At 62.4% G+C, this 55,264-nt stretch carries 59 protein-coding genes (2 of these 59 cut by a window edge); 18 read left to right on the forward strand and 41 right to left on the reverse strand.

Annotation, left to right across the window (positions count from 1 at the left end; all coding sequences use genetic code 11):
- The 4 genes in view from kynU to AC04SF_RS18895 are tightly spaced (at most 58 nt apart) and all read right to left on the reverse strand, a layout consistent with a single transcriptional unit that may run on beyond the window.
- Window positions 1-413, reverse strand: the start of a protein-coding gene (gene kynU, locus AC04SF_RS18880) for a kynureninase (protein ID WP_488479059.1). The gene continues 835 nt to the left of window position 1, outside the view; the window shows 413 of its 1,248 coding nt (coding positions 1-413); the start codon lies at window positions 411-413; its stop codon lies off the left edge, out of view.
- A 19-nt stretch (window positions 414-432) separates the two neighbouring features.
- Window positions 433-1,356 (reverse strand): ABC transporter permease, encoded by a 924-nt coding sequence (locus AC04SF_RS18885; RefSeq protein ID WP_488479060.1) that lies wholly within the window; start codon window positions 1,354-1,356, stop codon window positions 433-435.
- Window positions 1,357-1,361: 5 nt separating this feature from the next.
- Window positions 1,362-2,141 carry an ABC transporter ATP-binding protein gene (locus AC04SF_RS18890; protein ID WP_488479061.1) on the reverse strand — a complete coding sequence of 260 codons (780 nt, stop codon included), beginning with the start codon at window positions 2,139-2,141 and terminating at the stop codon, window positions 1,362-1,364.
- A gap of 58 nt (window positions 2,142-2,199) precedes the next feature.
- A complete protein-coding gene (locus AC04SF_RS18895) occupies window positions 2,200-3,186 on the reverse strand; it encodes an ABC transporter substrate-binding protein (RefSeq protein ID WP_488479062.1) in 987 nt (328 codons plus the stop codon).
- 153 nt (window positions 3,187-3,339) lie between these two features.
- Here AC04SF_RS18895 and AC04SF_RS18900 point away from each other — a divergent pair, with 153 nt between their 5' ends.
- Window positions 3,340-4,116: a GntR family transcriptional regulator gene (locus tag AC04SF_RS18900; protein ID WP_488479063.1), complete on the forward strand. Its 777-nt coding sequence runs from the start codon at window positions 3,340-3,342 to the stop codon at window positions 4,114-4,116.
- A 438-nt stretch (window positions 4,117-4,554) separates the two neighbouring features.
- Window positions 4,555-5,292: a transcriptional repressor LexA gene (lexA, locus tag AC04SF_RS18905; protein WP_096446241.1), complete on the forward strand. Its 738-nt coding sequence runs from the start codon at window positions 4,555-4,557 to the stop codon at window positions 5,290-5,292.
- On the opposite strand, the gene AC04SF_RS18910 is transcribed toward lexA, so the two are convergent.
- Window positions 5,286-7,739, reverse strand: a complete 2,454-nt coding sequence (locus AC04SF_RS18910; RefSeq protein WP_488479064.1) for a ComEC/Rec2 family competence protein — start codon at window positions 7,737-7,739, stop codon at window positions 5,286-5,288. The genes lexA and AC04SF_RS18910 overlap by 7 nt on opposite strands.
- A 102-nt stretch (window positions 7,740-7,841) precedes the next feature.
- On the opposite strand from AC04SF_RS18910, the gene gltX reads away from it, so the two are divergent.
- Together gltX and gltA are read left to right on the forward strand one after the other, a co-directional pair.
- Window positions 7,842-9,266 carry a glutamate--tRNA ligase gene (gltX, locus tag AC04SF_RS18915; protein ID WP_488479065.1) on the forward strand — a complete coding sequence of 475 codons (1,425 nt, stop codon included), beginning with the start codon at window positions 7,842-7,844 and terminating at the stop codon, window positions 9,264-9,266.
- A gap of 183 nt (window positions 9,267-9,449) precedes the next feature.
- The gene (gene gltA / locus AC04SF_RS18920; RefSeq protein ID WP_019858188.1) at window positions 9,450-10,778 is read left to right on the forward strand and encodes a citrate synthase; all 1,329 of its coding nucleotides are present in this window, start codon (window positions 9,450-9,452) and stop codon (window positions 10,776-10,778) included.
- 31 nt (window positions 10,779-10,809) lie between these two features.
- Here gltA and lpxB read toward each other — a convergent pair whose 3' ends face one another.
- The 14 genes from lpxB to AC04SF_RS18990 all read right to left on the reverse strand — a co-directional run bounded on the left by lpxB (window position 10,810) and on the right by AC04SF_RS18990 (window position 24,440).
- Window positions 10,810-11,982: a lipid-A-disaccharide synthase gene (gene lpxB, locus AC04SF_RS18925; RefSeq protein WP_488479066.1), complete on the reverse strand. Its 1,173-nt coding sequence runs from the start codon at window positions 11,980-11,982 to the stop codon at window positions 10,810-10,812.
- Window positions 11,975-12,889 carry an LpxI family protein gene (locus AC04SF_RS18930; protein WP_183459810.1) on the reverse strand — a complete coding sequence of 305 codons (915 nt, stop codon included), beginning with the start codon at window positions 12,887-12,889 and terminating at the stop codon, window positions 11,975-11,977. The genes lpxB and AC04SF_RS18930 overlap by 8 nt, the downstream gene beginning before the upstream one ends.
- Window positions 12,861-13,694 (reverse strand): acyl-ACP--UDP-N-acetylglucosamine O-acyltransferase, encoded by an 834-nt coding sequence (gene lpxA / locus AC04SF_RS18935; RefSeq protein ID WP_096446249.1) that lies wholly within the window; start codon window positions 13,692-13,694, stop codon window positions 12,861-12,863. Before lpxA ends, AC04SF_RS18930 begins: the two co-directional genes overlap by 29 nt.
- A 13-nt stretch (window positions 13,695-13,707) precedes the next feature.
- On the reverse strand, window positions 13,708-14,175 hold the full coding sequence (gene fabZ / locus AC04SF_RS18940; protein ID WP_488479067.1) for a 3-hydroxyacyl-ACP dehydratase FabZ: 468 nt from the start codon (window positions 14,173-14,175) through the stop codon (window positions 13,708-13,710).
- On the reverse strand, window positions 14,168-15,223 hold the full coding sequence (gene lpxD, locus AC04SF_RS18945) for a UDP-3-O-(3-hydroxymyristoyl)glucosamine N-acyltransferase (protein ID WP_488479068.1): 1,056 nt from the start codon (window positions 15,221-15,223) through the stop codon (window positions 14,168-14,170). The genes fabZ and lpxD overlap by 8 nt, the downstream gene beginning before the upstream one ends.
- Window positions 15,224-15,298: 75 nt before the next feature.
- Complete coding sequence (bamA, locus tag AC04SF_RS18950) at window positions 15,299-17,668, reverse strand: outer membrane protein assembly factor BamA (RefSeq protein WP_488479069.1); 2,370 nt, start codon at window positions 17,666-17,668, stop codon at window positions 15,299-15,301.
- Window positions 17,669-17,885: 217 nt separating this feature from the next.
- Window positions 17,886-19,028 (reverse strand): RIP metalloprotease RseP, encoded by a 1,143-nt coding sequence (gene rseP, locus AC04SF_RS18955; RefSeq protein ID WP_096446255.1) that lies wholly within the window; start codon window positions 19,026-19,028, stop codon window positions 17,886-17,888.
- 97 nt (window positions 19,029-19,125) lie between these two features.
- Complete coding sequence (locus AC04SF_RS18960; RefSeq protein ID WP_488479070.1) at window positions 19,126-19,941, reverse strand: phosphatidate cytidylyltransferase; 816 nt, start codon at window positions 19,939-19,941, stop codon at window positions 19,126-19,128.
- Window positions 19,938-20,672, reverse strand: a complete 735-nt coding sequence (locus AC04SF_RS18965; RefSeq protein ID WP_096446259.1) for an isoprenyl transferase — start codon at window positions 20,670-20,672, stop codon at window positions 19,938-19,940. Before AC04SF_RS18965 ends, AC04SF_RS18960 begins: the two co-directional genes overlap by 4 nt.
- 32 nt (window positions 20,673-20,704) lie before the next feature.
- Window positions 20,705-21,259, reverse strand: coding sequence for a ribosome recycling factor (gene frr / locus AC04SF_RS18970; protein WP_095200157.1), 555 nt, complete (start codon window positions 21,257-21,259; stop codon window positions 20,705-20,707).
- A gap of 108 nt (window positions 21,260-21,367) precedes the next feature.
- Entirely contained in the window at window positions 21,368-22,090 is a 723-nt protein-coding gene (gene pyrH / locus AC04SF_RS18975) for a UMP kinase (RefSeq protein ID WP_095200317.1), read from the reverse strand.
- Window positions 22,091-22,251: 161 nt separating this feature from the next.
- On the reverse strand, window positions 22,252-23,361 hold the full coding sequence (locus tag AC04SF_RS18980) for an aldo/keto reductase (protein WP_096446261.1): 1,110 nt from the start codon (window positions 23,359-23,361) through the stop codon (window positions 22,252-22,254).
- Window positions 23,362-23,416: 55 nt separating this feature from the next.
- A complete protein-coding gene (locus AC04SF_RS18985; RefSeq protein ID WP_488479071.1) occupies window positions 23,417-23,944 on the reverse strand; it encodes a nuclear transport factor 2 family protein in 528 nt (175 codons plus the stop codon).
- 67 nt (window positions 23,945-24,011) lie between these two features.
- A complete protein-coding gene (locus tag AC04SF_RS18990; protein ID WP_488479072.1) occupies window positions 24,012-24,440 on the reverse strand; it encodes a nuclear transport factor 2 family protein in 429 nt (142 codons plus the stop codon).
- A 114-nt stretch (window positions 24,441-24,554) separates the two neighbouring features.
- Here AC04SF_RS18990 and AC04SF_RS18995 point away from each other — a divergent pair, with 114 nt between their 5' ends.
- Window positions 24,555-25,490, forward strand: coding sequence for a LysR family transcriptional regulator (locus tag AC04SF_RS18995; RefSeq protein ID WP_488479073.1), 936 nt, complete (start codon window positions 24,555-24,557; stop codon window positions 25,488-25,490).
- Between the two features lie 13 nt (window positions 25,491-25,503).
- Here AC04SF_RS18995 and tsf read toward each other — a convergent pair whose 3' ends face one another.
- The 5 genes from tsf to AC04SF_RS19020 form a co-directional block, all read right to left on the reverse strand.
- Window positions 25,504-26,424: a translation elongation factor Ts gene (gene tsf / locus AC04SF_RS19000; protein ID WP_096446269.1), complete on the reverse strand. Its 921-nt coding sequence runs from the start codon at window positions 26,422-26,424 to the stop codon at window positions 25,504-25,506.
- Between the two features lie 110 nt (window positions 26,425-26,534).
- Window positions 26,535-27,317 (reverse strand): 30S ribosomal protein S2, encoded by a 783-nt coding sequence (gene rpsB, locus AC04SF_RS19005; protein WP_096446271.1) that lies wholly within the window; start codon window positions 27,315-27,317, stop codon window positions 26,535-26,537.
- A gap of 177 nt (window positions 27,318-27,494) precedes the next feature.
- A complete protein-coding gene (locus tag AC04SF_RS19010; RefSeq protein ID WP_488479074.1) occupies window positions 27,495-28,106 on the reverse strand; it encodes a LysE family translocator in 612 nt (203 codons plus the stop codon).
- Window positions 28,103-28,381 (reverse strand): DUF4031 domain-containing protein, encoded by a 279-nt coding sequence (locus AC04SF_RS19015; protein ID WP_202350228.1) that lies wholly within the window; start codon window positions 28,379-28,381, stop codon window positions 28,103-28,105. Before AC04SF_RS19015 ends, AC04SF_RS19010 begins: the two co-directional genes overlap by 4 nt.
- A 36-nt stretch (window positions 28,382-28,417) precedes the next feature.
- Window positions 28,418-29,248: a cell envelope integrity EipB family protein gene (locus AC04SF_RS19020; protein ID WP_488479075.1), complete on the reverse strand. Its 831-nt coding sequence runs from the start codon at window positions 29,246-29,248 to the stop codon at window positions 28,418-28,420.
- Window positions 29,249-29,386: 138 nt separating this feature from the next.
- Between AC04SF_RS19020 and AC04SF_RS19025 the strand changes: the two genes are divergently transcribed.
- The 4 genes from AC04SF_RS19025 (at window position 29,387) to AC04SF_RS19040 (ending at window position 32,398) form a co-directional block, all read left to right on the forward strand.
- A complete protein-coding gene (locus AC04SF_RS19025) occupies window positions 29,387-29,851 on the forward strand; it encodes a RidA family protein (RefSeq protein WP_095200150.1) in 465 nt (154 codons plus the stop codon).
- 13 nt (window positions 29,852-29,864) lie between these two features.
- On the forward strand, window positions 29,865-30,593 hold the full coding sequence (locus tag AC04SF_RS19030) for a glycerophosphodiester phosphodiesterase (protein WP_488479076.1): 729 nt from the start codon (window positions 29,865-29,867) through the stop codon (window positions 30,591-30,593).
- A 55-nt stretch (window positions 30,594-30,648) separates the two neighbouring features.
- Window positions 30,649-31,863 (forward strand): GNAT family N-acetyltransferase, encoded by a 1,215-nt coding sequence (locus AC04SF_RS19035; RefSeq protein ID WP_488479077.1) that lies wholly within the window; start codon window positions 30,649-30,651, stop codon window positions 31,861-31,863.
- 106 nt (window positions 31,864-31,969) lie between these two features.
- Window positions 31,970-32,398, forward strand: a complete 429-nt coding sequence (locus tag AC04SF_RS19040) for an HIT family protein (protein WP_096446283.1) — start codon at window positions 31,970-31,972, stop codon at window positions 32,396-32,398.
- Between the two features lie 25 nt (window positions 32,399-32,423).
- Here the strand turns inward: AC04SF_RS19040 and AC04SF_RS19045 are convergent, their stop codons facing one another.
- The 4 genes from AC04SF_RS19045 to AC04SF_RS19060 form a co-directional block, all read right to left on the reverse strand.
- The gene (locus AC04SF_RS19045; RefSeq protein WP_488479078.1) at window positions 32,424-33,044 is read right to left on the reverse strand and encodes a chloramphenicol phosphotransferase CPT family protein; all 621 of its coding nucleotides are present in this window, start codon (window positions 33,042-33,044) and stop codon (window positions 32,424-32,426) included.
- Window positions 33,045-33,104: 60 nt separating this feature from the next.
- The gene (gene clpA, locus AC04SF_RS19050) at window positions 33,105-35,573 is read right to left on the reverse strand and encodes an ATP-dependent Clp protease ATP-binding subunit ClpA (protein ID WP_096446287.1); all 2,469 of its coding nucleotides are present in this window, start codon (window positions 35,571-35,573) and stop codon (window positions 33,105-33,107) included.
- Window positions 35,574-35,579: 6 nt separating this feature from the next.
- Window positions 35,580-35,909 carry an ATP-dependent Clp protease adapter ClpS gene (gene clpS / locus AC04SF_RS19055; RefSeq protein ID WP_027051901.1) on the reverse strand — a complete coding sequence of 110 codons (330 nt, stop codon included), beginning with the start codon at window positions 35,907-35,909 and terminating at the stop codon, window positions 35,580-35,582.
- Window positions 35,910-36,185: 276 nt separating this feature from the next.
- The gene (locus AC04SF_RS19060) at window positions 36,186-36,515 is read right to left on the reverse strand and encodes a phasin family protein (RefSeq protein WP_010909566.1); all 330 of its coding nucleotides are present in this window, start codon (window positions 36,513-36,515) and stop codon (window positions 36,186-36,188) included.
- A gap of 286 nt (window positions 36,516-36,801) precedes the next feature.
- On the opposite strand from AC04SF_RS19060, the gene AC04SF_RS19065 reads away from it, so the two are divergent.
- Window positions 36,802-38,241: an SPOR domain-containing protein gene (locus AC04SF_RS19065; RefSeq protein ID WP_488479079.1), complete on the forward strand. Its 1,440-nt coding sequence runs from the start codon at window positions 36,802-36,804 to the stop codon at window positions 38,239-38,241.
- Between the two features lie 46 nt (window positions 38,242-38,287).
- Here AC04SF_RS19065 and AC04SF_RS19070 read toward each other — a convergent pair whose 3' ends face one another.
- The 3 genes from AC04SF_RS19070 to AC04SF_RS19080 all read right to left on the reverse strand — a co-directional run bounded on the left by AC04SF_RS19070 (window position 38,288) and on the right by AC04SF_RS19080 (window position 41,176).
- Window positions 38,288-38,989 (reverse strand): DnaJ domain-containing protein, encoded by a 702-nt coding sequence (locus AC04SF_RS19070; RefSeq protein ID WP_488479080.1) that lies wholly within the window; start codon window positions 38,987-38,989, stop codon window positions 38,288-38,290.
- Window positions 38,990-39,264: 275 nt separating this feature from the next.
- The gene (locus tag AC04SF_RS19075) at window positions 39,265-39,702 is read right to left on the reverse strand and encodes a DUF1489 family protein (protein WP_488479081.1); all 438 of its coding nucleotides are present in this window, start codon (window positions 39,700-39,702) and stop codon (window positions 39,265-39,267) included.
- Between the two features lie 70 nt (window positions 39,703-39,772).
- A complete protein-coding gene (locus AC04SF_RS19080) occupies window positions 39,773-41,176 on the reverse strand; it encodes an L-serine ammonia-lyase (RefSeq protein WP_488479082.1) in 1,404 nt (467 codons plus the stop codon).
- Between the two features lie 187 nt (window positions 41,177-41,363).
- Between AC04SF_RS19080 and AC04SF_RS19085 the strand changes: the two genes are divergently transcribed.
- Complete coding sequence (locus tag AC04SF_RS19085) at window positions 41,364-42,062, forward strand: cysteine hydrolase family protein (RefSeq protein ID WP_488479083.1); 699 nt, start codon at window positions 41,364-41,366, stop codon at window positions 42,060-42,062.
- A 22-nt stretch (window positions 42,063-42,084) separates the two neighbouring features.
- Window positions 42,085-42,804, forward strand: coding sequence for a DUF599 domain-containing protein (locus AC04SF_RS19090; RefSeq protein ID WP_096446296.1), 720 nt, complete (start codon window positions 42,085-42,087; stop codon window positions 42,802-42,804).
- On the opposite strand, the gene AC04SF_RS19095 is transcribed toward AC04SF_RS19090, so the two are convergent.
- The 7 genes from AC04SF_RS19095 to AC04SF_RS19125 form a co-directional block, all read right to left on the reverse strand.
- The gene (locus AC04SF_RS19095; RefSeq protein ID WP_488479084.1) at window positions 42,777-43,574 is read right to left on the reverse strand and encodes a YdcF family protein; all 798 of its coding nucleotides are present in this window, start codon (window positions 43,572-43,574) and stop codon (window positions 42,777-42,779) included. The genes AC04SF_RS19090 and AC04SF_RS19095 overlap by 28 nt on opposite strands.
- Window positions 43,575-43,602: 28 nt before the next feature.
- Window positions 43,603-45,168 (reverse strand): amidase, encoded by a 1,566-nt coding sequence (locus tag AC04SF_RS19100; protein WP_488479085.1) that lies wholly within the window; start codon window positions 45,166-45,168, stop codon window positions 43,603-43,605.
- A complete protein-coding gene (locus AC04SF_RS19105; RefSeq protein WP_488479086.1) occupies window positions 45,168-45,623 on the reverse strand; it encodes a GNAT family N-acetyltransferase in 456 nt (151 codons plus the stop codon). Before AC04SF_RS19105 ends, AC04SF_RS19100 begins: the two co-directional genes overlap by 1 nt.
- A gap of 7 nt (window positions 45,624-45,630) precedes the next feature.
- Complete coding sequence (gatC, locus tag AC04SF_RS19110; protein ID WP_027044576.1) at window positions 45,631-45,918, reverse strand: Asp-tRNA(Asn)/Glu-tRNA(Gln) amidotransferase subunit GatC; 288 nt, start codon at window positions 45,916-45,918, stop codon at window positions 45,631-45,633.
- A 67-nt stretch (window positions 45,919-45,985) separates the two neighbouring features.
- Window positions 45,986-46,843 carry a radical SAM protein gene (locus AC04SF_RS19115; protein ID WP_488479087.1) on the reverse strand — a complete coding sequence of 286 codons (858 nt, stop codon included), beginning with the start codon at window positions 46,841-46,843 and terminating at the stop codon, window positions 45,986-45,988.
- A complete protein-coding gene (locus AC04SF_RS19120) occupies window positions 46,840-47,256 on the reverse strand; it encodes a hypothetical protein (RefSeq protein WP_488479088.1) in 417 nt (138 codons plus the stop codon). Before AC04SF_RS19120 ends, AC04SF_RS19115 begins: the two co-directional genes overlap by 4 nt.
- Window positions 47,257-47,280: 24 nt before the next feature.
- Complete coding sequence (locus tag AC04SF_RS19125; protein ID WP_488479089.1) at window positions 47,281-47,988, reverse strand: metal-dependent hydrolase; 708 nt, start codon at window positions 47,986-47,988, stop codon at window positions 47,281-47,283.
- 125 nt (window positions 47,989-48,113) lie between these two features.
- Between AC04SF_RS19125 and ruvX the strand changes: the two genes are divergently transcribed.
- A complete protein-coding gene (gene ruvX, locus AC04SF_RS19130; protein ID WP_488479090.1) occupies window positions 48,114-48,620 on the forward strand; it encodes a Holliday junction resolvase RuvX in 507 nt (168 codons plus the stop codon).
- Here the strand turns inward: ruvX and AC04SF_RS19135 are convergent.
- The 3 genes from AC04SF_RS19135 to AC04SF_RS19145 all read right to left on the reverse strand — a co-directional run bounded on the left by AC04SF_RS19135 (window position 48,538) and on the right by AC04SF_RS19145 (window position 51,213).
- Window positions 48,538-48,879, reverse strand: coding sequence for a DUF6105 family protein (locus tag AC04SF_RS19135; RefSeq protein WP_488479091.1), 342 nt, complete (start codon window positions 48,877-48,879; stop codon window positions 48,538-48,540). The two genes, ruvX and AC04SF_RS19135, sit on opposite strands and share 83 nt — an antisense overlap.
- A complete protein-coding gene (locus tag AC04SF_RS19140) occupies window positions 48,879-49,427 on the reverse strand; it encodes a hypothetical protein (protein ID WP_488479092.1) in 549 nt (182 codons plus the stop codon). Before AC04SF_RS19140 ends, AC04SF_RS19135 begins: the two co-directional genes overlap by 1 nt.
- A gap of 157 nt (window positions 49,428-49,584) precedes the next feature.
- The gene (locus AC04SF_RS19145) at window positions 49,585-51,213 is read right to left on the reverse strand and encodes a DNA alkylation response protein (protein ID WP_488479093.1); all 1,629 of its coding nucleotides are present in this window, start codon (window positions 51,211-51,213) and stop codon (window positions 49,585-49,587) included.
- Window positions 51,214-51,390: 177 nt separating this feature from the next.
- Between AC04SF_RS19145 and AC04SF_RS19150 the strand changes: the two genes are divergently transcribed.
- The 5 genes from AC04SF_RS19150 to dprA all read left to right on the forward strand — a co-directional run.
- A complete protein-coding gene (locus AC04SF_RS19150; RefSeq protein WP_488479094.1) occupies window positions 51,391-52,356 on the forward strand; it encodes an aspartate carbamoyltransferase catalytic subunit in 966 nt (321 codons plus the stop codon).
- On the forward strand, window positions 52,353-53,639 hold the full coding sequence (locus tag AC04SF_RS19155) for a dihydroorotase (protein ID WP_488479095.1): 1,287 nt from the start codon (window positions 52,353-52,355) through the stop codon (window positions 53,637-53,639). Before AC04SF_RS19150 ends, AC04SF_RS19155 begins: the two co-directional genes overlap by 4 nt.
- 82 nt (window positions 53,640-53,721) lie before the next feature.
- Window positions 53,722-54,444, forward strand: coding sequence for a class I SAM-dependent methyltransferase (locus AC04SF_RS19160; RefSeq protein ID WP_488479096.1), 723 nt, complete (start codon window positions 53,722-53,724; stop codon window positions 54,442-54,444).
- 42 nt (window positions 54,445-54,486) lie between these two features.
- Entirely contained in the window at window positions 54,487-55,074 is a 588-nt protein-coding gene (gene plsY / locus AC04SF_RS19165; protein WP_488479097.1) for a glycerol-3-phosphate 1-O-acyltransferase PlsY, read from the forward strand.
- Between the two features lie 61 nt (window positions 55,075-55,135).
- Window positions 55,136-55,264: the start of a DNA-processing protein DprA gene (dprA, locus tag AC04SF_RS19170; RefSeq protein WP_488479185.1), read on the forward strand. The gene runs 960 nt beyond the window's last position; 129 of the gene's 1,089 nt are visible here — the first part of the coding sequence; the start codon lies at window positions 55,136-55,138; the stop codon falls past the right edge of the window.

A 55,264-nucleotide genomic window follows, 5' to 3' on the forward strand; every position in this document is an offset into this window, starting at 1 on the left:
ACGCCTTCGGCCATGTAGAGATCGGTCGGGAAACTGTCGCCCTCGGCGACGATGACCGAGCGGTTCGGCCGCATGCCGAGGGCGGCATGCAGCACCTTGTAGATGTTGATCGAGGTCGTGTCGCAGACCACCGTCTGGCCGGAAGCGGCGCCGATCAGACGTCCCAGCTGATCGCCGAGCGCGACCGGCATGTCGAACCAGCCGGCGGTGTTCCAGGCACGGATGAGGTCCTGCGCCCATTCCTGCGTCGCGGCCTTCTGCAGTTCGTTGAAGACGGCGGGCGCCGCGGCGCCCAGCGAATTGCCGTCGAGGTAGATCACACCTTCCGGCAGAATAAAGCGGTCGCGCATGGCACGCAGCGGGTCCGCCGCATCCATGGCTTCGACGGCGGCGAGATCGATCGTTGCACGCATGATTTGTGACATTCCCTGGTTATTCACGGATCGCTTCGCGCGCGGGCGCGGGTCCCCGGCTGCGCTTGAGGCTGGGCAGAGCAAGCATGGCCAGCACGAACAGGCCCGTGGCAAGCTTCAGGTCAGGCGGCGGCATGCCGGCGGCAAGGCAGAACGACACCAGCTGGTAGTAGATGATCGCGCCGGCAAAGGGCGCCAGCAGTTGGCGCCAGACGGTCTGCTTGCCGACGACCGCCTCGCCGATCATCAGCGCGGCCAGGCCGTTGATGAGGATACCTAGCCCCATATTGACGTCGGCAAATCCCTGCGACTGCACCATCAGCGCGCCGCTCGAGGCCGAAAACGCGCTCGCCAGTCCGACACCGCCAATGGTCGCCGCCCAGACATTGATGCCTTGCGCCTCGGCCATGTCTGGATTGGCGCCGACGGCGCGCACGGCGGTCCCCTTCTCGGTCCTGAAGAACATGTAGAGCGCGGCGAAGACGACGAGCGCGAGAAGGCCGGCGACAACGATCTTGCTGGCGGGGAAACCTGGCCGCGCGAATGGCACCCAGTCAAACACCATTGGCGAGCCGAAAACGGAGAGGTTGGACTTGCCCATGATGCGAAGGTTGATGCTGTAGAGCATCGTCATCATCAGGATGCCCGCGAGCAGCGTGTGGATGCGAAAGCGCAGATGGATGAAGGCGGTGCAGCAGCCCGCCGCGAAGCCCGCCACGAATGCGACCACGATGCAGGTCAGCGGCGATACGCCGGCAGCCAGAAGCACGCCGCAGACGCAGCCGCCCAGTGGAAAGGCGCCTTCGCTGGTGAGATCGGGAAAATTCAGCATGCGAAACGGGATCATGATGCCGAGCACGACAAAGGCCAGGATCAGGCTTTGCGCCAGGGTGACCGGCATGATCGCGACGAAGCTGGTGAGAACCTCCTGAATAAAACCCATGATGATCAGCTCGCCAGCAACATGCGGTCGGTCTTGACGGAAAAATGGCTAATCAGGTCGATCACCGTGACCCTGGCCTTCTCCTCGCCGGTAACTTCCAGCAGGACCCGGCCCGCGTCGAGCATGATCACCCGGCTGCCATAGTCGACGGCGTGCTGCATGTTGTGGGTCACCATCAGCGTGGTCAGCTTCAGCGCGTTGACGGCGCGCACCGTCGCCTGCATGACGATCTCGGCCGTGCGCGGATCGAGCGCTGCGGTATGCTCGTCGAGCAGCAGCAGGTCCGGCGATCCGCCGACCGCCATGATCAGTGACAGCGACTGACGCTGCCCGCCCGAAAGCAGGTCGACGCGGGTGTCGAGACGATTTTCGAGGCCGAGGCCCAATATCGACAGGCGCTCCTTGTAGGACGCAAGCCGCGTGGCGTTCAGCCCTTGTCGCAGCGTGCGTTTTTGGCTGCGCAGATCAGCCAGAAGCATGTTCTCCGCCACGGTCATGCTGGCGGCGGTGCCGCGCATCGGATCCTGGAAGACACGCGCCAGTCTTGTGGCGCGCTTGTACACCGGCATAGCTGTCACATCGGCGCCGTTGATCAGGATCTTGCCGGTATCCAGGACAAGGGCTCCGGAAATGGCGTTGAGCATGCTGCTCTTGCCGGCGCCGTTGGAGCCGATGACGATGCCGAACTCACCTGTAGCCAGTGACAGGCTGAGGCCGTCCAGCGCGACCTTCTCGTCGGCCTGGCCCTTGTAGAATACTTTGCGCGCGGATCGGATATCGAGCATCGTTCCTCCCTGGCGTAAACGGTGACGGCGCCAACGCCGTCACCCCCGCAGCCCGATATCAGTCGACGATGCAGCCGCAATCGGCCAACGAAGCCGGTATCTCGATGCCGAACGCGGCCATCGCCTTGCGGGAAATCGTTGCCATGTGGTCCTTGTAGGCCGGGCGCGACGGCGCGATCGTCTTGGGATCCTTGCCCTTGAGGATCTCGGCGGCGATGTTGCCGGCGTTCATGCCGACCTGCGTGTAATTGACCGCGAAGCTCGCCGGTACGGTGCCGTTGCGGACCGCGCTGTCATCGGAGTTAACGACCGGGATGCCGGCCTGGCGGGCAGCCGCGGAAACTGCGGCGATCGCCGGCTGGATCAGGTTCGAAGCCGGGCCGTAGATTACGTCGACCTTGCCGGCGAGCGAGGCGATACGTTGCTGGATGTCATTGACGTTGTCGACACCGACTTCCACAACTTCGAAGCCGGCCGCCGGTGCCGCCGCCTTGATCTTTTCGACCAAGGCGACGTCATTGGCCTCGCCTGGATTGTAAGGCACGCCAAAGCGCTTGGCGTTTGGCAGCAGCTTCTTGGTGAAGGCCATCACCGCGGCGACATCCTGCAGATCGCTGGCGCCGGTCATGCCATCGTCGCCGGCGTCCCATGACGGCACCAGCTTGGCCGCCACCGGGTCGGTGACCGCGGCAAAGACGATCGGAATGCCGGAGCCCGCGAGCGCCTTCTTGGCGATCTGCGAGACCGGCGTGGTGATGGTGTAGATCAGCTTGGGCTGTTCCGCCTGCAGCTTGGCGATCATCTGCGGCACCAGCGATGCGTCGAAATTGGTATGGCTTTCCGCGTAGACGACGTCCTTGCCCTCGACAAAGCCCTTGTCCGTCAGTGCCTTCTTGAAGCCGGCTATGGCAGCGTTGAGCTGCGGATGCTCGCCGAAATTGGCGATGCCGATGCGGATCTGATCGGCTGCGGCGCTCCCGGCGCTGAGCATCAATGCGCCTGCCAGGGCCAATCCCGACAGCCAAGCGGATTTCGACTTCAACATCATTTCCTCCCAGATTTGATCAGCGCCGCTCACAGGGCGGCAACTGCGGCGATCATGGTCAGTCCCTCGCCGCGTGTCAAACATTATATATAATTCTTGCCATGCCTCCACATCATATATAATTTTCGCAAGCCCGATGATGGACGGATCGCGATGCAGGATCAGAACAGCTCCACTAAGACCGAAGCGGCCTATCAGCTGCTGCGGCGCGATATCCTGACCACCCGCCTGATGCCGGGCGCGCCGCTCAAGCTGAGCGCGCTGCGCACCACATACGGCGTCGGCTGGACGCCGCTGCGGGAAGCCTTGTCCCGACTTGAAGCCGAGCGCCTGGTCACCGCCATCAGCAATCGCGGCTTTGCCGTCGCTCCCGTGTCGCGCGCCGAGCTCGAGGATCTGGCGCGCGCAAGGATGGTTGTCGAAATGCCGCTGTTCCTGGAATCGATCGCGAATGGCGGCAGAGAATGGGAGGACGCGGTCGTCACCGCCCATTACCGGCTCTCGCGCTGCAAGACCGCGGTCGACGACCCTTCCGATGCGGCCGTCGACAAATGGGACGAGAGCCATGAGGCCTTCCATGCGGCGCTGCTGAGCGCGGCAACATCCAACTGGCTTTTGCGCTTCCGCTCGACGATCGCCGATCAGTTGCGGCGGCATCATCGTTTTCTCGGTCTGGCGCCGACATTGCGGGCGGCGGCCGGCCTCAAGGATGGCTATGGCGAAGCCATGGACGCCTTGCGCGAGGCGATCGCAATCGAGCATCACACCGAGATCATGGAAGCGGCGCTCGATCGCGACGTGGAGCGAGCAAAAGCACTGATGACGGCGCATATCGGCTACACGCTGCACGTCTATGTGCACAGCGAAGACAGCGGCGCCAACAACACCTACGCCGCACGTGCCGGCAGTCTGAAAGCGGTTTCCGGATGACCTTGCCGCGGCGCGTCATCTCCGGCGGCAAAATCGATGCCGGCGCCTATGCGCAGGTTCTGGCCGGAGCGATGCCGGGAGCCTGAACGCGTTCTATCCCCGCATAGCCAGCGATTGTTGACGTTTTGATTTCGTTTCGTTCCGCCGAAAATGGATCCGTTCGCCATACAATCCACCCTGAGAATGCCTTTCAAACGCCTGATGCCAAACAGGATAAGAGGATACGCCACAGGCTATTAACCATAATGATTTCAATGCACGTGCCGACGGTGAAGGTGGTCGGTTGACGCCTGCCACCCGGAGCGAAAATTTCTGGGGCCTTAACAAATTCACTAAACTTTAAACAGTTGCAGAACACAACTGGAACAGATAGTGTTTGTTCTGGGTTTGTTTTTCGATTCTGGTTCACACCCTTCGTTCAATGCCTTGGGGGCCGCCATGCTGACACGCAAGCAACATGAACTGCTGATGTTCATTCATGAACGGCTCAAGGAAAGCGGCATTCCGCCTTCCTTCGACGAGATGAAGGAAGCGCTCGATCTTGCCTCCAAGTCGGGGATCCATCGACTGATCACGGCACTGGAGGAACGTGGCTTCATTCGCCGGCTGCCGAACCGGGCACGCGCGCTGGAAGTGCTGCGGTTGCCGGATTCGATCGCGCCCGGCCTCAACGCGGCAAAGAAATTCTCGCCGAGCGTCATCCAGGGCAGTCTCGGTCAGGGCGGCCTTGGCCGCCAGATCAAGCCGGCACCATCGCGCCTGCCCTCCGCCGGCAATGATGACGACGCGGTCTCCGCCGTGTCGATCCCGGTGATGGGCCGTATCGCCGCCGGTGTGCCGATCGATGCCATCCAGCATCAGACGCATTCGATCTCGGTGCCGCCGGACATGATCATGGGTGGCGAGCACTATGCGCTGGAGGTCAAGGGCGACTCGATGATCGAGGCTGGCATCTTCGATGGCGACACGGTCATTATCCGCAACGCCGACACGGCAAGCCCGGGCGAGATCGTCGTCGCCCTGGTCGACGAGGAGGAAGCGACGCTGAAACGGTTCCGCCGCAAGGGAGCCTCGATTGCGCTCGAAGCCGCCAACCCGGCCTACGAGACGCGCATTTTCGGGCCCGACAGGGTCAAGGTGCAAGGCAAGCTGGTCGGGTTGATCCGGCGCTACTGAGCAGGCACGGCCTTCTTTTCAGGTTTTTGATAGGGCGCCAGCCCCCTCGCCTCGCGTGAAAATTTTCGCTGCGCATGCCAGGGCCGATACGGTCCATCCACCGCGAAACTGACGATTGGCGGACCGGTCGCCGATTGGCGGTCGAAGAAGACGGCGCCACTGCCCTTTCGGGCCAGTTGCCGTCTGGTAACGACAAGAACCAGCGGATTGTGGCAGGCATCATAGCCTGTCGCGTCATTGACGACGATCAGATCGGCAAAACCGCAGGCCTTCCAGGTGGCCTTGCGGTCTTCGACATGTGCGATGATCGCACCCGACGGGTGCCGGGCAAGACAGACACCATCCGTGCAATAGAATGGCGCTCCAGGCGGGAGGTTGACGGCATCGGCAATGCCGAATTGCCCGTCCGCCTTGTCGAACATCTCCGGCGCGACGATGGTTTCGGACACCAGCGCGCGTTTCCAATTGTCGACGGTGAACTCGTTCGGGCGAGCCCGGCTGACCGCGAGTTCGCCGCCGCCGATCGGCACCGCGACCAGCCGCGCATCTTCCGAGATAAGCACATCCGGCGTGCGCGTATCCGACACCGTCAACAGTCCGGCAAGCGCGAAGGGCAGTGCCGCGAGCCGCAGCCATGTCGTCGCCATCGTCGCGATGACCAGGGCAATCGTCACCAGCAGGACGGAGTGCTGCGAAATCAGCCCGACCGCATCGACGGGAGAGCGTTCCGATATCCACGCCGATATGGCGATCATCGCCGTCAGGCCTTTGCCCATCAAGTGGAGAAAAGGCCCGTCCAAACCAAAGGGCATTGTCAAAGCGCTGACAACCGCCAGAAACATGACGACTGAGACAATTGGCATGATAGCCAGATTTGCGAACAGGCTGAGCGGCGACACACGCTGGAAGTGCCATATTGCAAACAGCGCCGTGGCACTGCCGGCAATGATGGACGTCATCGCCACCCCTCCTGTGAGCGCGAGGAATTTTCGCGTGAGAAAGCCCGGTAGCGATCGCTTCGGCGGTGGCGGCCTTGCCTTTCCCGTGCGGTGATCAGCCCAGCCTGCATAGGCACCGACCAAAGCCGCAGTCGCAGCGAACGACATCTGGAAGCTTGGGCCGACGACTTCATGCGGCGACACCACGATGACGGCGATCGCTGAGATCGCCAAATTGCGCATCGTCAGCGCCGCGCGATCAAACAGCACGGCAATCAGCATCACCCCCAGCATGATGAAGCTGCGTTCGGCGGCGACGACGACACCGGAAATGACGAGATAGGCGGCGATCGAGAACAGGGCTGCCGCAGCGGCGTATTTCTTCACCGGCCGGCGCGCGGAAAAGTCCGGAAACAGCGCGAAAGCCCCGCGCAGCAGACCCATGATGGTGCCGGCGACCAGCGCCATATGCAGTCCGGAAATGGAGATGATGTGGTAGATGCCGGTGCGCCGCATCGCTTCGTTGATTTCGTCGGGAATGCCGGCCCGCACGCCAACGATCAGCGCCGCCGCGATCTCGCCTTCGGCACCGCCGACCGTGGCCCGGATATGATCGGCAATGGCTTCACGGGCATTTTCTATGCCGGAGAAAAGGCGGGCCGTGAGCGGCATCTCACCATCATCGGCTGCGACAAGCTTTGGATTGCCGAGAAAGAAGCCGCTGCCGCCAATGCCGGCGAAATAGCTGTCGAAGGAGAAATCGTAGCTGTCCGGCCGCACCGGACCGGTCGGCGGCAACAGTTTGGCGTAGCCGGTGACCAGGGAGCCGGCGGTCATGTCCGCCGGGATATTGCGCGCCGAAAGCCGGACCCTTTCCGGCGCATAGCGCAGCGTCGGCCGCGCGGTCGACGTCACGTCAATGGTCAGCCGGATGCGGCCGGTCTCCATCCGGTCGAGCGAGACGACGTGGCCGGTCACTTGCGTAGAGATTTCCGAACCGAGCATCTGGGTACCCGCCCGCCATGTCTCGACCTTGGCGGCAAGCAGGCCAAGCGCGCATAACAATGCCGCCATGAAGCCCAGCTGGGTTTTCGGCCAGGAGCGCGAGACAAGCGCGCAGATCGCCATCAGCACGACGACCGCGACAGGTCTTGCGAAGTCGGGCTCCGCCGACAGCGAGTAATAGCCGATCGCTCCAGCAGCCAGACAGACCGGCACCAGCAGGAAGGCGATGCCCCGGTCAAGCTCCAGTTCTGCTGCCATCGCCACGCTATGGCGCAGGCGAGGCAGGGAGACCTGGCCGAGTTGCCGCCGGACACGCACAATCCGGCCCAAGACAGGGGACGGAAGTGGCGCCGGAACATCCGCCTGCAGCGGTTGGCCGCCTGGCGCAGGCACAACGGCTGAAGGCGGCAGTGAGGTTGGCGGCGGGATCGCAAACAGGGATCGCTCGCTGACGCCAACACTAGCGTCCTCGCCCCGATCCGAGCCCCGCCCTCGTCCAACCATCGGGTCTGCCCCTTGCACCCCTGACGCCCTATGCTACATGAACGCCGGGCGCGCGAAAGTCCGCGCAGCCGCACCCCGCTTCAGATGGTTTCCGAGAGTTTCATGTCCGACAAGGTCGTCACCCGTTTTGCCCCCTCACCCACCGGCTATCTGCATATCGGTGGGGCGCGCACGGCGCTGTTCAACTGGCTGTACGCCAAGCACACCGGCGGCACGATGGTGCTGCGCATCGAGGATACCGACCGCGAACGCTTTAACGAGGCGGCTACCCAGGCCATTCTGGATGGACTGACCTGGCTTGGGCTTTTCTGGGACGGCGAGGCCATATCGCAGTTCGAGCGTGCGCCGCGCCATCGCGAGGTGGCTGAGGAACTCGTGCGTCTGGGTAAGGCCTATTACAGCTACGAGACACCGGCCGAGCTGGAGGCCATGCGCGAGGCAGCACGCGCCAAGGGCCTACCGCCGCGCTACAACGGCCAGTGGCGCGATCGCGACCCCTCCGAGGCGCCTACAGGCGTCAAGGGCGCCATCCGCATCAAGGCGCCAACCGAGGGCGAGACGGTCGTGCACGACCGCGTCCAGGGCGAGGTGCGCTTCCCCAACAAGGATCTCGACGACTTCATCATCCTGCGCTCGGACGGCAACCCGACCTACATGCATGCCGTCGTCGTCGACGATCACGACATGGGTGTCACGCATATCATCCGCGGTGATGACCACCTGACCAATGCCGCCCGCCAGACCGTGATCTACAACGCCATGGGCTGGGACGTGCCGTCGATGTCGCACATCCCGCTGATCCATGGCGCCGACGGCGCCAAGCTGTCGAAGCGCCATGGCGCACTCGGCGTCGAGGCCTATCGCGCCATGGGCTACCTGCCGGAGGCGCTGCTCAACTATCTCGCGCGCTTGGGCTGGAGCCATGGCGACGACGAGATCATGTCGATCAAGGACATGATCTCCTGGTTCGACATCGGCGACGTCAACAAGGGCGCGGCCCGCTTCGATTTCGCCAAGCTGGAAGCGATCAACGGCGCGCATATGCGCCGCATGGCCGACCCCGAACTGTTCGATATCTTCATCGCCACTCTGCCCTATCTCGAGGGTGGTCCGGCGATGGCCGCGCGTCTCAACGACACGAACAAGGCACAGCTGCTGGCAGCCCTTCCAGGCCTGAAGGAGCGCGCCAAGACGCTGGTCGAGCTCGTCGATGGCGCGGCCTTTCTGTTTGCCACGCGCCCGCTGGCGCTGGACGAGAAAGCAGCGCTTCTGCTCAATGACGATGCCCGCAAGATCCTGCGTGGCGCTCACGAAGCTTTGAACGTGCTTTCCAGCGACTGGACGGCTGCCGCGGCGGAAGCCGCGATCCGCGACTATGCGCTGGCCGGTGGCCACAAGCTTGGCGCCGTGGCCCAACCGCTACGGGCCGCGCTGACCGGCAAAAGCACATCGCCGGGCGTGTTCGACGTGCTTGCTGTGCTTGGGCGCGAGGAGAGCCTGGCGCGCATAGCCGATCAAATCGATTAGGAGCAAACTGGCCCAAGAAGATTGGCATTGAAAGGCGCGTTTCGCAGTGCAACATTAGGCCTTGGCCCAATCTGGCACGCACCTCCTAAAATGCGGTGGCGAATACGCGCATTGCGGTAATTTCGACGTGTCGCTCTGCAGAATTTGCCTTTGCCGGCATGAGGAAACAACAAGGAGTTTGCAATGACCGAAGCTGCGAAAAAACTGGATGTGGGCGGCGCGAACCAAGAGGCTACGGCAACGCTTCAATTCGCCGGCAAGACCCATGAATTCAAGGTGCGAAGCGGCTCCGTCGGACCCGACGTCATCGACATCGCCTCGCTCTACAGCACGACCGGCGCCTTCACCTACGACCCCGGCTTCACCTCGACGGCGAGCTGCGAGTCCGAGATAACCTTCATCGACGGCGATGCCGGTATTCTCTTGCACCGCGGCTATCCGATCGACCAGCTGGCCGAACACGGCGACTTCCTCGAAGTCTGCTATCTCCTGCTCTACGGCGAACTGCCGACCAAGGCGCAGAAGGACGATTTCGATTACCGCGTGACGCGCCACACCATGGTGCACGAGCAGATGTCGCGCTTCTTCACCGGCTTCCGCCGCGACGCGCACCCGATGGCGGTGATGTGCGGCGTGGTCGGCGCTCTGTCGGCCTTCTATCACGACTCCACCGACATCTCCGACCCGTACCAGCGCATGGTCGCCTCCATGCGGCTGATCGCCAAGATGCCGACGATCGCGGCCATGGCCTACAAGTACCACATCGGCCAGCCCTTCATTTACCCGAAGAACGATCTCGGTTTCGCAGCAAACTTCCTGCATATGTGCTTTGCCGTGCCGTGCGAGGAGTACAAGATCAACCCGGTGCTGGCGCGCGCCATGGAGCGCATCTTCATCCTGCACGCAGACCACGAACAGAATGCTTCGACCTCGACGGTTCGCCTCGCGGGCTCGTCGGGCGCCAACCCGTTCGCCTGCATCGCCGCCGGCATCGCTTGCCTGTGGGGCCCGGCGCATGGCGGCGCCAATGAAGCCGCGCTCAACATGCTGGGCGAGATCGGCCATGTCGATCACATCCCAGAGTTCATTGCCCGCGCCAAGGACAAGAACGACCCGTTCCGGCTGATGGGCTTTGGCCACCGCGTCTACAAGAACTACGATCCACGTGCGAAAATCATGCAGAAGACGGCGCACGAAGTGCTGGGCGAGCTCGGCATCAAGGACGATCCGCTGCTCGATATCGCCATGGAGCTGGAAAAGATCGCGCTGACCGATCCCTATTTCATCGAGAAGAAGCTCTATCCGAATGTCGACTTCTATTCCGGCATCACGCTGAAGGCGCTGGGCTTCCCCACCACCATGTTCACCGTGCTGTTCGCGGTCGCCCGCACCGTCGGCTGGATCGCGCAGTGGAAAGAGATGATTGAGGATCCGCGCCAGAAGATCGGCCGCCCGCGCCAGCTCTACACCGGTGCGCCGGAGCGCGACTACGTACCGATCGCCAAGCGCTGACCGAAGCTTCTTGAATCGAAAAAGGCGCCTCTCAGGGCGCCTTTTTTATATGACGAAGCACAACGCTCGCCGCGATCTCGCCCGACGGCTTGTCCGTCGCCATGCGCCTGGCGATCTCCGCAAAGCCGTCCTTCTGCCAGGCGCGCATGCCGCTGTCGGCGAACAATGCCTCCAGTTGGCGAGCCAGATTGTTCGCCTTGACGTACTCGTTGTAGAACTCCGGAATAAGCGCACGATCCGCGATCAAATTGGGCAGCAGCGCCGACCAGACGGAAACGAAATAGGGTGCTACGGCACGGGCGATAGGATCGAGCCTGTAGCACGAGACCATCGGCACACCGGCCAACGCCAGTTCCAGCGACACGGTTCCCGATGCGATCAGCGCGGCATCGGCCTTGCCGAAAGCCTGCCATTTGCGTTGCGGATCCACGATGATTTCAGGTTTTTCATCCCAACGATTGACCGAGGCTTTGACGAGGTCGGTGACATGCGGAACCGTCGGCAGCAGCAGCCGCAGACGATGTCCGCGTCCGCGCAGCATCGATACGGTCTCACCGAACGTGTCGACCAGCCGCCGCACCTCGCCGCGCCGCGAACCGGGCAGGACCAGCAATGTCTTGATGCGGTCCTGGGCAAGATCGCGCGGCAAGGCCTGCGCCTTCTGGGCGGCGAGCACACCCGCATCATGCGTGAGGCGATGCCCGACATAGGTTCCGGGCGGGCCGCCCAGCCGCTCGAGTTCCTTCACCTCGAACGGCAGGATGCAGAGGATATGGTCGACATAAGGCTTCATCGCCACCGCCCTGCCCGGCCGCCAGGCCCAGACGCTCGGACAGACGTAGTGGATGATCGGTATCGACGGATTGGCCGCGCGCACCTTCCTGGCGACGCGCAAGGAAAAGTCGGGGCTGTCGATGGTGACCAGGCAATCCGGCTTTTCCTCAGCGATGGTTTTGGCCAGTTGGCCGATCCGCCTGAAAAGGCGCGGCAGATCGCGCAGGACGGCACTGAAACCCATCAGCGCGATCTCGCCGGCGTCGAAGGGCGACACCAGGCCCAATTCCCCGAGATGGCGGCCGCCGAGGCCGACGAGTTGCACATGGCGGCCTGTTGCCTGGCGAAGCGAACGCACAATGTCGGCGCCAAGCAGATCGCCCGATTCTTCACCCGCAACGATCGCGATCTTCAGCGCCTTGTCAGCCATGCGCCGGCTCCGCTGCGGCCAGGCCAACGATGAACAGGCCGAGCTCATTGGCGCGCGACAGGGTTGCGGGACCTTCGAGGATCAGCGAGCGCCCTGCCTCGACGGCAATGCCGGCGAGCCTGGCCGCATGCGCTGCTTCGACCGTCTGTGGTCCTATGGACGGAAGATCAGCGCGCAGTTCCTGACCTGGCTTGGCGCATTTGACCAGCACACCGCGCGTCTTGCCGGCGATGCGGCCGTGGCCTCGCAAGAGTTTTGCGCGGTCGAGCAATCCGGCCGTGCCCTCGATACCCTCGAGCGCGATGGTCCGGCCGCCGACCGCGACCGCCGCCTGGCCGATATCCAGCGCGCCGATGGCCTTTGCCGCGGCAAAGCCCGCCTCAATGTCGCGCCAGTCGGACTTCTGAGGCTCCACCTTGGTCAAGGTCCCTTCGGCTGCGACAAGGTTCGGCACGATTTCGTGGGCACCCACGACCTTTATCCCCCGTGCCTCGAGGCCTCGCGCTACCACTTTCAAGAGCCCATCGTCGCCGCGCGCCAGTGCCATCACGACAACCGGTATCACTGCCAGCAGGCTGAGGCTTGGGCGCAGGTGCGTCAGCCTTGGCCGGCGCTTGATCTCGCCGGCAAGCACAAGATGGGTGATCCGATGTCGTTTGAGCAAGGGAACAAGCGAGCCGATCGCCTCCAGGGCAAGGGTTTCATGCTCATACTGGCGCAATTCCGGCAGACGATCGGCCTCGCCTTCCATGAGGACGATGAAGGGTGGATAGCCCTGCCCGGCCGAGCCGGCCGCAACTTCGACCGGAAGACTGCCGCCGCCGGCAATGATGCCGACCCTGGCATCTGGCGGGAGACCAAGACCAGCAGCCGCCGTCTCAGTCTTCATCATCGGCATCGTCGCCATCGCTGCCCTTGAGCGACGGCACCGCATAGTGGCGCTTGCCGCGACTGGTGATGAAATCGATGATCTTCATGGCGGTCGGCGACGAGGCGAACTCGGCCTTGGCGAATTCGATGTTCTCGCCGACGGTGCGGGAGCGGTCGAAAATCGTTCTGTAGGCCTTGCGCAACAGATAGATTTCGGAACGCGGCAGACCGGCGCGCTTGAGGCCGATGATGTTCAAGCCGCGCAAGGAGGCGCGGTTGCCGACGGCAATGGCATAGGGAATGACATCGCCGACAAACGCCGAGCATCCGCCGAGGAACGCGTTGTCGCCGACACGCACGAATTGATGAACGGCACTGAGGCCGCCGATATAGACGTTGTCGCCGATCTCGCAGTGGCCGCCCAGCGTCGCCCCATTGGCGAAGGTGGCGTTCTTGCCGACAACGCAATCATGGGCAATGTGGGCATAGGCAAGGAAATTGCCATTGTCACCCACTGTCGTCTCTCCGCGGCTGGTGTCGGTGCCGACATGCATGGTCACGCCTTCGCGGATGGTGCAGTTGGCGCCAATGACCAGCGTCGTGCGGCCGCCCTTGTGTTTGGTGTTTTGCGGCGGTGCGCCCAATGTCGCCATCGGATAGACCTTGGTCGAGGCGCCGATGGTGGTCGCGCCCATGACGGAGACATGGCTGACCAGTTCGACACCATCGCCGATCACGGCATCGCCGCTGATATGGCAGAACGGCCCTATACGCACGCCCTGGCCGATTTGAGCGCCCTCTTCCACGACGGAGGAAGGATGGATTGAAGTCTCGATTTTCATAAGCACTCGATCGTCAGTCGCCGGTGACCATCATGGCTGAAATCTCGGCCTCGGCCGCCTTGGTGCCATCGACCAGGGCTTCGCAGGCGAATTTGAGCAGGTTGCCGCGCTTCTTGATTTTCTTGACGTGAATCTTCAACTGGTCGCCGGGAACGACCGGCTTGCGGAATTTGGCGTTGTCGATGGTCAGGAAATAGACCAGCGACGGCTTCGACGCGCCAAGGCTGCGGATGCAGATGGCGCCTGCCGTCTGCGCCATGGCCTCGACGATCAGCACGCCCGGCATCACCGGCTGCTCCGGGAAATGCCCCTGAAAATGCGGTTCATTGATGGTGACGTTCTTGATGCCGACGGCGGAATCATCACCATCGATATCGACGATGCGGTCGATCATCAGGAAGGGATAGCGGTGCGGCAGGAGCTTCATCAGCCCCATTATGTCAACCGCTTCCAGCATCGCCGCCGCCACCATATCAGCCATTATCCTTGCCCTGCTTGCGTGCCCTGGCCATCGTGCGCAACATGGCTATCTCTCGCATGGCTTCCGCCATCGGCTGTGCCGGATAACCGCCCCAGATCTCGCCGGCGGGAACATTGCTCATAAACCCACTTCTGGCGGCAAGCTTGGCTCCTGAGCCGATGGTCAAATGATCGGCAAGCCCGACACCGCCGCCCATGGTGACATTGTCACCGACGACCACGGAACCGGAAATACCCGAAAGCCCGGCTACTATGCAATTGCGACCGATGCGGACGTTATGGGCGATCTGCACGAGATTGTCGATCTTGGTGCCCTGACCGATGATCGTATCCGACATGGCGCCGCGATCGACGGTGGAATTCGAGCCGATCTCGACATCGTCCTGGATGACGACCCGTCCGATCTGGGGAACACGTTCCGGCCCTTTGGCGCCGCCCACAAAGCCGAAACCGTCCTGGCCGATCCTGGCACCACCATGGATGATGACCCGATTGCCGACCAGCGCATACTGGATACTAGCGCCGGGGCCGACATAGCCGTCACGGCCGATCTGGCAGGATTGTCCAATGACCGCGTTGGGCGCGATGACGGTGCCGCTGCCGATCGAGACGCCCGGCCCAATGACCACGCCGGCCTCGATAACAGCGCCGGTTTCGACACGCGCGGTCGGATGGATATGGGCATGCGGCGAAACACCGGTTTCACCCGTCATTGGTCCCGGGGTGGCGGCTGTGGGGAACAGCAGCCGACCGACCAGTGCGAAGGCCTGTTGTGGACGCGGATGGATCAAAACGGCGATGTCGGCCGGTGCCTTGTTGGCGAATTCCGCCGGGCACAGAACCGCGGCCGCCCGCAGCGAAGGCATCAAGGCGGAATTGCGCCTGCCGTCGACGAAAACGAGTGCATTGACACCGCCTTCGTTGGCCGGTGCCAGCGCCTCGATCGAAACGTCGGATTGGCCGGAATCGACAAGCACCGAGCCGGTCAGATTCGCGACTTCGGCCGCCGTATACCGGCGTGATGGCGCGAAGAACACCGGATCGGTCATTCCAGAAGCTATATCCAGCTAGGTCGGAACATTTCTCCCGGATCCAAAAAATCCGGGAGCATCGTTTACCGCCGATCAGAAGCGGGTCGATATGCCGAAGTTGAATTCCTGCACGTCGTCGCTCGCTTCCTTCTTGACCGGGATCGCATAGTCGATACGGATCGGACCGAACGGCGAGGCCCACATCAGGCCAAGACCGACGGAAGCGCGCAATTTCATATCGGTCGAGGTCTGAGTGACCCCAGCGGTGTCAACCTTGCTGCCATAGAGTGTTGCAGCATCAGCAAACACGGCGCCACGTAGACCGAAGCTTTCCGGAACCACCGGCAGCGGGAACTGGGCTTCCGCCGACGCATTGAAATAGGTCGTACCACCAAGATGGTCGCCTGTGGCCACGTCCGCAGGGCCGATGCCGCCATAGGCAAAGCCGCGGATCATGCGGTCAGTGCTCTGGAACTGATCGAAGATGCGCAGACCATCACTGCCGTAGCCTTCGACATGACCGGCACCACCCGAAAGTAGCCCGACCAAATCGAACTGCTCGGACAGCGTCTGATAGACGCTGCCACGACCGGTGACCTTCACGAACTTTGCATCGCCACCGAGTCCGGCCACTTCCACGGTCGTGGTAGCATAGATACCCTCATGAGGGTTCTTCATGTCGTCGATGGTGTTGTAAACCAGCCCCAGGCTGACCGACGACTTGATCCACGGGCTCTGGGCAATGCCATCAAGGATTGCCGTCGAAACATTGCAACCGGCGTCAGGTATCCCGTCGCCGTTGGCGTCGCAACTGTTATCCAGCTCATACTTCTCTTGCGAGATATTGTACGCCAGCTGGGTCGAGATGCTGTTGGTGATCGGCAGGCCGAAGCGCACCGTCGCACCCGTAGTGTCGCTGTCGTAATTGTCATACTGCCTCGTCGACTTGTAGATGTCGAAGCCGGCAGCGATGCGCCGCCCGAGGAAATAGGGCTCGGTGAAGGACAGGCTGTAGTCGCGCGAATTCTTACCGCCGCCGGCCGACAGCTTGATGTACTGGCCACGACCGAGGAAGTTGCGCTCGGTGATCGACCCTTCGACGGACGGACCCGCAGTGTCCCCACCGGTCGAATAGCCGGCGCCAATCGAAAATTCACCCGTCGACTTCTCAACCACGTCGACCACCAGCACGACCTGGTCTGGCTGCGATCCTGGCACCGTCGAGATGTCGACTTTATCAAAATAATTCAGGGCTTCCAGGCGCTTCTTCGCGCGCTGGATCAGCACCTGGTTGAACGCATCGCCTTCGCTGACATCGAATTCGCGGCGGATGACATAGTCACGCGTACGATCGTTGCCGCGAATCTCGATGCGCTCAATATAGGCCTTGGTGCCCTGGTCGACGGTATAGACCACCGAAATCGTATGGTTCTCGAAGTTGCGGTCGCCGCGCGGCGTCACCTGCGCGAAGGCATAGCCGGAACCGGCCACCTTCTCGGTCAGGGCGATGATGGAGTCCTCGACATCCTTGGCGTTGTAGACGTCGCCCTTGCGGGTCTCGACCACCGATTCCAGCGATTTGGAGTCAACTTCCGGGATCGTGCTTTCGACGCTGATATCGCCGAAATTGTAGCGCTCGCCTTCCTGGACGGTGATGGTGACCGTGTACTTGTTCGTCGCATTGTCGAGTTCGCCGACGGCCGATACCACTTGGAAATCAGCATAGCCGTGATTGTAGTAGAAGCGGCGCAGCAACTCCTGGTCGGCACGCAGCTTGTCCTCGTCATAGACGTCATCGCGCAGGATGAACGACACCCAGGACGAGCGCTTGGTGTTGATCACATCCGACAGACGACGGCTCGAATAAGCGCTGTTGCCGACGAAATTGATCGCCGCGATCTGCGTGCGGTCGCCTTCGGTGATCTTGAAAACCACGTTCACGCGGTTGTCACCGAGGTCCATGATCTGCGTGGTCACGCCGGCATCATCGCGGCCGATGCGCCTGTAGGCAGCCTTGACCGCCTCGACGTCGGAATCAAGCGTGGCCTGGGAGAACGTGCCGCGCGGCTTCAACTGAACCGCTGCCTGAAGCGCATTGTCCTTGAGCTTCTTGTTGCCCTGGAACAGCACCTGGTTGACGACCTTGTACTCGGCAACCTTCACCACCAGTGTCGAGCCGACCTGATTGATCTGAACATCCGAGAACAAACCGGTACCGAACAAAGCCTTGACCGCCGCGTCGATATCGGAACTGGAGAAAGCCTTACCCGGCTTGATGGTGATGTAGTTGCGGATGGTTTCGGCGTCGACACGCTGGTTGCCGCTCACCTCCACCCTGCTGACGACAGCGGCTTCGGCCGCCGATGTGGCAACGAACTGCACTGCGAGCGCCCCTGGCACGACCAGGGCGGCGGACAGTGCCGCCGCGGACGCGGCGCTCAGAAACTTGGATGCTGCCTTCATCGGGCTTAATAACCTTTTCTCGTAGTCCCCACGGCGAGAAAACCGGACGTGCGGTAATTTCCCCTACCGTATTAACCGGATTTTCCCTACACGCAAGGCTTCTGGTTAATTTGTATTTACTTAACCCTGGTGCGTGGCTTTCGCGTCACTCATATCCCCGTGCATGGTAAACGGCGTCTCAACATCGACCATGCCAAAGCCAAATTTCTTCATGATTTCAGCACCCAAACAGATCGTTCCAGAATACGAAACCCATGAAGCACAAGACCAGAAGCAGACCGGCCCGATAGGCCATTTCCATCATCCGTTCCGACACCGGCCGGCGAATGACGGCCTCCACCCCGTAGAACAAGAGATGGCCGCCGTCGAGGGGGGGAATCGGCAAAAGGTTTAGAATACCTATGCCGACGGACAGCAGCGCAACGAGCTGCACCAGCCATTCGAAACCGAGTTTGGCCGCCTTGCCGGCCATGTCGGCGATCTTGACGGGGCCGCCCAGCTGGCACTTGTCCTCGCGTCCGACGGCGAAACGCTGCAAGAACTGGCCGGTTCGCTCGATGACGTGGCCTGTTTCCTCAACTGCCGCCGCGACCGCCCCTATCGGGGTGTAGCTGATGAGACGGGGCTGGCCGAGTTCCTTGTTGTTGACGACACCGATGACGGCGACCTTGACCTTGTTGCCGAGCGCGTCTTCCTGCTCCATCAGCTGCGGAGTCGCGGTCACCGTGACTTCCTTGCCGTCGCGCAGCATGACGAAGGTAATGGTATCGCCGGCGCGGCCCGAGACCAGCCGCTGCACATCGCCAAAGGTTTCGACCTTGCTGCCGTCGACGCTGACGAATCGGTCACCTGGCTGGATGCCCGCCTTCGCCGCCGGACTGTCCGCCGTGACTTCCGCCACCATGGGCTCTGCGACATAACGCCCGTAGGAGGCAAACAGCACGGAAAAGACGACGATCGTCAGCAGGAAATTGAACAGAGGCCCGGCCGCCACCGTCGCCGCGCGCTTCCAGATCGCCTGAGTGTGGAAAGCGACCTTGCGTTCCGCGTCGGTCAGCGTTTCCAGCTCCTCCAAAGTTGGCTGGCTGGAGGTGGCGTTCATATCGCCGACAAATTTGACATAGCCGCCAAGCGGTATGGCGCAAAGCTTCCAGCGCGTGCCATGCCTGTCGTTGAAGCCGATGAGTTCGGGACCGAAGCCGATCGAGAAGGCCTTGACCCCGATGCCGCACCAGCGGCCGACGAGGTAGTGGCCCATTTCGTGGACAAACACCACTACGGTCAGCACAAAGAGAAACGGCACGAGCGTGCCGAGAAACAAGCCTTCGGTGCTGAAAATCGCGTGAAGAATCCCGTTCAACTCATGCCCTCAAATTCTTCCGCCGTTCCGCCGTGACTGTGACATCAATCCAGGCAAATCCAAGGCGCGCCCGCGCCAGAACGTGGAACGACATCCTTCAAATCGGAAACAGCCCCTGCGCCGGATGATCGGCGCCCGCCGAAATCCAGCCAATGACGTATAGGGCAAGAGCCGCCGCGACAAGCCCGTCGACACGGTCCATCACACCGCCATGGCCTGGGATGAGCACGCCCGAATCCTTGCGGCCATGCCGTCGCTTGACCCAGGATTCGAACAGGTCGCCGGCCTGGGCGACAACCGAAAGCACAAGTGCCACAAGGCCGATCAAGGCCAGGTTGCTGGCACCGGCGGCGGCGGCCAGCAGAACCCCGGCGACAACACCACCGACAGCGCCACCGAGCGCACCGCTGCGCGTCTTGCCGGGCGAAATCGACGGCGCCAGTTTGGGACCGCCGACGGCGCGCCCGACAAAATAGGCAAAAATGTCGGTCGCCCAGACGACGGCGAACAGGAACAGGATGGCGACGAGGCCGGAATGGTCGCCGTCGCGCAGCAGGGCAAGCGACAGGCCGGACACGCTGGCATAGGCAAGACCGCTCGCCTCCCACTGCCCGGTCTTGCGAACGAAGGCGGCAATCGCTGTTGCGGCAATCAGAATCACCACAAGCAGCAGCAGCCAGGATGCGGCAAGCCCGGCAATCAAGGCGCCGATGAAAACGATGACCAGCGCCTCGGGCAGGAAGCCCAGCCCATTGGTCGCGGTTGGCCGCGACATGCGTGTCCACTCGTAAAAGATCATCGCCGACATGGCTGCGCACAGCAGCCGGAACGGCAGGCCGCCAAGCCAGGTCAGGCCAAGGGCGATGACGGCAAGCACGACCGCTGAAATGACGCGGAGTTGAAGGTTGCTCATCCCGCGGCCGGTCGCGAAGCGACGTCTTGCGGGCCCAATCCGCCGAAACGACGCTCGCGGCTGGCAAATTCGCGCAACGCCTCGGCCAGGTGCTCGCGGCTGAAGTCGGGCCAATAGCAAGGCAGGAAGACGAGCTCGCTGTAGGCGGCCTGCCACAACAGGAAGTTGGACAGCCGAAGCTCGCCGCTGGTGCGTATGACCAGCTCGGGATCTGGAATGCCCTGCGTGTCGAGGGCGCCGGCAAAGCTTTCAGCTGATATCGCTTCGGCGTCGATTTCGCCGCGCGCCACGGCCGCGGCAAGCTTGCGCGCCGTGCGAACGATCTCGTCGCGCCCGCCATAGTTGAATGCGATCACCAGCGTCAGCGCTTCGTTGCCGGCGGTCAGCGATTCGGCCTCGTCGAGCAGCCCTCTGATGTCGGGCTGCAGCCCTGCCCTGTCGCCGATGATCCTGACCCGCACGCCGCTCTGGTGCAGTTCGGCGAGGTCCCGGCGGATGAACAGCTTCAACAGCCCCATCAGGTCGCTGACTTCGGACTTCGGCCGCGACCAGTTCTCCGACGAGAAAGCGTAGACAGTCAGGAAGGAGATGCCGAGATCAGGCGCCGCGCGCACCGCCTTGCGCAGTGCCTCGACGCCGGCGCGATGGCCGGCGAGCCTCGGCATGCCGCGCGCCTTGGCCCAGCGTCCATTTCCATCCATGATGATCGCGACATGCGCGGGCGTAGTCATGATCTCGCTTTCGGGTCAGCCGGCGGCCAACCCTAAACCTGCATGATTTCAGCTTCCTTGTCGGAAAGCAGATGATCGATGGTGCTGATCGTTTCGTCGGTAAGCTTCTGAACCTGGTCGGAACGCTTGCGCTGGTCGTCTTCGCTGATCGCGCCGTCCTTCTCCGCCTTCTTCAGGAAGTCCATGCCGTCGCGGCGCACATGGCGCGCGGCGACGCGGGCGTTCTCGGCATAGCCATGCGAGATCTTGACCAGTTCCTTGCGGCGCTGTTCGTTGAGCTCCGGCAGCGGGATCCTGAGATTGGTGCCGTCGACGATCGGGTTGAAGCCCAGATTGGATTCGCGGATGGCGCGGTCGACGGCACCGACCATCGACTTGTCCCAGATCGACACCGAGATCATGCGCGGCTCCGGCACCGTGACGTTGGCAACCTGATTGATCGGCATGGTGGTGCCATAGGCCTGCACCTGGATGGCATCGAGCAGATTGCTGGAGGCGCGACCGGTCCGCAGCGAGGCCAGGTCATGCTTGAACGCGGCGATTGCCCCATCCATGCGCCGCTTGAGATCGTCGTACTCACCACTCATCTTAGTCTCCTCGACCCGTCTGCCGCGGGTTCACTGCTTCGGGGCAAGGCCCCGTTCGAGCCTGATTTTCGAAAAGCCGGTTTCCCTTTCGAGGGATCAGGCCCCGGATCATTCGTCCGCAACGACCGTGCAGCGGCCGCCGCCCCTCAGAATATCGCCGAAACCACCTTTTTCGTGGATCGAATAGACGATTATCGGAATGTTGTTTTCGCGCGCAAGTGCAATCGCAGCCGTATCCATGATGGAAAGGCCACGATTTATGACTTCGGCATGGCTGATGCGCTCGAAACGGGTCGCGTTCGGGTCCTTCTTCGGGTCGGCCGAGTAGACACCGTCGACCTGCGTACCCTTGAACAGCGCATCCGCGCCGATTTCAGCCGCGCGAAGCGCTGCGGCCGAATCAGTGGTGAAGAACGGATTGCCGGTGCCGCCGGCAAAGATCACCACCCTGCCCTGGTTCATGTAAGCATCTGCCTGGCGCTGCGAAAAACTCTCGCAGAGTTCGGGCATGGCGATCGCTGACAGCACCACGGCATCGACGCCGATTTTGTGCAGTGAGGTGCGCAGCGCCAGTGAGTTGATGACCGTGGCAAGCATGCCCATGTGGTCGCCGGTGACGCGGTCTCCGCCCTTGGAGGCGACGGCCACGCCGCGGAAGATATTGCCGCCGCCGATGACGACGCCGACCTCGATGCCAAGCGCGCGGGCCTCGGCGATGTCGGCGGCGATGCGATCCACGACTGAGACGTCGATGCCGAAATGCTGTTCGCCCATCAACGCTTCGCCCGACGCTTTCAGCAAGACACGTCGGTAGAGGGGCTTCACCGTCATCTGGTCCTCTTCATTTTGCATGTGGTCGCGCCCGGGCTGGCCGCCCTCGCGCAGGCGCCGCGCCCCGAACGTTGGCACGATGCCGAGTTCCGATACACGAAGGGCGCCGCGATGTCACGTGGCGCCCGATCGGCAAATTTGTGGTAATCCCGCCCGATCGATCAGTTGGTGGACACGCTGGCCGGTAGGCCCTCGATAAGCACCGGCGACGCATAGCCGGAAGGCTTGTCGCCGGTCGCAGCACCGCCGGTGACGCGCGCCTGTATCAGCGGCCCGAAATAGGAATAGGGGAACGGCGCAGGGGTTCCGCTGACCAAATCCAGCCGGTCGCGAAGCCCTGCTGGAATCTCGAAGTCCAGCGCACCGAGATTGTCCTTGATCTGGCTGAGCGTCGTCGCACCGAGGATCACCGCGGCAATCCCCGGCTGCGTCGCCACCCAGTTGATCGCGACCTGCGGCATGCTGCGGCCGAGTTCGGACGCAACCTTCTCGAGTTCGGCCACGATGGCCCAGTTGCGCTCGGTGAATTTCTGGAAGCCCGGATGGGTCGAGTTGCGGAATCCGTCGAGCCGGCCCGCATTTCCGGCCTGAGCCGGCCGGTATTTGCCGCTGAGCAGCCCACTGGCCAGCGGGCTCCAGACCATGATGCCGGCGCCATGGCGCGTGCCGAACGGCACGAACTCGTTCTCGATCGCGCGTTCGGCCAGGGAATATTCAAGTTGCAAGGCCGAGACCGGCTCATATCCACGCAGCTCGGCGATTGCCTGTGCCCGCCCCGCATACCAGGCTGGCACATCGGACAGGCCGACATGGCGCACCTTGCCCATCCGTACCAGGTCGTCCAGCGTACGCATGACCTCTTCGGCCGGCGTCAGCCTGTCCCATATGTGCATGAGATAGAGGTCGATATAGTCGGTGCCCAACCGCTTCAGCGAGGCATCGACAGCCCGCATGATGTTCTTGCGGCCGTTACCGCCGGCATTCGGATTGCCGGGCTGCATGTTCATGGCGAATTTGGTGGCGATCACCGCGCTATCGCGTAAGCCTCGCTCGGCGATGAATTCGCCAAGCCAGGCTTCAGCGGTGCCACCGGTGTAGAGGTCGGCCGTGTCGAAGAAATTACCGCCTGCCTCGACATAGGCGTCGAACATAGCGCGGGCAGTATCCCTATCGGCTCCCCAACCCCATTCCTTGCCAAAGGTCATCGTGCCCAGCGCCAGCCGGCTCACCCTGAGGCCGCTGTTGCCGAGAGTGTAATAGGTCATGGTCATGATCGTCTTCCAATGCCTTGTTGATGAATGCCGTGGCGTCACTGGCCCCAGAACATCACTGGCCAGGCGTCGTCTTGACCCAAAAATTGCCGCGCTCATGCGTCATGCGGAACGCAAAGCCGTCGACCTTCCAGCCGGCAGGGGAGCGGGTCAGGTGGTGCTCATAGGTGCCCCAGACTTCCCAGAGCGGGTCGCCATTGCCCTCCATCCGGTTCCAGGCATACCCGTTCGAACGCACGGTCGCCGTGTCCGCCTCGAGAACGACCTGATGATTTGTGCGCAGATGCAGGCTCGTCTTGCTGCCCTTGAGGTTGCCGGCCCAGGCGCCAATCAGATCGTCGGAGGCAATGTTGGCCGCAGGCTGCCCGGACAGGCTGCTGAAATCGGCGGTCACTCGATCCGCGAAATAGCTGCGCGCCAGTTTCCAGTCCTGCGCGTCGACGGCGCGGTCGATGGCATCGGCAATACGGATGACCGCGCGTTCGTCAGCAAGCGCCTGCCAGCCGGATGGCTCCGCTCCGCCGGCATCGATCGGCGCCAGCGCCATGCCTGCGGCGAATGTCACATGTCTCAATGCGTTCATTTTGGTTCTCCTTGTGTGGTGAAGTCCGCAAACGGAGGGATGATTGGTCGGTTTGGGAGCGTTGCCTTCAGATCTTCGACAGCGCGTCGACCACCACCTGGAACCGACGCGGATCGAAATAGTCGTGGTAGGCGCTGATCAGGCCGTCCTCGAACCGGAAGACGGCGATATTGCTGTTCGTGTATTCGGTGCCGCCCACAATGACGGCGCGATTTTTGTACTCGACGACCACGGCTTCTGAATCCGTCGCCGGATAGACAGCCGTGATTTCGGACTCAAAGGATTCAAAATTGCCGAAAAGTCCCTTGAAGGCAGACAGGATCGCGGCCTTGCCGTTGATGCTGCTTCCAAAGCCTGCCGGTGGATAGAAGACCAGGATGCGGCCATTCGCGGACCAAAGTTCGCCCCAGCGGTCAATGTCCTTGCGGTGCATCAGGTCGAAGAAACTCTGCACAGCCTCGAGATTGCGCGCTTGCCTGGAATGAAAGTCGGTCATCGGAAGGCCTCTCCTGCTGGCTGATGTCAGCCGTTTGGTGCCCCTTAGATGCGCCTTCTCTGCCACCTCGATAAGATTGCATGATCTGCATGGACTATGCGATATCATGCATGAATGGACCGGGATCTGCTTGCCCATCTGCCTGTTGTCATAGCCGTTGCCAAGCGCGGCGGCTTCGCGCTTGCCGCGGCTGAACTCGGTATGAGCCCATCCGCCGTCAGCCATGCGGTACGCCTTGTCGAAGAGCGCATTGGTCAGCCGCTGTTTGCGCGCACGACGCGCAGCGTTTCGCTGACGGAAGCCGGCAAGGCGCTGGTAGAGACGGCGGCCCCTGCTCTGCAGGACATCGGCGAGCGGATGGATCGCATCCGCGCCATCAAAGGCCGGCCGTCGGGCCTGCTCAGGCTCAACGTTCCCAACATCGCCATTCCTCTCAGCGTGACGGCCGTGGTTGCGGCGATGGCCGAGCGTTATCCGGATGTGACCGTTGAATTGCTCACGGACCAGGGGCTGGTCGACATTGTCGGCGAGGGATTCGACGCCGGCATCAGGTTGGGCGAGATGATTGCTCAGGACATGATCACGGTCCGGCTGACGCCGCCCTTCCGAGCCGTGATCGTCGCCTCCCCCGCCTATATCGGAGAGCATGGCCGTCCGCGCAGCGTGACCGATCTCGCCAACCACAATTGCATCGGTTACCGGCTGGTTCACTCCGGTGCGCTCTATCGCTGGGATCTAACCGAAGACGGCAAGGATGTCGTTGTGGAGACGAAGGGCACGGTCATCGTCACGGATTCGCTGGCGGCGATCGACCTGGCGCTTGCAGGCGTCGGTCTTGCCTATGTCTTCGAACCGCTGGTGCGCGCGGATCTTGCCGCCGGCCGCCTGGTGCAGCTCCTGCCGCAATCGGCAATCGAGGAACCTGGTCTTTTCCTCTACTTCCCGCGCCGGGCGGCGATGGCGCCGAAACTGCGGGCCTTTATCGACACCGCGCAAGAAATCGGCCGGACATCCCTGCGGACGCCCGGCCGAAAAACGCTTTCGGAATAAAGCGGTAGGAAGTTTACTTCTTGACCGCAGCCGCGACTTCCGCCGCGAAATCGGTCTCTTCCTTCTCGATGCCTTCGCCCAGCGCGAAGCGCAGGTAGGCGGTGATCTTGGCCGGTGCGCCGATGTCCTTCTCGGCATCCTTCAGCGCCTTCTCGACAGTGATGTCGGGATTGAGCACGAAGGCCTGCTTCAAGAGCACGACTTCCTCGTAGAACTTGCGCAGGCGGCCTTCGACCATCTTTTCGATGATGGCTTCCGGCTTGCCGGTCTGACGAGCCTGGTCGGCGAAGATTGCCTTTTCACGCTCGACCGCGGCCGGATCGATCTGCTCCACCGTCAGCGCCAGCGGGTTGGTGGCGGCGACATGCATGGCGACCTGGCGGCCAAAAGCGTTGGCGGCATGTTCATTGCCCGTGGTTTCGATCGCAACCAGCACGCCGAGCTTGCCAAGGCCGTCGGCAACCGCATTGTGGACATAGGTCGCGACTGCGCCGTGCGGAACGGTCAGCTTGGCCGACCGACGGAAGCCCAGATTCTCGCCGATGGTGCCGACAGCATCCTTGATGGTGTCGGTAACCGACTTGTCCGAACCCGGATACTTAGCAGCAGCCACGGCTTCCGTCGTGCCATAGGCGAGCGCCACCTTGGCAACGTTGGCGACGATTTCCTGGAACGCTGCGTTGCGGGCAACGAAGTCGGTCTCGGAATTGACCTCGACGACGGCAGCCTCGCGCACGCCGGCATCGACGCCGATCAGGCCTTCAGCCGCGGTGCGGCCGGCCTTCTTGTCCGCCTTGGAGATGCCCTTCTTGCGCAGCCAGTCGACGGCCTCTTCCATGTTGCCGTTGGTCTCGTTCAACGCCGCCTTGCAGTCCATCATGCCCGCGCCGGTCAAGTCGCGGAGTTCTTTGACCTGTGCAGCCGAAATGCTCATTGTCGCCTCTTTGTTTTAAATGCACCGACGCACCATCGGTATTCGATGGTGCGTCTGTTTAGCGTGCCAAAATATGAGAAAGATGAAGGCCGCGGACCGGCCTTCGATTATCAAGCCTCGGGGGCTTCCGAAGCCGGAGCCGGATCGAGCGCCGGTTCGACCGGGGCTTCAATCGAAGCGCCGATGTCGACGCCGAGTGCGCCCTGCTGACGGGCGATGCCGTCGATCGCAGCCTTGGCGATCAGGTCGCAATAGAGCTGGATGGCGCGGGCCGCGTCGTCATTGCCGGGGATCGGGAAGTCGATCTTGTCCGGGTCGCAGTTCGAATCGATGATGGCGACGACCGGGATGCCGAGGCGCTTGGCCTCGAGGATCGCGATCGCTTCCTTGTTGGTGTCGATCACGAACATCAGGTCGGGCGTCGAGCCCATGTCCTTGATGCCGCCCAGAGCCTTGTCGAGCTTCTCGCGTTCGCGGTCGAGGTTCAGGCGCTCCTTCTTGGTGAGGCCCTGGGCCTCGCCGGCCAGCATCTCGTCGAGCTTGCGCAGGCGCTGGATCGAATTCGAGATCGTCTTCCAGTTGGTCAGCATGCCGCCGAGCCAACGCGAATTGACGTAGTACTGAGCCGAACGCTGCGCCGCATCGGCGACGATGTCAGACGCCTGGCGCTTGGTGCCGACGAACAGCACGCGGCCGCCCTTGGCGACAGTGTCGGAAACCTGCTTCAGCGCCTGGTGCAGCAAAGGCACCGTCTGTGAGAGGTCGATGATGTGGATGTTGTTACGAGCGCCATAGATGTAGGGCGCCATCTTCGGGTTCCAGCGGTGGGTCTGGTGGCCGAAGTGAATGCCAGCTTCCAAAAGCTGGCGCATGCTGAAATCAGGCAGAGCCATTCTTATTTTCCTTTCCGGTTAGCCTCCACGGACATAGGCATTTTTGGACGAAGTCCTCGAACGCCACCGGAGGTTTCAGCCGGATTTCTCCCGGGCAGACACCAAAGTCCGTGTGTGGAATGAGCGCGCATATAGAGGGGAAGTGCGACAAACGCAAGCGGCGCAGCGTTTTACCGCTCAGCGTGCGGCAATCAGCGCCCCGGTGCCGATCATGGCGCTGCCGGCAAACCTGTTCATCAGCCGCATGCGCTTCGGTGTCCTGAACCAGCCCGAAGCCCGGCCGGCAAGCGCTGCATAGACACCCATTGTGATGATATTGACGCTGATGACGGCGGCCACCACCAGCAGGCCATCGACCAATGTCAGCGTATCGAGATTGAGAATCAGCGGCATGATCGAGGCGTGGAACAGGATCGCCTTCGGGTTCCCCAGCGCAATCGACGCGCCAAGGAAGAAGGAGCGGGACAACCCCGCCTCAACCGTCCGCGACTCATTCGATTGCGCGGTCGAGGCGCGCCACATCCTGATGCCGAGAAAGATCAGATAGGCGGCGCCGGCATATTTCAGCAGGAGAAAAATCCATTCGAACGTCTGGGCCAAGGCCACCAGCCCGAGCAGCGCCAGCGTGACCAGCACGGCATCGCCGGCGGCGACCCCGACGCCGGCCATGAAGGCACGAAGGAAACCGCGCGACACGCCATTGGTGATGACCGCGAACATTGCTGGCCCCGGTGTGGCGGCAGCAAGCGTGACGGCGGCGCAATAGGCGAGAAATGCCGTTGGTGTCATCGCTTGGCCTTTCCATTGGGCACCCGCACCCGCCGGAAGATCGTGACGATCTCCTCGCGGCTGCATTCGATGGCGCCGAGCCGCACCGCGCGGTCGCGCTCGAAACCGGTTATGTCATAATGCGGAGCGGATGTCTTGGGCGGGCCCTGGTAGGATGAACGCTTGACGCCAAGTGCTGCGGCGAAACGATGCAACTCGTCGGTGTCGTCGGCCATCAGGTGGCACCAGCGATGGCCGGCCCACTTCCAGATCGCCGCGTCGACGTAGACCGCCATCAAGCCCGCCGCGGCCAGCTCAATTGCGCAACCCTGCTACTTCGATACCGGGCACGGCTTTGTCTGGTCGAACAGCGACAGGTTGACCAGCTTGCCTCTCATCGAGAAGTCGCCATAGTCCATGATGAGGTCGCGGGTGATGCCGTTCTCATGCAGCTTGAAGCTGATCCGGTATTCCGGCACTTCTTCGCCGTTCTGGGCACTGTCGTCGAAATAGGCGATGTCGACCGGCCAATACTTGTCTGTGGCGAGCTTCGCCAGCGCCGGAGCCTCCGGATCGGCCTTGTCGGCTTCGGTCTTCTTGCCGACGACGACCGTGGTCGTCATCACCTTGTTGGCATCCTCCGAGCCGTCGAACAGGTTTGTCTGGTAGAAATTCTCGCCTTTTTCGGCCTTGCCGATCATCTCGACCAGATGCTGGGTCGGAAACTGGGTGGCGGCGAGTTCCATGCTGCTCTTCTCGGGCTTGTCGATATCGACCTTGAGCCCTTTTGGGTCTTTCGTGGCGATACCCCTGACCTCCTTGTCAAGGTTCTGGTCTACAAAGGATTTGGTCACGAACGAAAATGTCTTGCCTTCGGCGTCTTCGAAAGTTGTCGTCTGCTGGTCGGTCAGTCGCGTATTGTCGTTGGTGACGATCTGGGTCACGAAACGGAATTTCGCCGTATAGCCTTCGCAGGCCGAGCCGTTGAATTCATAGACCATGCGACCGGATATGCCTGTTATGCCGGAGCGGTCCGAGGCCTTGTTGAGGGTGACGTCATACACGGCGCGATGCGCCTGCAGTGCCGGCGCGGCGAAAGCGGGGACTATCGGGAAGACTGCCGACAACAGAACGGCGTGGAATGCAAGGCGCGCTGCGCGCATGAGGTACTCCGATCGTCGCGGCTGATGGCAGGCCGCAGGGAAAGATGGTCCAGCTTAAAAAAAGTCGTGGCGGAAGCGAGGCAAAAATAGCAATTTCGGCCCCGCCAGCGCGGCGCCTTCCAGCAATAGGGAAAAGCAATGAGTGAAACAATCGAAAAGCGGCTAAGTGATCTCGGCGTGACGCTTCCCGTCGCCGCCGCACCCGCCGCCAATTACGTGCCCTATTGCAGGACCGGCAATTTGCTGTTCACCGCCGGACAATTGCCGCTCAAGGACGGCAAACTGCAGGCGAGCGGCCTGCTTGGCCGCGACGTCGACACGGCAAGCGGCAAGGAGGCGGCAAAATACTGCGCGATCAACATTCTGGCGCAGGCCAAGGCGGCACTGGGCGACCTCGAGAAGATTAGCAGGCTTGTGAAGATCACCGTTTTCGTCGCCTCTGCAGCCGACTTTGTCGAGCAGCATCTCGTTGCCAACGGCGCCTCCGATTTCCTGGTCGCCGCCCTTGGCGAGCGCGGCAAGCACGCCCGCTCCGCCGTTGGCACCGCCTCCCTGCCGCTTAATGCCGCAGTGGAAATCGAAGCGATCTTCGAAGTCGAATAAGCGAAGGCCTGACATGACCGACCTCTCCTGGCTGACCGCCCGGCCCGTTGCCCATCGCGGCTTCCACGACATGAACAAGACGCGCTGGGAAAACACACTTTCCGCCTTCGCTGCGGCGGCCGAACGCGGCTACGCCATCGAATGCGACGTGCATCTGTCGTCGGACGGCGTCCCCATCATCATCCATGACGACGACCTGAAAAGGCTGACCGGACAGGACGGTTTCGTCTGGCAGCGCAGCGCGGCCGAACTGACCGCACTCAAGGTTGGCGGCACATCAGATCATGTCCCGACGCTGCAGGAAGCGCTCGACCTCGTCGACGGCCGCGTGCCCATGGTCGTCGAACTGAAAGGGATTCCCGGCCGTGACGAAGGCCTGGTGGCGCGCGTCGGCAAGATGCTCAAGCGTTATAAGGGCAAGGCAGCAATCATGTCGTTCGATCACTGGCTGATCCGCGATTTCCCGAAACATGCGCCCGGTATTCCCGCTGGCTTGACCGCCTACGGCAAGGACCTCAAGCTGATCGAAGCGCATTTTTCCATGCTGGCGCACGAACTCTCCTTCACCTCCTACGCCGCCGGCGACCTGCCGAACCCGTTCGTCAGCTTCGTGCGTGAAAAGCTCAAAATGCCTGTCATCACCTGGACGGTGCATGATCAGCCGGCGATTGACCTGACCTTCAAATATGCCGATCAGATGACATTCGAAGGGTTTGAACCCGATCTGGTCAAAGTCGCATGAGCGGAGTGTCTGAAACGTGACTTGTAGCGGCCCGGATGGAGCTTAAATAAGCCTCATGGATCAGGGCGATGATGGCGACGGGCAAACAGCAAATGCGGACTATTCGATCCGCATCGCCGCGGGCATCGGCGCATTCACCTGCGATGAATGGAACGGCTTTGCCGGCACCACGCGCGGCGATGCGGAAAATGGCTATAACCCGCTCGTTTCATTCGCTTTTTTGAGTGCCTTGGAAGATTCCGGCTGCGCCGTGCGGCGCACTGGCTGGCAGGGACATCATTTGCGGCTGGAGACCACGCAAGGCAGGCTTCTGGGCGCCGTCCCCTGCTATCTCAAATCGCACAGCCAGGGCGAATATGTGTTCGATCATGGCTGGTCGGATGCCTTCGAGCGCGCCGGCGGCCGCTATTACCCGAAACTGCAATGTGCCGTGCCGTTCACGCCGGTCACCGGCCCTCGCCTGCTGGTCGGCAAGGGCGAGGATCCGGATGCGGTGAAGGCCGGGCTTGCCGCCGGCCTCAAGATGGTGACCGATAAGCTCGGCGTGTCCTCCGCGCACGTCACCTTCGCGCAGGAGAGCGATGTCGCGACGCTCGAGGCCGCCGGTTTCCTGCACCGCACCGACCAGCAGTTCCACTTCTTCAACGAAGGCTTTTCAACCTATGACGACTTCCTCGCCACGCTTGCCTCGCGCAAGCGCAAGGCGATGAAGAAGGAACGGCGCGAGGCACTCACGGATGGCATCACAATCGACTGGCTGACCGGCAAGGACCTGACGGAAAAAGCCTGGGACGACTTTTTCGCCTTCTACATGGATACGGGCAGCCGCAAATGGGGTCGCCCCTATCTGAACCGCCAGTTCTTCTCGCTGATCGGCGAGCGCATGGCGGACGATATCCTGCTGGTGATGGCCAGGCGCAACGGGCGCTACATTGCCGGCGCTATCAATTTCATCGGCTCCGACGCGCTCTACGGCCGCAACTGGGGCTGCATCGAGGATCATCCCTTCCTGCATTTCGAGGTCTGCTATCACCAGGCCATCGACTTCGCCATCGAACGCAAGCTGAAGATGGTCGAGGCGGGCGCGCAGGGAGAGCACAAGCTGGCGCGCGGCTACAGGCCGGTGACGATGCATTCCGCCCACTACATTTCGCATCCTGGCCTGCGCAATGCCGTGGCCGACTATCTCAAGCGCGAGCGGCGCGAGGTGGAGCGGATGGGCGAATATCTGGAAGAGCATACCCCGTTCCGCAAGGATCTCGAGGAATAGCAGGCTTTTGGCACGGTCGATCTCGCCTGATCGCCCGCCGCATCGTCTTGCCGCTCCAGAAGAGCTTCGCTACACGGGACGCGAGGCACAATCCGGAGCGTTCGCCATGACTGCCGCCTATGACACCGACAACATCTTCGCCAAGATCCTGCGTGGAGAAATTCCCTCGCACCGCGTTTACGAAGACGACGCCGTCGTGGCCTTCATGGACGTGATGCCGCAAGGGCCGGGCCATACGCTGGTGGTGCCCAAAGCCCCGTCGCGCAATCTGCTAGACGCCAACCCGTCGACCTTCGGCCCGCTTTTCACCGTCGTCCAGAAAGTGGCGCTGGCCGCGAAGAAGGCGCTTAATGCCGACGGCGTCACCGTCCTGCAGTTCAACGAGCCGGCCTCCGGGCAGACCGTCTATCACCTGCATGTCCATGTCATCCCGCGCTTCGACGGCATTCCGTTGAAGCCGCACACGGGCGCGATGGAAAAGCCTGAAGTCTTGGCCGAGAACGCCGGGAAAATTCGGGCAGCGCTCGGAAGCTGACCCGCACCCGTTTCGCGGTAAAGTCTTAGTTGGCGGCTTGAGCCAGCCGTTCGATCGCACTCGGCTGGGCGCCATTTCGCAGCCGCTGGCGGATCGCTTGCGCGCACTGTTCGGGGCTGAGGACCGAGGTGTCGACCTCGAGATCGTATAGGCCCGGCCGGTGCACCGCGTCCTGCCACAGGCGTACCGGCAGAGGCACAGGATCGTCTGAAGAGCCGGTGACATAGCCCCTGCCCGCCTCGCTGGCGGCTCGCCTTGCCATGATGATTTCAATCGGACAGCGAACACCGACAAGCAGCGCTGGCAGGCCGGCGAGACGGCGCGCGCAATCGGCCAGGCAGCCGAGGGGCTTCGAATAGGCATCGTGATGGCCGACATCCGTCACGACGTTCAGCCCCAGTCGGCTGTGGGCCGCGATCGATTCGTAAAGAGCGGCGTACAGGCGCGGCACGAAGACTTCGAGATCGGGGCGCTCGCCGCCAGGGCGCAACCCTATTCCCGGGCGAAGTCGCGGCGGCGTGATCTGCTCATAGCTGTCGACGCCCAGGTTTATCCATGGACCATCGAAGCTTCCCTGAATGGCTCGGGCGATGCTCGATTTTCCCGACCGCGGCGCGCCGTTGAGGATGATGATCTGGCCTGGCATAGCCACCCCTGCTCAAAATGAAAAAGCCCCGTTTCCGGGGCTTTTTCGAGCGAGTGCCGATCAGCCCTTGCGGGGCAGTTGCGGGACCAGGCTGCGCTTGCCGCCGTCCTTGCCCTTGGGCTCCGGCTTCTGCGCCACGATCTTCTTCGCGGCAGGCTTCTTCGCCACAGCCTTGGGCGGCTTCGGCGCGTCTTCCGGCTCTTCCTTTTTCGGCTTCACCGGCGCCTCGTCGGCCAGCGATTCGAGCTTCAGGCCGGTCTCGCCGGTTTCCTTCTTCTCGACGGTGACCCGCACCGTGCCGCCCTTCTTGAGCTTGCCGAACAGCACCTCATCAGCCAGCGGCTTCTTGATGTGCTCCTGGATCACACGGCCGAGCGGCCGCGCGCCCATGCGCTCGTCATAGCCCTTGTCGGCCAGCCAGGCGATCGCATCCGGCGACAGGTCGAAGGTGACACCACGCTCGGAGAGCTGAGCCTCAAGCTGCATGACGAACTTCTGCACCACCTGATGGATGACCGGCACCGGCAGCGAGCCGAATGGGATGATCGCATCGAGACGGTTGCGGAACTCCGGCGTGAACAGCCGGTTGATCGCCTCGACATCGTCGCCTTCGCGCTTGGTCGAACCGAAGCCAATCGCCGCGCGCTGCGCGTCGGATGCGCCCGCATTGGTGGTCATGATCAGGATCACATTGCGGAAGTCGATCTGCTTGCCGTTGTGGTCGGTCAGCTTGCCGTGGTCCATGACCTGCAACAGGATATTGAACAGATCCGGATGTGCCTTCTCGACCTCGTCGAGCAACAGCACGCAGTGCGGATGCTGGTCGACACCGTCGGTCAACAGGCCGCCCTGGTCGAAGCCGACATAGCCTGGAGGAGCGCCGATCAGCCGCGAAACGGTGTGGCGTTCCATATATTCCGACATGTCGAAGCGGATCAGCTCGACACCGAGCGAGGCAGCGAGTTGCTTGGCGACTTCGGTCTTGCCGACGCCGGTCGGACCCGAGAACAGATACGAGCCGATCGGCTTTTCCGGTTCGCGCAGGCCGGCACGTGCCAGCTTGATCGCCGAGGTCAGCGCGGTGATCGCGGTGTCCTGGCCGTAGACGACCCGCTTCAGCTCGATGTCGAGGCCTTGCAGCACCTTCTCGTCATCGGCCGAAACCGTCTTCGGCGGAATGCGCGCCATGGTGGCGATCGTTGCTTCGATCTCCTTGATGCCAATGGTCTTCTTGCGCTTGCCTTCCGGCACCAGCATCTGCGAGGCGCCGGTCTCGTCGATCACGTCGATCGCCTTGTCCGGCAGCTTGCGGTCGTTGATGTAGCGGGCCGACAGTTCCACCGATGCCTTGATCGCCTCGTTGGTGAACTTCACCTTGTGGAATTCCTCATAGTAGGGCTTGAGGCCCTTCATGATCTCGATGGCGTCCTCGATGGTCGGCTCGTTGACGTCGATCTTCTGGAAGCGCCGCACCAGAGCGCGATCCTTCTCGAAGAACTGGCGGAATTCCTTGTAGGTGGTCGAGCCGATGCAGCGGATCGCACCCGACGACAAAGCCGGCTTCAACAGGTTCGACGCGTCCATGGCGCCACCTGACGTGGCACCCGCACCGATCACGGTGTGGATTTCGTCGATGAACAGCACCGCGCCCGGATAGTCCTCAAGTTCCTTGACGACCTGCTTCAACCGTTCCTCGAAATCGCCGCGATAGCGCGTGCCGGCGAGCAGCGTGCCCATGTCGAGCGCGAAGATGGTGGCGTTGTGCAGCACTTCGGGAACGTCGCCCTCGACGATGCGCTTGGCCAAGCCTTCGGCGATCGCCGTCTTGCCGACGCCGGGATCACCGACATAGAGCGGGTTGTTCTTGGAGCGGCGGCACAGCACCTGGATGGTGCGATTGATCTCCGACTCGCGGCCGATCAGCGGATCGATCTTGCCGGCCTTGGCCTTGTTGTTGAGGTTGACGCAATAAGCCGTCAGCGCGTCCTGCTGCTGCTTTTTCTTGCCGCCTTCCTCTTGCGGCTCGGCGCCGTTCTGGCCGCCCTGCTCGTCATCGGCGCCGCGCGGCGAGCGCGTCTCCGATGCACCGGGGCGCTTGGCGATGCCGTGCGAGATGTAGTTGACCGCATCGTAGCGGGTCATCTGCTGTTCCTGCAGGAAATAGGCGGCGTGGCTCTCGCGCTCGGCGAAGATGGCGACGAGCACGTTGGCGCCCGACACTTCCTCGCGGCCAGACGACTGCACATGGATCACCGCGCGCTGGATGACGCGCTGGAAGCCGGCGGTCGGCTTGGAATCCTCGTCGTAGCCGGTGACCAGATTGTCGAGTTCGGTGTCGATATAAGTGAGAACCGTGTGCTTCAGCTCATCAAGATCGACGTTGCAGGCGCGCATGACGGCGGCCGCCTCGGTGTCGTCGATCAACGCCAGCAGCAGATGTTCTAGGGTTGCGTATTCGTGGTGCCGCTCATTGGCGAGCGTCAGCGCCTGGTGAAGCGCCTTTTCCAGGCCTTGGGAGAAAGCCGGCATGTTACCTCACTTCTTCTCCATCACGCATTGCAGCGGATGCTGATTCTGTCGGGCGAAATCCATGACCTGAGACACTTTGGTCTCGGCCACCTCGAATGTATAGACCCCGCACTCGCCCACTCCATGATTGTGAACATGAAGCATGATGCGTGTGGCGGCTTCGCGGTCCTTCTGGAAAAAACGCTCCAGCACGTGAACCACGAACTCCATCGGAGTGTAGTCGTCGTTGAGGATGAGGACCCGGTAAAGGCTGGGCTTCTTGGTTTTGGTTTTGGTGCGCGTGATGACGGCCGTCCCGCGGCCGGCTTCATTGCCGTCGCCGCTGCCGTTTTGCATCCGCGCCACTTGTCTCGTGGCAGTCAAACCGATCGTCACGTAATCCTGCCTCTTTCGAATCCTCATGCGAGTTCGACATGTAGGTGTTCGATGGACGATTTTAAGCCCTTCTGGTTAGCTGACAATATGGCTAGGTGACCAAACTTGGCGGATTTTCGCAAACGTGAAGCGCTACGCGGCTCCAGATGGGAAATTGGCATGAAAAACCCGGCCGCGTTTCCGCGACCGGGTTCTGTCCCGGGCCCAAAGGGCCGGATCTGAAACTGTCGGGCGAAATTACTTCGCCTTGGCAACGATCGATTCGAACGGCTTGTAGGCCTCCTTGGCGAGTTCGGCATAGAGGTCGCCGATCTTGGTGGCCTCGGCGACGAACGCCTCGTAGGACTGCTTGGCATAGTCTGTCTGGATCTCGATAGCCTTGTCCAGCGACTTGGCCGAAAACAGCTTCTCGACGGCGGCGCTGCCGGCTTCAAAGCTCTTCTTGGTGTACTCGCCGGCCTCGGTGGCGATCGCCTGGGCGCCCTTGGAGAGCGAAGCGAAGCTCTTCAATCCGGTGTCGGCGAATTCCTTGCCGTATTTGCTGAAGTCCTCATAGGTCTGGGTCATTTCACGATTTCCCTTGACGGTTGAGGCGTCCTTCTTCGGGGCGCCCTTGTGCAATGCACTAGAATATATTGTGCGCCGCACAAAAGTCAACATTTCGCCGGTGTGCGGAGCCCGCCTGCGCAGGCAATGGCTAAAAATCAAATAAAGTGCGTTTCAAGCCCGAAGAAAATGGTGAACGCGGCGGTTACCATAAACGGATTGGTAACGCTGCCCCGCTAGTTTGGCTGGAAGTGAGGCAGGACCCTTTGCCGCCTCCAACGCAACGAAGAATTCAAGGGAAATATCAGTGCGTAAGGCGTTGTTGGGCATCGTTTCCAAATCCACCTCCCCTCTCAAAGCGATCATGGTCTTCGCCCTGGCGATGACATTCGTTTGCGTCGACGTTGCCTCCTCACTGGCAGCGCGGCAGGCGGCCATTGTCGTGGACGCCAAGACGGGCAAGGTGCTGTACTCCGCGGATGCCAACGGCAGGCGCTATCCGGCGTCGCTGACCAAGATGATGACGCTCTACCTGACCTTCGAAGCCATGGCGAAGGGCAGGATCAGCAAGAACACGCCAGTGGTGTTTTCCGCCAAGGCCTCGGGCGAGGCACCGACGAAACTTGGCGTGAAGGCGGGCGGTTCAGTCACTGTCGAGACCGCGATCCTGTCGATCGTCACCAAGTCCGCGAACGACTCGGCCACCGCACTCGGTGAAATGCTCGGCGGCAATGAAAGCACTTTTGCCCGCATGATGACCGCCAAGGCGCGGCAGCTCGGCATGAACGGCACCGTCTTCCGCAACGCCAACGGCCTGCCCGACCCCGGCCAGTTCACCACCGCGCGCGACATGGCCACACTCGGCATCGCGCTCAGGGAGCATTTCCCGCAATATTACGGCTATTTCTCGCAGCGCTCCTTTCTCTATGGGCGCCAGCGCATCAACGGTCACAACCGTTTGCTTGGCCGAATCAAGGGCGTCGACGGCATCAAGACCGGTTACACCCGCGCCTCCGGCTTCAACCTCGTCTCATCGGTTAATGACGGCAACCGCCGTCTCGTCGCCGTTGTCATGGGCGGCACGTCGGGCGGCAGCCGCGACAACCAGATGGCATCCCTGATCAACACCTACATGCCGAGGGCCTCGACCCGCGGTGGCGGCGATCTGGTTGCCAAGGCTGACAGCGGCAACCCGATCAAGGCGCTTGCCAAGGTTCTCCTGCCCAAGCACGACGCGCCGACCCCGGACGACAAGCCGGTGGCTGTGGCCAGCGCCGACGACACATCCGTTACCGAAGACGCGACTGTTGCGCAGGGTGATGACGAAGAGAGCGCCGAAGCCGAAGCACCCAAACTGGTTGTCCCGGCAAAGAAGGTGAAGACGGTCATCGTCGCGGCGCCCAAGGTCGCCACTGCTCAGGTCGTGGCTGCCTATGCCGAGCCGGCACCGGCTGCCGAGCCGACGCCGACCGTCGACCCGGTCAACACCGCTTCGGTGCCGTCGGGCTGGGCAATCCAGGTCGCTTCGTCACCGAAGCAGTCGGAAGCCCAGGCCTTCCTCGACAAGACCTCCAAGCAGGCGCCGAAGGTGCTGGCGGATGCCGCCGGCTTCACCGTCGCTTTCGATAAGGACGGCGTCACCTATTACCGCGCCCGTTTCGGCGGCTTTGGTTCGAAGGACGCCGCCTGGAAGGCCTGCACCGCTTTGAAGAAGAAGAAAATCGAGTGCTTCGCCGTCCAGCAGTAGGACGGCGTGGAAGCGATCTCCCGGAAAAATTCTGCGTCGAAGGAGACTAGTTGTGATTGGAGAGCAAGACGTCCTTGGCTTCGTTGATTCGCGCCGCCAGGAAAGACGTGCCGCCGATATCGGGGTGCAGGCGCTGCATCAGGCGGCGGTGCGCCTTGCGGACATCCGCCGCGGCGGCCCCCGCTTCAAGACCAAGGACCTTGTAGGCCTCCTCCTTAGTCATGGCGCCCGGACCTGGCGCAACACCCAGCCCTTCGCCACCGTTCGTCTCAGTGTTTTTGCGCCAGACGGGAAATCTGCCGTCAAGATACGTCTCTAGCAACTGGCGGCTCTCCGCATCGCCGGAGAGTTCGCGGTAGAGATGCTGCAACTCGCCGAGGCCCATCGCGCCGAGCATCTTGCCGTCATGGCGGCCGGCCAGGACCAGCCCTTCGAGGCCGCCCGTATTGTGATCCAGCTCCATTTCGAGCGCTGCCGTCCGCACCGTCGAGCGTTTTCCCGGCGCCGGCCTGACATCGGGCCGGTTTGCGCGTGTGGCGGCATACCAGCCGATCGCCACGAACAGGATGATGCCGCCGATTCCGCTTCGACCGACCAGAAGCACGGCGCCGCCCACCAGCGCCAGCAGGATAGGCCCCAGTGTTCTCATCCCGCTTGCCAGTTGGGCCGGATCAGCTCGCAGAAAGGCCGAGGCGACGCCCAGGAGCACCAGCAGCAATGCGACCAGACCGATAATTGCGCCTAACATTTCCCACCGCCCCGCAGATACCCTGTCCGTTTGGACAGCCGCGTGATGTCATCAAACATTTTTTCTGCGCCGGAATGATGGCCTTCACCCGGACAGGAAGAGGATCGCCATGCGGGATGGCTTTCCAACCCCACTGTCCTTGTCGGTTTCGACAGCTTTTCATTGCGCATGGATTCCAAGATGTGGCGTTGTCGAGCCGCTTGCAAGTCCAGCGCGGAGCAAGATGGAGGGCCAGAAAGCCCGCGTCAAAGCAGGCAACGCGTCCGCGCGATGGCCTACAGCAAGCCGAGATCGGCAAGCTCGCGCCTGAGTTTCGGCGGCATCTCGACCGGTCCGGCCTTGCCCTTGCCGAGGTCGAGTGGCGCATCCGACGGTTTCAGATAGCGCCAGCCCTGGAAAGCCCGGCGCGGCTGCCAGTCGGTGCGCACGACTTTCGGGTCGAGCATCAGATGGCAGCGGCCGATGCCCTCGTCGTCGGTGAACGGCCGGATCTCGGTGATCAGCTGGCGGCATTGCACATTGCCCTTGATCACCCAGTAGAGCGACCCGCCATCGGTGATTTCGGCGCCACGCGTCGGCACCATGCGGGTGGTGTGCCAGTGTTCGGCTGGTTCACCGGCCCGGCGCCGTTCGTCGAGACGGAACTCGATCCATTCCTCGAGATCCTCGACGCTGTCGCAGCCGACGCACAGTTTTAGGAGATTGAGAGCCATTCGCTAAGGTTAGTCCGGAGCGCCGGGACGTCAACGGCCTGACGGACTTCTCCACAGTGCCAAGTGTTGCTCAGCACTCCACGACATTGACCGCGAGACCGCCAAGGCTGGTTTCCTTGTACTTCTCGTTCATGTCGAGGCCGGTCTGGCGCATGGTCTCGATCGCCGCGTCGAGCGGGACGAAGTGGACGCCGTCACCCTTGATAGCCAGTGAGGCGGCGGTCACCGCCTTGACCGCGCCGAGCGCATTGCGCTCGATGCACGGCACTTGGACCAGCCCGCCGACCGGATCGCAGGTCATGCCGAGATGGTGTTCGAGCGCAATCTCGGCGGCATTCTCGACCTGCATGGGCGTGCCGCCCATGACGGCGCAGAGGCCCGCCGCGGCCATCGCCGAGGCGGAGCCGACCTCGCCCTGGCAGCCGACCTCGGCGCCCGAGATCGAGGCATTGGTCTTGATGATGCCGCCGACGGCCGCCGCCGTCAGCAGGAAGTCGCGGATGCTCGGCTGATCAGCCTCGGGGTGAAAATGCAGCCAGTAGCGCAGCACCGCCGGCAGTGTGCCGGCCGCACCATTGGTCGGCGCGGTGACGACGCGACCGCCTGCGGCATTCTCCTCATTGACCGCCATGGCATAGATCGAAAGCCAGTCATTGGCGAGCAGCGGATTCGGCCGGTTCTGCTGCCACTGTTCCTGCAGCTTGTCGTGGAGCTGCCGTGCCCGGCGCCGCACCTTCAACCCGCCCGGCATGATGCCGTCCTGCGACAGGCCACGGTCGATGCAGCTCTTCATGGCACCCCATATGGCGTCGAGGCCGGCGTCCAGCTCCTCGCGCGACATCTGGGTTTCCTCGTTGACGCGCTTCATCTCGGCAATGGAAAGGCCGCTCTTGTCCGCCATCTTCAGCATCTCAACGGCGTTCTTGAAGGGATACGGCACCTTCTTGCCTTCGGTCGTGACCGAGCCCTTGGCCTTCATCCGCTGCAGTTCTTCTTCCGAAACCACGAAGCCGCCGCCAATCGAATAGTAGATGCGCTTGAGCAGCAGACGGTCACCGGAATCGTAGGCATAGAACGCCATGCCGTTGGCGTGCCCCGTGAGCGGTGTCTTGCGGTCGAGCACCAGATCTGTGGCCGGGTCAAAGCGATAGGATGGATGGCCGGGCGGCGTGAGCCGCTTCTCCAAGGCAATGCGCGCGGCGACGCCATCGGCCTGATCCGGGTCGACGGTCTGCGGCGTCAGGCCGGCAAGACCAAGCACCACTGCGCGATCCGAGCCATGGCCAATGCCGGTATAGGCGAGCGACCCGTGCAGGCTGGCGCCGACGCGATCAACCGCGACACCGGCCGGTCGCGGCCAGTCGCCATTGAGGACTTCGTCAAGGAAACGGGCAGCCGCCGTCATCGGCCCCATCGTGTGCGAGCTCGAGGGGCCGATACCGATCTTGAACAGGTCGAAAACCGAAAGGAACACGCTGTCTCCTGGAGTCACGTCGAGGACTACATATAGGAATTCCCCAGATGTTTCCGCTCTTTTGACAATCGCGGCGTAGCACCTGCCGACCTTGTTTGCTCCGGCAGCGACATTGATTGCCGGACCGTCGGGGCGCGGCTATTCTTTGCGTAACGCACCAGCGCGGTTTGCGGTTGCCGAGGGGGACATGATGCTCGTGTTGAACGCCAGGCCGAAACCAGTGCATATCGACCCTAAGAAGACCGCCGTGGTCGTCATCGACATGCAGAACGCCTTTGTCTCGGCGGGTGGGATGTTCGACCTTGCAGACATCGACATTTCCGGTGCCACCCCGGCCATTGAAGCCAACAGGCGCCTGCTTGGCGTGGCCCGCGAAAACGGCGTGCCGGTCGTCTACCTCCAGATGTCCTACCGGCCCGACCTCAGCGACGCGGGAGACCCCTCCTCGCCGAACTATCAGAAGGAATTGGGCATGGTGCTGATGCGTGAGCGCCCCGAGCTGCGCGGCAGGCTGCTGATCGACGACAGCTGGGATTGGCGGATCGTCGATGCATTGAAGCCCGAACCGGGCGACCAGGTCATCCGCAAGTCGCGCTACAGCGGCTTTTGCAACACCGGCCTGGAAGCCTATCTGCGCGCCCGGGAAATCCACTATCTCCTGTTCACCGGGGTCGCCACCAACATCTGCGTCGACGCGACCGCGCGCGACGCCTACATGCTGGAATTCTGGCCCATCCTGGTCGAGGACGCGATCAACCATTCGGGTCCGGACTTCAATCGCCAGTCGACATTGTGGAATTTCGAGAACGCCCTGGGCTGGGTCACCAGGACAGACATGGTGGTCGAAGCCTTGCAAATGCAAGCCGCCGAACCCTTGCTGACGTAAGAAGCCAGGGTAAGAACAGAACATGGGCAATTCCTCCTATCTATCGACGGCCGATCTTGCGGCACTGGGCCTTTTCCTTCTCGCCTGGGTGCTGCACACGCTTGCTTCCGACGGCAGGCTGGTCAGCCGCGTGTCGTTGACGACGGCGATGAATGCGCAACGCGAAGCCTGGATGCGCACCATGGCCGAGCGCGAAATCCGCATCGTCGACACCGCCATCATGAGCGGCCTGCAGCAGGGAACCGCCTTCTTCGCCTCGAGTTCGCTGATCGCGCTCGGCGGCTGCTTTGCCTTGCTCGGCGCGTCCGACCGTGTGCTTGAAGTGCTGAGCAACCTCCCCTTGGGTGGCGCGCCGTCGCGCCCAGCCTTTCAGATCAAGGTGCTGGGACTGGTGCTGATCCTGGCCTTTTCCTTCTTCAAATTCGGCTGGGCCTACCGGCTGTTCAACTATTGCTCGATCCTGATCGGCGCCGTGCCGATCCCGCATGGCGAAGCCTCGCGCAATCCGGTCACGCAAACGGCGGTGTGGCGGGCGACGCAGATGAACATGCTGGCCGGCAAGCATTTCAATTCCGGCCTGCGCGGCGTGTTCTTCTCGATCGGTTATCTCGGCTGGTTCGTCGATCCGATGGTGTTCGTGCTGTCGACGCTTCTGCTGCTGGCCGTGCTGGTGCGGCGCCAGTTCTTCTCGGCGGCGCGGCGCGCCGTCATCGGTCAGCCGCCAGGTGCTGGAAAAGGTTGATCGATGCGGCCGGAAAGCCAATAGGCGAAAAGCCCGATCCATTCGCGAACCGCGATGGTCGTGTTCTGCACGGAATCAATCGCATTGTCGCGAAACAGACCGACACCTTCCTTGCCCGAGGTTCGATAGTCGACCGGCCATGGAACGGTTGGAAAACCAGCCTTGTCGAACAGCGCCTTGGCCCGTGGCATGTGGAAGGCGGAGGTCACCAGCAGCCAGGTCTCGCCCGGCTTCGGTTCGACAAGTTTGCGGCTGAAGACTGCATTTTCGTAGGTGTTGCGGGACTTGTCCTCGAGGACAAGACGATCGGCCGATACACCGAGCGGAACGAGCAGGCGGGACGCGGTGTCTGCGTCCCCCTCGGCGTCGATGAAAAACGCGCCGTGTCCGCCTGATACAACCACCTTGGCCTGTGGGAAGCGCCGGGCGAGGATTGCGGTCTCGACCATGCGGTCACCGCTGCTGCTCAATTCATAGCCGCCACGCGCTAAGTTGATGGCGCCCTCGAAGCCGCCACCCAGCACGATGATGCCGTCGACCTTTTGCGGCAGCGGCGGGCGCGGAAAACGCTCCTCGAGCGGGTTGAGCATCATCGCGCCAAGCGACGTCCAGGTCGAGAGCGCGAGGATCACAAACGCCAGCACGCTGCCGCTGACAGCCAGCCGCCGCCGGCCGATCAGCCCGGCAATCAACCCTGCCAGAAGCAGGAAGATCGTCAGGTTGAGCGGCTGGATGAAGAACCAGAAGATCTTGGACACGTAGAAGAACATCGCTCACCCCTTCAGACGAGCGATACCCTTACCACCACTTCTCCGGCTGAAATGTGCCGGCGGCCTGCTCGATGACGGCGGCGGTCTGGAACAGCGTCTCTTCCTCGAACGGCCGGCCGATGAGCTGCAGGCCGAGCGGCAGGCCCTTGGGGTCGAGGCCGGCAGGCACGGCGATGCCCGGCAGGCCGGCCATGTTCACGGTGACCGTGAAAATGTCGTTGAGGTACATCTTGACCGGATCGGCGGCCATGTCCTCGTCGGCGATGCCGAAGGCGGCGGAGGGCGTTGCCGGGGTCAGGATGACGTCGACGCCGGCGGCGAAAACATTCTCGAAGTCACGCTTGATCAGGTTGCGCACCTTCTGCGCCTGCAGATAGTAGGCGTCGTAATAGCCGGCCGACAGCACATAGGTGCCGATCATGATGCGGCGCTTGACCTCGCGGCCGAAACCGGCGGCGCGGGTCTTCTCATACATCTCGACAATGTCCTTGCCGGGCACGCGCAGGCCGTAGCGGACGCCGTCATAGCGCGCCAGGTTGGACGAAGCCTCGGCGGGCGCCACGATGTAATAGGCCGGCAGCGCGTATTTCGTGTGCGGCAGCGAAATGTCGACGATCTCGGCGCCGGCATCCCTCAGCCAGGCAATGCCCTTCTGCCACAGCGCCTCGATCTCTTCAGGCATGCCGTCGACACGATATTCCTTCGGAATGCCGACCTTCATGCCCTTGATCGGCTTGCCGATCGCCGCCTCATAGTCCGGCACCGGCCGGTAGACGGACGTGGTGTCCTTCGGATCGACCGAGGCCATGGATTTGAGCAGGATCGCGGCATCGCGCACGTCACGCGCGATCGGCCCGGCCTGGTCGAGCGACGAGGCGAAGGCGACGATGCCCCAGCGCGAACAGCGGCCATAGGTCGGCTTGATGCCGACCGTGCCGGTGAAGGCGGCCGGCTGGCGGATCGAGCCGCCGGTATCGGTGGCCGTCGCGCCGGCGCACAGGAAGGCCGAGACAGCGGTTGCAGAGCCGCCGGAAGAGCCACCCGGCACCAGTTGCGCATTGTCCAGGCTGCGCTGGGTTCTCGTGCCGCCGGCCGAGACGAAGCCGCCGTCGCCCTGGTGCGTCGTCGGCATCACCACCGTGTCGAGGCGCGAGCGCCGCCACGGGTTGATGACTGGGCCGTAATAGGAGGTCTCGTTGGACGAGCCCATGGCGAACTCATCCATGTTGAGCTTGCCGAGCATCACCGCGCCGTCGGCCCACAGATTGGCGGTCACGGTCGATTCGTAGCGCGGCTTGAAGCCGTCGAGCACATGGCTGCAGGCCTGGGTGTGGACGCCTTCGGTGCCGAACAGATCCTTGATTCCCAGCGGAATGCCTTCCAGCGCACCGCCCTCGCCCTTGACCAGCCTGGCGTCGGACGCCTTGGCCATGTCGCGTGCCTTGTCGCCGGTTACCGCGACATAGGCATTAAGCGCCGGATTGGCGCGATCGATCGCCGAGAGATAGGCCTCGGTGATCTCGGTCGCGGTGATTTCCTTGCCGCGCAGCTTGGCACGGGCCTGCGAAATCGTCAGTCGGGTCAGGTCGCTCATCAAAGGCTCTTTTCGTAAAACACCGACCACTCGGAATCGGGATAATCCAGCACCGGGCCGCAGCGCGAGAAGCCGGCACGTTCGTAGACGGTCCAGGCGGCAGGATGACGATCGCCCGTCTCCAGCACCAGCCGCTTCAGTCCTTCCTGCCTCGCCAGCGCTTCGACCCGCTCGACGATCTGGGCGCCGATCTTGCGGCCGCGATGCGAAGGCCGCGTATACATGCGCTTGACCTCGCCAATGGTGCCACCATGGCGCTTCAGCGCGCCACAGCCGATGGCGATGCCATCATCGCGGGCGATGAAAACGGTGGTGTCCTGGCCTGCCATCTGCTCGACCGTCAGATGGTAGCAATGCTCCGGCGGCGTCAGTTCGAGCAAGGTCTCGTTGAGTTCGTTGACCAGGCCACGCACGTCGTCCTGCAGCGGCGTCTCGATGGCGATCTCAATGGCCATCGGCGCCTTACTCCACGACCTTCGGCACGAGGAAGAAATTCTCTTCGGTCGCCGGTGCATTGGCGACGATGTCGGCCGCCTTGTTGCCGTCGGTGACGACGTCCTGACGCTTCTTCATCTCCATCGGCGTCACCGAGGTCATCGGCTCGACGCCGGACACATCGACCTCGTTCAGCTGTTCGACGAAACCCAGTATGGCATTCAGCTCGCCGGTCATGCGTTCTGCATCTTCCTCGCTCACGGCGATGCGGGCGAGACGCGCGACGCGCTTCACTGTCTTGACATCAACGGACATACATTTTGCCTCGGGAAAACCAGTCCGGGCTATAGCGGCGCCGCGCGCGGCGCGCAACAGGCATCAACTAGGCAGCCGTGCTGACCTGGTCCTTGGAGCGGCGCAGCGGGTTGGGCAACTCGAACAATCGCCTCTTTGACGAACACATGCCGCATGCGTCTTCGTCTTCCAGCGCGGCGAAGGCTCGCAATTGCGCATTGGAACAGCCCGGCTCAAGCGGTCGATACGCCAGATAGGGATCCCACTTGTCGGAAAGGCGGTATTTTGCCTTCTGCATCGGCAGATAGGCGAGTGGCGCACACTTCCAGATTTGTCCGGCGTGGAGTTGTTTGCATTGGCGAGCCGGGCAGATTTCCCAACTGGCGCGAGGATCGCCATCCTCGAACGGCGCCATGGTGTCGCCGAAGCCTTCGTAGCGACGGGTCCAGTTTTTGTCTGACGGGCGGATCTGGATATGCAGTTCATGTTCCCGGCGCCATGCCTCCAGGAGATCGAAGATCGGTTTCAATCTCTCCTGGTACTCCTCTGAGGCGTGATGAACCGAGACACTCAATTGGGTATTGCCGTCGGCGGCGAGAATCGCCGGCAATGTCGGATGACGGTGCAGGAAAAAGCCGTTGCTGACGATCTCTATGCGGGCACTGGGCCAGTGCCGCCGGACCAGCCCGACGAAGGCAGGCAGTTCTGGATGGATGGTGGGCTCTCCGCCCAGGATGGAGAACCAGGCGACGTCTATGCGCCGGCTCCACAATCCCATCCAGCGATCCGCCTCCTCGAGCGAGACGGTGCCGGAATGGCCGTGATTGGAGTAGTGCGAACAGCTTTCGCAAGAGAGATTACAGCCATGCGCGACATGCAGTTCCAGTTTTGGGAACACCAGCCACTCACAGCGAAAAAGCGACTTGATGCGCTTCAGCATCGTCATGGCAGGGCAACGCCCTCGCACAGATAGTAGCTGCCGCTGTTGCCGCTCGCCTCGCTTTCATCATTGATCGGCCGAACCGATACCAGATCAACCTGCGTCGGGTTCATTTGCGTCACCGAGAGCACATCGGGAAAGACATAGCCCGGCTCCTGGCAGATGGCCGTCACCGCCCAGCTTGGCGAGCGTGTCGCCTTGCTGACCTGAACGAACTCGCAATTGTATTCAACGCCTTGCAGACCGTGCGCCGACAACACAATGTTGCCGGCGTCGATCAGCGTCTGCAACGTATCCTTCCTGGCCTGCGAGCAGAGCTCCTCCGATTGCAGATAGACGCCTTCGATGAAGTCATCCGCGGCGAGCGCGGGCGATGCCGCGACAAACATCGACACACAAAGAGATCGCCCCAACGCCATGGATTTGTTCCGCTTTGGCTGTTTCTAGATCGTAATCGTCTCACCGATTTTCGGCAATGCGACCTTCACACCGGATCCCTCCAGGCCGGTCTGGAATTTCTCCGGCGTCGGATCGATCATCGGGAACGTACCGAAATGGCAGGGGACGACCGTGTCGAACTTGAAAAAGCGGCGGCAGGCAAGTGCCGCGACCGCGCCGCCCATGGTGAAACGGTCGCCGATCGGCACGATGCCGATCTTCGGCTCATGCAATTCGTTGATTAGTGCCATGTCGGCAAAGATGTCGGTATCGCCCATATGGTAGAGCGTCCGGTCTTCCGGGAAATGCAGGACCAGCCCGCCCGGATTGCCGAGATAGACGTTCGTGCCGCCGTCTTCGCCAAACGAGGAGGAGTGCAGTGCCTGGACGAAAGTGGTGGTGAAGCCGCCGCAATCGACAGTGCCGCCGATGTTGCCCGGATTGATCTTGCTGCCGTCGGCGCCCTTGCCGACCAGATACATGCAGATCTCGAAATTGGCGACCAGCTGGGCGCCGCTTTTGCCAAGCACTTCCAGCGCGCCGCTGATGTGGTCGTTGTGTCCGTGCGTCAGCAGCACATGCGTTATCCCTTCGGCCGGCCCTTCCCAGCCGCCCGTCCAGGACGGATTGCCGATCAGATAGGGGTCGATGAGAATCTTGGCGTCGCCGGTTTCGATACGGAAGGCCGAATGGCCATACCAGGTCAGTTTCATGAAATGCATTCCTCGATTTTTGTCAGGTCAAAGGATAGAACGCCGATGACCCCGAGATCAAAGGGTATAGTGTCCGCCGCGCATCCGGAAGGACGCGCGCCGCCGAAAAAGACGAGGGAAAACCGTTGGCTGTCATCACGATTGAGCAATTGCCGGCACGGCTCACTGGTGGCAGGACGCTGGCGGGGCTCGATCTTGGCGACAAGACGATCGGCGTCGCGGTTTCCGACCGGGGATTCTCCTTCGCCCATCCGCGTCCGGTCATCATGCGCAGGAAATTCTCGCTCGACGCCGCCGTGCTCCTGGCCTTGCTGGAGAAGGAGAATGTCGGCGCGGTGGCGATCGGACTTCCGATCAACATGGACGGGTCGGAAGGTCCGCGCGCGCAGAAATCACGCGCCTTCGTACGCAACATGGCGCAACTCAGCGACTTACCCTTCGTGTTCTGGGACGAGCGGCTGTCGACAGTCGCGGCCGAAAGGACGTTAATCGAAATGGATTTCTCGCGCGCCAAACGGGCCGCCAAGATCGATTCGGCGGCTGCGGCCTTTATTCTGCAGGGAGTTTTGGACCGGCTTCAGTCGCTCGCTGGATCCGCTCGAAGGGAACCGGACCCTCCCACCGCTGTTTAAGCCAGCCGGCGATTTCGCGGCGACGGCGGAACGCCCACAGCGCCATCAGCAGAAATCCATCGAAGATGCACGTCTTCGCCACCATGCCGGGGATGATCGTCGGATCGATGCCTAGCATCTGGCCATAGAGCTGGAAGAAGAAGTCATGCATCTGCCGGCTGAGCATCACATAACCGAAGTTCATGTCATTGGCCGACAGATAGAACCAGCCCCAGAACAGCGCCATCGGCGCCGCCCAAAATGCGAAGATGTAGCGCATCAGCGGCCTCCCTTCGCTTTAGGGCCGGTCCGGCCTGATATCATGGAGAGCAGCGAATTGTGGGCCGCCGCCTTCGCCATGTTATGCGCCGTGGCGTGGAAAGCAGCGTCCTCCGACACCGCTGCCGAGCGCCGCTCGGCAAGCATCGCGACATAGGAGGCCAGAAGCGCGGCCAGTTGCACCGCGACGACCATGAAGAGCCCGTTGATGCCCTGCACGGCGCCACCGATCAGGATCATCGACAGCACACCTGAAGCGGAAATGAAGGCGATACGAACAACGCTGTCGGCGCCAGGGCTGACCGCATCGTTGATCAAGGAATCGACAAAGGCCCAGAAGAACAGCACCGACACGACCAGCAAGGCGATCGCCAGCGGCGCGACGACGACGACATTCTCCAGATTGACGAACCGGGCGCTCTCGACGGTCACCCCAAGCACGCCGAGCGCTGCCGTCACACCGCGGTCTCCATCGATGCAGATCAGCGCCAGCAGGGCGAAGACAATCGCCCAGTGCACGGACAGAAAGGAGGTCAGTACGTGTCGCATCGTGGTTCCTGCTTCGGCAGGAATGACAGTGGGCTTTGCAGCCCGCCGCCGCAATGGAAACCATTTGTTAAGGTTAACGACGATCCACAGGACGCACCCACGATGTCCTCGGAAGCGTTCAACTGATCAAAGAATCGAGCGGTGCGCCGTTCTCGGCTCAGTTCAACGGCGGATAGAGCGTGTCGATGATCATGCGCGCGTCGTGGCGCGAATCGATCATGCCATAGGTGTTGCGCCACTGGCCGGCCAGGCGGGTCTCGACGAAGGCATCGGCAATCCGCCCTGCCCCGAGCCGCCGCAGTTCCGCCGCGGCTGCCGACAACGCCAGCTGTTCGGTCAGCAGGCGTGCCGAGCCCTCATCGGTCGAAGCTACCTGCATCGCGGCCTTCAGCACACCGATCGTGCCGCGCCCGCCGGCGCCGAGGTCACGGTCGATGCCGGCCAGCACCTCTTCGAACAGTCCGGGCGCGCGGCCGAGCACGCGCAGCACATCGAGCGCCATGACATTGCCCGACCCTTCCCAGATCGCGTTGACAGGGGCCTCGCGATAATAACGGGCGAGCGGCGCTTCCTCGACATAGCCATTACCGCCGAGACACTCCATCGCCTCGTAGAGCAGCGGCGGCGCGATCTTGCACACCCAGTATTTGACGACCGGCGTCATGGCGCGGGCAAACGCCGCCTCTCCGCGATCGCTCGCTGCCTCGTCGAAGGAGCGCGCTAGCCGGAACGACAGCGCGGTGGCGGCGGCAACATCGAGCGCCATGTCGGCCAGCACGCGCTGCATCAGCGGCTGTTCGATCAACGTCGAGCCGAAAACCTGGCGATGGCGAGCATGATGAACCGCTTCCGCCAGCCCCGCCCGCATGATTGCCGAGGACGCCACCGCGCAGTCGAGCCGGGTCAGAGTGACCATGTCCATGATCGTCTTCACGCCGGCGCCGGGTTCGCCGACCATCTCGCCGATGGCGTTGACGAATTCGACTTCGGAAGACGCGTTGGAACGGTTGCCGAGCTTGTCCTTAAGTCGCTGGAAGCGGAAGCCATTGCCCGACCCGTCGCCGAGAACGCGCGGCACGAGGAAGCAGGACAGTCCTTCCGGCGCCTGCGCCAGCACCAGGAAAGCGTCCGACATCGGCGCCGACATGAACCATTTGTGCCCGGTCAGGCGATAAAACCCGCTGCCGGCGCGTTCGGCCCTGGTCACATTGGCGCGCACATCCGTGCCGCCCTGTTTCTCGGTCATGCCCATGCCGAGTGTCAGCCCGGTCTTCTCGACCGGCGGCTTCTGGCTCTGGTCGTATTTGCGGGTCGTGACTCGCGGCGCCCATTCACGAAACAGCTTTGGGCTGGCCATCAGCGCCGCCAGCGAGGCGCTGGTCATGGTGATGGGGCAAAGGTGCCCGGTCTCGAGCTCGGCGGTCAGATAGAAACGGGCGGCGCGCACCTGATGGCGGCGGCCGATCTCGGCATCGCCATTTTCCCAGACCGAGGAATGCAGCCCGTTGGCCACCGAGCGCCGCATCAAGGCATGGTAGGCGGGATGGAACTCGACCAGGTCGATGCGCCGTCCCTGACGATCATGCGTCCTGAGTTTCGGCGTTTCGACATTGGCCAGACGCGCCAGTTCCTGCGCTTCCTGCGTCAGCACGAAACGGCCGAGCCCGTCGAGATCCTTGCGCACCGGATCGGAAAACCGCTCGGCAAGCTGAATCAGCAACGGATCGCCTCGCCAGGCGTTGCCGCCCGTCAGCGGCGGCGGCTGGTTCGTTACGTCGTCGGTCACGCCCAATCCTTCAATCGGTAGAAAGGTCCCTATCGTGCCAAAGCCACGAATCCAAGGCCATCGGCTAGATATAGCCAAGCGCTGCCGCGCGCGCGACGAAAATACCGGGGAGAACGGCGCCAATCCAAAGCTGGCGCTTGCGGGCGCAAAATCCGCACCCTATAGCAGCGCCTTGAGATGACCGACGCTTCGTCCCTACCCCTCTACCCTCACCGCCATCTTTTGGGCATCAGCTACCTTTCGCCCGCCGCCATCGAGCTGTTGCTCGACAGGGCGGATCGCGCCGTTGCGATTTCGCGGCAGTCCGAGAAGAAAACCTCGACGCTGCGCGGCCGCACCCAGATCAACCTGTTCTACGAGGCTTCCACCCGCACTCAGTCTTCGTTCGAACTGGCCGGAAAGCGGCTTGGTGCCGACGTCATGAACATGTCGGTGGCAAGTTCCTCGGTGAAGAAGGGCGAGACGCTCATCGACACGGCGATGACGCTGAACGCCATGCGGCCCGACATATTGATCATCCGCCACCAATCGGCGGGCGCGGCCGCCCTTCTGGCCCAAAAGGTCGGCTGCTCCGTGGTCAATGCCGGCGACGGGGCGCACGAACACCCGACACAGGCGCTGCTCGACGCGCTGACCATCCGCCGCGCCAAGGGGCCGTTGTCGAAGCTGATCGTCGCGATCTGCGGTGACATCCTGCATTCACGCGTCGCGCGCTCCAACATCATGCTGCTCAACGCACTTGGCGCGCAGGTTCGGGTCGTCGCACCGTCGACACTGTTGCCAAGTGGTATCGAGAAAATGGGCGTCATCGTCACGCGGTCGATGGCCGAGGGCCTCAAGGGCGCCGACGTGGTGATGATGCTGCGCCTGCAGCGCGAGCGGATGGAAGGCGCCTTCGTGCCTTCGGTGCGCGAATATTTCCGCTATTTCGGCCTCGATGCCGAAAAGCTGAAGGCCGCCAAGGACGACGCAATGGTGATGCATCCCGGCCCGATGAACCGCGGCGTCGAGATCGCCTCGGAAATCGCCGACGGCCCGCAAAGCGTCATCCAGGAACAGGTGGAGATGGGCGTTGCCGTGCGTATGGCGGTGATGGAAGCGCTGCTCGATCCGCGTCGTAATCAAGAGGGCCGCGGCGCATGAGCACGACAGTCTTTGAACGCGCCCGCATTGTCGACCCCTCGCGCGGCATCGACGAAGTCGGCACTGTTGTCGTCGATGGCAGGAAAATCGTTGCCGCCGGCAAGGCGGCGCTGAACCAGGGCGCGCCCGAGGGCGCCACCGTTATCGACTGTGCCGGTAAGGCGATCATTCCCGGCCTGATCGATGGCCGCGTCTTTATCGGCGAGCCGGGCGGCGAGCATCGCGAAACCATCGCTTCAGCAAGTGTCGCCGCGGCGGCCGGCGGCGTCACCTCCGTCGTCATGATGCCGGACACCGATCCGGTGATCGACAATGTGGCGCTGGTCGAGTTCGTGCTGCGGACCGCCAAGGACACAGCGATCGTCAACGTCTTCCCGGCGGCGGCGATCACCAAGGGGCTCGATGGTCGCGAGATGACCGAGTTCGGCCTGCTGCGCGAGGCCGGCGCCGTCGCCTTCACCGATGGCCGCCACACTATAGCAAGCGCGCTGGTGATGCGCCGGGCGCTGACCTATGCGCGCGACTTCGGCGCCACCATCGTGCATGAAACGCAGGATGCCGACCTCGGTTCATCCGGCGTGATGAACGAAGGCCTGTACGCCAGCTGGCTCGGCCTCTCCGGCATTCCGCGTGAAGCCGAATCGATCCCGCTGGAGCGCGATCTGGCTTTGGCTCGTCTAACGCGCGGTTCCTACCACGCGGCAAAAATCTCGACGGCGATGGCGGCAAACGCCGTGACGCGCGCCAAAGCTGACGGCGCTGCCGTCACCTCGGGCGTGTCGATCCACAATCTGTCGCTCAATGAAAACGATGTCGGCGAGTACCGCACCTTCTTCCGCCTGACGCCGCCGCTGCGCGCCGAGGAAGATCGGCTGGCGATGATCGAGGCGGTCAGGGACGGCACGGTCGACATCATCGTCTCCTCGCACGATCCGCAGGATGTCGACACCAAGCGCCTGCCCTTCGCCGATGCCGCCGCCGGTGCCATCGGCCTCGAAACGCTTCTGGGCGCCGCCTTGCGGCTCTACCACAATGGCGATGTGCCCTTGCTACGCCTGGTCGAAACGCTCTCCACCGCGCCGGCAAAGCTGTTCGGCCTGCCCGGCGGCACACTGAAGCCAGGCGCTGTCGCCGATCTTGCCCTTGTCGATCTCGATGAACCCTGGATCGTCAGTGAAAGCGGCATTCGCTCGCGCTCGAAAAACACCTGCTTCGAAGGTGCCCGCCTGCAAGGCAAGGTCTTGCAAACGCTGGTGGCGGGCCGCACAGTGTTTTCAGCTTAACCCTGCCGGCCAGCAGCTCTACGGCACTCTGGTTTCGCAGTACTGTGAACTGTCATCCACTGCTTTACCCAAGAGCCTGTGCATGAGATCGCATCACCCTTCCTGGTTGCAGTCGATCTGGCATCGCTTGCGTCCCCCGCCGAAGTTCATCGTCCCGCAGAAGTTCAACCGGAATTCCCAGAAGGTGAGTTCCCTGATGCCGCCGGAGGATAGCGGTGCCTGGCTGCTGGAGAGGATGCGGCAGCAGATAGGATTGAAGACACTGGCAGCCAGCCGGCTCCTCGATTTCGGCTGCGGCGTCCGGTTCACCCAGGCCATCCTCGACCACAGGATTCCGATCCGCTCCTACACCGGTGTCGACTGCTTCGCGGAGATGATCGACTTCCTGCGCTCCACCGTGCGCGATCGCCGTTTCTCCTATGTGCTTCTGGACGCGCACCACCCGCTCTACAACCCGAAGGGGCGCCCACTCTCCAACGAGACGGAACTCCCGCTGCCTTTGCACGCCTTTGACATCGTCTCGCTATTTTCCGTGATCACCCACCAGAGCCCCGATGACGCCGTGTTCATCTTCACCCTGCTGCGCCGCCACACGGCGGCCCAGGGCCGCCTGCTTTTCACCTGCTTCCTGGATGCCGGGATCGCCGGGTTCGAGGACAGGAGCCCGGACAAGAACGGCGGCAGGTGCTTTTACAACCCCGACTTCCTTACCCGTCTGGTGGAAGACTGCGGCTGGCGAATCGTCCAAAGAGCGCCAGGCGATGGGCCCCTGATCGGCGACTCGTTCGTCTGCGCTTTGGCTTGAACGCATGCCAAGGCAATGACATAAGAAAATACGGGGGGAACAATGAATTACGGCATCATTCCAGCACTTGTGTTCGGCTATTTGCTCGGCTCGATACCGTTCGGGCTGCTGCTGACCCGCGCCGCCGGGCTTGGCGATGTGCGCAAGATCGGTTCCGGCAATATCGGCGCCACAAATGTGCTGCGCACCGGCAACAAGGGCCTCGCCGCCGCGACCTTGCTGCTCGATGCGCTGAAAGGCACGGCCGCCGTGCTGATCGCTGGCCATTTCGCGCCGGAAACAGCCGTCTGGGCCGGTCTCGGCGCCTTTCTCGGTCATCTCTTCCCGGTCTGGCTTGGCTTCAAGGGCGGCAAGGGTGTCGCCACCTATCTCGGCGTGCTGATCGGCCTTGCCTGGCAGGTGGCGCTGATCTTCGCCGTCGTCTGGCTGGTGATGGCGTTCCTGTTTCGGTTCTCATCGCTTGCGGCGTTGACCGCAGCAGTCGTCGTGCCGATCGCCCTGTATTTTATCAGCACGCCACAGATTGCCGTCCTGTTCGTGGTGATGAGCATTATCGTCTTCATCAAGCACAGGGCGAACATTTCGCGGCTGCTTGCCGGCACCGAGGGCAAGATCGGAGCCAAGGGGTGAGCGAGCACGCCACCGCGGTGAGCGAGCCGGCCGCCGGCCGCGCCTCAGCGACCGGCAGCGGCTGAGCTGGCTGCGGCTGATCCGCACCCAGAATGTCGGCCCCGCTTCCTTTCGCGACCTGATCAATCGCTTCGGGTCCGCCGAAGTGGCGTTGGAAATCCTGCCGGAACTGATGATTTCCGGTGGCGCC

Source organism: Mesorhizobium sp. CNPSo 4671 (assembly GCF_057784245.1).

Coding starts and splice junctions, on each gene's coding strand:
- bamA (WP_488479069.1), bottom strand. CDS start 17,668: ATGAAGGCAGCATCCAAGTTTCTGAGCGCCGCGTCCGCGGCGGCACTG.
- AC04SF_RS18965 (WP_096446259.1), bottom strand. CDS start 20,672: ATGACTACGCCCGCGCATGTCGCGATCATCATGGATGGAAATGGACGC.
- AC04SF_RS18900 (WP_488479063.1), top strand. CDS start 3,340: ATGCAGGATCAGAACAGCTCCACTAAGACCGAAGCGGCCTATCAGCTG.
- AC04SF_RS19075 (WP_488479081.1), bottom strand. CDS start 39,702: ATGGCTCTCAATCTCCTAAAACTGTGCGTCGGCTGCGACAGCGTCGAG.
- AC04SF_RS18985 (WP_488479071.1), bottom strand. CDS start 23,944: ATGAACGCATTGAGACATGTGACATTCGCCGCAGGCATGGCGCTGGCG.
- AC04SF_RS18885 (WP_488479060.1), bottom strand. CDS start 1,356: ATGGGTTTTATTCAGGAGGTTCTCACCAGCTTCGTCGCGATCATGCCG.
- AC04SF_RS19060 (WP_010909566.1), bottom strand. CDS start 36,515: ATGACCCAGACCTATGAGGACTTCAGCAAATACGGCAAGGAATTCGCC.
- AC04SF_RS19035 (WP_488479077.1), top strand. CDS start 30,649: ATGGATCAGGGCGATGATGGCGACGGGCAAACAGCAAATGCGGACTAT.
- AC04SF_RS19160 (WP_488479096.1), top strand. CDS start 53,722: ATGAGATCGCATCACCCTTCCTGGTTGCAGTCGATCTGGCATCGCTTG.
- AC04SF_RS19020 (WP_488479075.1), bottom strand. CDS start 29,248: ATGCGCGCAGCGCGCCTTGCATTCCACGCCGTTCTGTTGTCGGCAGTC.
- AC04SF_RS19155 (WP_488479095.1), top strand. CDS start 52,353: ATGAGCACGACAGTCTTTGAACGCGCCCGCATTGTCGACCCCTCGCGC.
- AC04SF_RS19010 (WP_488479074.1), bottom strand. CDS start 28,106: ATGACACCAACGGCATTTCTCGCCTATTGCGCCGCCGTCACGCTTGCT.
- AC04SF_RS19135 (WP_488479091.1), bottom strand. CDS start 48,879: ATGCGCTACATCTTCGCATTTTGGGCGGCGCCGATGGCGCTGTTCTGG.
- AC04SF_RS19045 (WP_488479078.1), bottom strand. CDS start 33,044: ATGCCAGGCCAGATCATCATCCTCAACGGCGCGCCGCGGTCGGGAAAA.
- gatC (WP_027044576.1), bottom strand. CDS start 45,918: ATGTCCGTTGATGTCAAGACAGTGAAGCGCGTCGCGCGTCTCGCCCGC.
- AC04SF_RS19140 (WP_488479092.1), bottom strand. CDS start 49,427: ATGCGACACGTACTGACCTCCTTTCTGTCCGTGCACTGGGCGATTGTC.
- AC04SF_RS19015 (WP_202350228.1), bottom strand. CDS start 28,381: ATGGCGGTCTACGTCGACGCGGCGATCTGGAAGTGGGCCGGCCATCGC.
- AC04SF_RS18980 (WP_096446261.1), bottom strand. CDS start 23,361: ATGACCATGACCTATTACACTCTCGGCAACAGCGGCCTCAGGGTGAGC.
- lexA (WP_096446241.1), top strand. CDS start 4,555: ATGCTGACACGCAAGCAACATGAACTGCTGATGTTCATTCATGAACGG.
- AC04SF_RS18895 (WP_488479062.1), bottom strand. CDS start 3,186: ATGTTGAAGTCGAAATCCGCTTGGCTGTCGGGATTGGCCCTGGCAGGC.
- fabZ (WP_488479067.1), bottom strand. CDS start 14,175: ATGGCTGATATGGTGGCGGCGGCGATGCTGGAAGCGGTTGACATAATG.
- lpxD (WP_488479068.1), bottom strand. CDS start 15,223: ATGACCGATCCGGTGTTCTTCGCGCCATCACGCCGGTATACGGCGGCC.
- AC04SF_RS19085 (WP_488479083.1), top strand. CDS start 41,364: ATGATGCTCGTGTTGAACGCCAGGCCGAAACCAGTGCATATCGACCCT.
- AC04SF_RS18995 (WP_488479073.1), top strand. CDS start 24,555: ATGGACCGGGATCTGCTTGCCCATCTGCCTGTTGTCATAGCCGTTGCC.
- gltX (WP_488479065.1), top strand. CDS start 7,842: ATGTCCGACAAGGTCGTCACCCGTTTTGCCCCCTCACCCACCGGCTAT.
- frr (WP_095200157.1), bottom strand. CDS start 21,259: ATGAGTGGTGAGTACGACGATCTCAAGCGGCGCATGGATGGGGCAATC.
- AC04SF_RS18990 (WP_488479072.1), bottom strand. CDS start 24,440: ATGACCGACTTTCATTCCAGGCAAGCGCGCAATCTCGAGGCTGTGCAG.
- AC04SF_RS19120 (WP_488479088.1), bottom strand. CDS start 47,256: ATGGCGTTGGGGCGATCTCTTTGTGTGTCGATGTTTGTCGCGGCATCG.
- AC04SF_RS19025 (WP_095200150.1), top strand. CDS start 29,387: ATGAGTGAAACAATCGAAAAGCGGCTAAGTGATCTCGGCGTGACGCTT.
- AC04SF_RS19030 (WP_488479076.1), top strand. CDS start 29,865: ATGACCGACCTCTCCTGGCTGACCGCCCGGCCCGTTGCCCATCGCGGC.
- gltA (WP_019858188.1), top strand. CDS start 9,450: ATGACCGAAGCTGCGAAAAAACTGGATGTGGGCGGCGCGAACCAAGAG.
- AC04SF_RS18960 (WP_488479070.1), bottom strand. CDS start 19,941: ATGAGCAACCTTCAACTCCGCGTCATTTCAGCGGTCGTGCTTGCCGTC.
- rpsB (WP_096446271.1), bottom strand. CDS start 27,317: ATGGCTCTGCCTGATTTCAGCATGCGCCAGCTTTTGGAAGCTGGCATT.
- AC04SF_RS19115 (WP_488479087.1), bottom strand. CDS start 46,843: ATGACGATGCTGAAGCGCATCAAGTCGCTTTTTCGCTGTGAGTGGCTG.
- AC04SF_RS19095 (WP_488479084.1), bottom strand. CDS start 43,574: ATGTTCTTCTACGTGTCCAAGATCTTCTGGTTCTTCATCCAGCCGCTC.
- AC04SF_RS19040 (WP_096446283.1), top strand. CDS start 31,970: ATGACTGCCGCCTATGACACCGACAACATCTTCGCCAAGATCCTGCGT.
- AC04SF_RS18910 (WP_488479064.1), bottom strand. CDS start 7,739: ATGGTTGGACGAGGGCGGGGCTCGGATCGGGGCGAGGACGCTAGTGTT.
- clpA (WP_096446287.1), bottom strand. CDS start 35,573: ATGCCGGCTTTCTCCCAAGGCCTGGAAAAGGCGCTTCACCAGGCGCTG.
- clpS (WP_027051901.1), bottom strand. CDS start 35,909: ATGCAAAACGGCAGCGGCGACGGCAATGAAGCCGGCCGCGGGACGGCC.
- pyrH (WP_095200317.1), bottom strand. CDS start 22,090: ATGACGGTGAAGCCCCTCTACCGACGTGTCTTGCTGAAAGCGTCGGGC.
- plsY (WP_488479097.1), top strand. CDS start 54,487: ATGAATTACGGCATCATTCCAGCACTTGTGTTCGGCTATTTGCTCGGC.
- lpxA (WP_096446249.1), bottom strand. CDS start 13,694: ATGAAAATCGAGACTTCAATCCATCCTTCCTCCGTCGTGGAAGAGGGC.
- AC04SF_RS19070 (WP_488479080.1), bottom strand. CDS start 38,989: ATGTTAGGCGCAATTATCGGTCTGGTCGCATTGCTGCTGGTGCTCCTG.
- AC04SF_RS19100 (WP_488479085.1), bottom strand. CDS start 45,168: ATGAGCGACCTGACCCGACTGACGATTTCGCAGGCCCGTGCCAAGCTG.
- AC04SF_RS19150 (WP_488479094.1), top strand. CDS start 51,391: ATGACCGACGCTTCGTCCCTACCCCTCTACCCTCACCGCCATCTTTTG.
- tsf (WP_096446269.1), bottom strand. CDS start 26,424: ATGAGCATTTCGGCTGCACAGGTCAAAGAACTCCGCGACTTGACCGGC.
- AC04SF_RS18930 (WP_183459810.1), bottom strand. CDS start 12,889: ATGGCGACGATGCCGATGATGAAGACTGAGACGGCGGCTGCTGGTCTT.
- AC04SF_RS19105 (WP_488479086.1), bottom strand. CDS start 45,623: ATGGCCATTGAGATCGCCATCGAGACGCCGCTGCAGGACGACGTGCGT.
- AC04SF_RS19090 (WP_096446296.1), top strand. CDS start 42,085: ATGGGCAATTCCTCCTATCTATCGACGGCCGATCTTGCGGCACTGGGC.
- AC04SF_RS19125 (WP_488479089.1), bottom strand. CDS start 47,988: ATGAAACTGACCTGGTATGGCCATTCGGCCTTCCGTATCGAAACCGGC.
- AC04SF_RS18890 (WP_488479061.1), bottom strand. CDS start 2,141: ATGCTCGATATCCGATCCGCGCGCAAAGTATTCTACAAGGGCCAGGCC.
- lpxB (WP_488479066.1), bottom strand. CDS start 11,982: ATGGCTGACAAGGCGCTGAAGATCGCGATCGTTGCGGGTGAAGAATCG.